Source organism: Achromobacter sp. CSND-B12, assembly GCF_052906545.1.
Genome location: NZ_JBREGJ010000001.1, coordinates 620,176 through 674,932 on the forward strand (window position 1 = coordinate 620,176; position 54,757 = coordinate 674,932).

The 54,757-nt window shown below is 69.4% G+C and carries 55 protein-coding genes and 1 pseudogene (2 of these 56 running past the window's edge); 25 read left to right on the forward strand and 31 right to left on the reverse strand.

The features are described 5' to 3' along the window. From ACUTAG_RS02760 to ACUTAG_RS02770, 3 genes are all read left to right on the forward strand, one after another. On the forward strand, window positions 1–21 hold the end of the coding sequence (locus ACUTAG_RS02760; protein ID WP_020928466.1) for a tripartite tricarboxylate transporter substrate binding protein. The gene continues 981 nt to the left of window position 1, outside the view; 21 of the gene's 1,002 nt are visible here — the last part of the coding sequence; its start codon lies beyond the left edge, outside the window; it ends in the stop codon at window positions 19–21. A gap of 73 nt (window positions 22–94) precedes the next feature. After that, the gene (locus ACUTAG_RS02765) at window positions 95–1,066 is read left to right on the forward strand and encodes a Bug family tripartite tricarboxylate transporter substrate binding protein (RefSeq protein ID WP_054445286.1); all 972 of its coding nucleotides are present in this window, start codon (window positions 95–97) and stop codon (window positions 1,064–1,066) included. A 110-nt stretch (window positions 1,067–1,176) separates the two neighbouring features. Further along, window positions 1,177–2,133 (forward strand): 2-hydroxyacid dehydrogenase, encoded by a 957-nt coding sequence (locus ACUTAG_RS02770; RefSeq protein WP_024069544.1) that lies wholly within the window; start codon window positions 1,177–1,179, stop codon window positions 2,131–2,133. 202 nt (window positions 2,134–2,335) lie between these two features. On the opposite strand, the gene ACUTAG_RS02775 is transcribed toward ACUTAG_RS02770, so the two are convergent. The 3 genes from ACUTAG_RS02775 to radA form a co-directional block, all read right to left on the reverse strand. After that, window positions 2,336–2,575, reverse strand: a complete 240-nt coding sequence (locus ACUTAG_RS02775; protein WP_006384018.1) for a hypothetical protein — start codon at window positions 2,573–2,575, stop codon at window positions 2,336–2,338. Window positions 2,576–2,775: 200 nt separating this feature from the next. Continuing rightward, window positions 2,776–3,549 (reverse strand): sulfite exporter TauE/SafE family protein, encoded by a 774-nt coding sequence (locus tag ACUTAG_RS02780; RefSeq protein ID WP_047991215.1) that lies wholly within the window; start codon window positions 3,547–3,549, stop codon window positions 2,776–2,778. 12 nt (window positions 3,550–3,561) lie between these two features. Continuing rightward, complete coding sequence (radA, locus tag ACUTAG_RS02785) at window positions 3,562–4,926, reverse strand: DNA repair protein RadA (protein WP_045953247.1); 1,365 nt, start codon at window positions 4,924–4,926, stop codon at window positions 3,562–3,564. 431 nt (window positions 4,927–5,357) lie between these two features. On the opposite strand from radA, the gene ACUTAG_RS02790 reads away from it, so the two are divergent. Next, window positions 5,358–6,002 (forward strand): hypothetical protein, encoded by a 645-nt coding sequence (locus tag ACUTAG_RS02790; protein ID WP_020928470.1) that lies wholly within the window; start codon window positions 5,358–5,360, stop codon window positions 6,000–6,002. A 113-nt stretch (window positions 6,003–6,115) separates the two neighbouring features. Beyond that, window positions 6,116–6,562 (forward strand): homoprotocatechuate degradation operon regulator HpaR, encoded by a 447-nt coding sequence (gene hpaR, locus ACUTAG_RS02795; protein WP_006384288.1) that lies wholly within the window; start codon window positions 6,116–6,118, stop codon window positions 6,560–6,562. Between the two features lies 1 nt (window position 6,563). Here the strand turns inward: hpaR and hpaD are convergent, their stop codons facing one another. After that, complete coding sequence (hpaD, locus tag ACUTAG_RS02800) at window positions 6,564–7,415, reverse strand: 3,4-dihydroxyphenylacetate 2,3-dioxygenase (protein ID WP_148318192.1); 852 nt, start codon at window positions 7,413–7,415, stop codon at window positions 6,564–6,566. A 39-nt stretch (window positions 7,416–7,454) separates the two neighbouring features. Beyond that, window positions 7,455–8,921, reverse strand: a complete 1,467-nt coding sequence (gene hpaE, locus ACUTAG_RS02805) for a 5-carboxymethyl-2-hydroxymuconate semialdehyde dehydrogenase (RefSeq protein ID WP_446649975.1) — start codon at window positions 8,919–8,921, stop codon at window positions 7,455–7,457. Between the two features lie 210 nt (window positions 8,922–9,131). Between hpaE and ACUTAG_RS02810 the strand changes: the two genes are divergently transcribed. The 4 genes from ACUTAG_RS02810 to hpaI are packed head-to-tail and all read left to right on the forward strand — an operon-like array spanning window position 9,132 to window position 12,575. Beyond that, entirely contained in the window at window positions 9,132–10,160 is a 1,029-nt protein-coding gene (locus ACUTAG_RS02810) for a fumarylacetoacetate hydrolase family protein (RefSeq protein WP_054504638.1), read from the forward strand. 21 nt (window positions 10,161–10,181) lie between these two features. Beyond that, window positions 10,182–10,931, forward strand: coding sequence for a fumarylacetoacetate hydrolase family protein (locus ACUTAG_RS02815; RefSeq protein WP_054443696.1), 750 nt, complete (start codon window positions 10,182–10,184; stop codon window positions 10,929–10,931). A 25-nt stretch (window positions 10,932–10,956) separates the two neighbouring features. Beyond that, the gene (hpaH, locus tag ACUTAG_RS02820) at window positions 10,957–11,760 is read left to right on the forward strand and encodes a 2-oxo-hept-4-ene-1,7-dioate hydratase (RefSeq protein ID WP_446649976.1); all 804 of its coding nucleotides are present in this window, start codon (window positions 10,957–10,959) and stop codon (window positions 11,758–11,760) included. 14 nt (window positions 11,761–11,774) lie between these two features. Continuing rightward, a complete protein-coding gene (hpaI, locus tag ACUTAG_RS02825) occupies window positions 11,775–12,575 on the forward strand; it encodes a 4-hydroxy-2-oxoheptanedioate aldolase (protein WP_446649977.1) in 801 nt (266 codons plus the stop codon). 111 nt (window positions 12,576–12,686) lie between these two features. Here the strand turns inward: hpaI and ACUTAG_RS02830 are convergent, their stop codons facing one another. Beyond that, window positions 12,687–13,406 (reverse strand): SDR family oxidoreductase, encoded by a 720-nt coding sequence (locus ACUTAG_RS02830; protein WP_020928472.1) that lies wholly within the window; start codon window positions 13,404–13,406, stop codon window positions 12,687–12,689. Window positions 13,407–13,670: 264 nt separating this feature from the next. After that, a complete protein-coding gene (alr, locus tag ACUTAG_RS02835; RefSeq protein WP_148318199.1) occupies window positions 13,671–14,801 on the reverse strand; it encodes an alanine racemase in 1,131 nt (376 codons plus the stop codon). A 172-nt stretch (window positions 14,802–14,973) separates the two neighbouring features. Here alr and hpnC point away from each other — a divergent pair, with 172 nt between their 5' ends. The 3 genes from hpnC to hpnE are packed head-to-tail and all read left to right on the forward strand — an operon-like array spanning window position 14,974 to window position 18,009. Further along, window positions 14,974–15,804, forward strand: coding sequence for a squalene synthase HpnC (gene hpnC, locus ACUTAG_RS02840; protein WP_047991220.1), 831 nt, complete (start codon window positions 14,974–14,976; stop codon window positions 15,802–15,804). 19 nt (window positions 15,805–15,823) lie between these two features. Next, the gene (hpnD, locus tag ACUTAG_RS02845) at window positions 15,824–16,687 is read left to right on the forward strand and encodes a presqualene diphosphate synthase HpnD (RefSeq protein WP_020928473.1); all 864 of its coding nucleotides are present in this window, start codon (window positions 15,824–15,826) and stop codon (window positions 16,685–16,687) included. Then, window positions 16,684–18,009: a hydroxysqualene dehydroxylase HpnE gene (gene hpnE, locus ACUTAG_RS02850; RefSeq protein WP_020928474.1), complete on the forward strand. Its 1,326-nt coding sequence runs from the start codon at window positions 16,684–16,686 to the stop codon at window positions 18,007–18,009. Before hpnD ends, hpnE begins: the two co-directional genes overlap by 4 nt. A 76-nt stretch (window positions 18,010–18,085) precedes the next feature. Here hpnE and ACUTAG_RS02855 read toward each other — a convergent pair whose 3' ends face one another. From ACUTAG_RS02855 to ACUTAG_RS02870, 4 genes are all read right to left on the reverse strand, one after another. Next, window positions 18,086–18,478 (reverse strand): CrcB family protein, encoded by a 393-nt coding sequence (locus ACUTAG_RS02855; RefSeq protein ID WP_006384302.1) that lies wholly within the window; start codon window positions 18,476–18,478, stop codon window positions 18,086–18,088. Between the two features lie 4 nt (window positions 18,479–18,482). Further along, entirely contained in the window at window positions 18,483–19,037 is a 555-nt protein-coding gene (locus ACUTAG_RS02860; RefSeq protein ID WP_006384303.1) for an HdeD family acid-resistance protein, read from the reverse strand. A gap of 127 nt (window positions 19,038–19,164) precedes the next feature. After that, entirely contained in the window at window positions 19,165–20,124 is a 960-nt protein-coding gene (locus ACUTAG_RS02865; RefSeq protein ID WP_047991222.1) for a tripartite tricarboxylate transporter substrate binding protein BugE, read from the reverse strand. A 33-nt stretch (window positions 20,125–20,157) separates the two neighbouring features. Then, window positions 20,158–21,624, reverse strand: a complete 1,467-nt coding sequence (locus tag ACUTAG_RS02870; protein ID WP_006384305.1) for an N-acyl-D-glutamate deacylase — start codon at window positions 21,622–21,624, stop codon at window positions 20,158–20,160. Window positions 21,625–21,774: 150 nt separating this feature from the next. Between ACUTAG_RS02870 and ACUTAG_RS02875 the strand changes: the two genes are divergently transcribed. After that, window positions 21,775–22,743 (forward strand): LysR family transcriptional regulator, encoded by a 969-nt coding sequence (locus tag ACUTAG_RS02875; RefSeq protein ID WP_038503978.1) that lies wholly within the window; start codon window positions 21,775–21,777, stop codon window positions 22,741–22,743. Between the two features lie 69 nt (window positions 22,744–22,812). Here ACUTAG_RS02875 and ACUTAG_RS02880 read toward each other — a convergent pair whose 3' ends face one another. Genes ACUTAG_RS02880 through ACUTAG_RS02890 form a run of 3 tightly spaced genes read right to left on the reverse strand, consistent with a single transcriptional unit; the run spans window position 22,813 to window position 25,364 of the window. After that, window positions 22,813–23,256, reverse strand: a complete 444-nt coding sequence (locus tag ACUTAG_RS02880; protein ID WP_006385064.1) for an SRPBCC family protein — start codon at window positions 23,254–23,256, stop codon at window positions 22,813–22,815. A 54-nt stretch (window positions 23,257–23,310) separates the two neighbouring features. Next, the gene (locus ACUTAG_RS02885; RefSeq protein WP_054471724.1) at window positions 23,311–24,141 is read right to left on the reverse strand and encodes a phosphoenolpyruvate hydrolase family protein; all 831 of its coding nucleotides are present in this window, start codon (window positions 24,139–24,141) and stop codon (window positions 23,311–23,313) included. Window positions 24,142–24,152: 11 nt separating this feature from the next. After that, window positions 24,153–25,364 carry a Tm-1-like ATP-binding domain-containing protein gene (locus ACUTAG_RS02890; RefSeq protein WP_054436874.1) on the reverse strand — a complete coding sequence of 404 codons (1,212 nt, stop codon included), beginning with the start codon at window positions 25,362–25,364 and terminating at the stop codon, window positions 24,153–24,155. A 160-nt stretch (window positions 25,365–25,524) separates the two neighbouring features. Here ACUTAG_RS02890 and ACUTAG_RS02895 point away from each other — a divergent pair, with 160 nt between their 5' ends. The 4 genes and pseudogenes from ACUTAG_RS02895 to ACUTAG_RS02910 all read left to right on the forward strand — a co-directional run bounded on the left by ACUTAG_RS02895 (window position 25,525) and on the right by ACUTAG_RS02910 (window position 29,775). Continuing rightward, complete coding sequence (locus tag ACUTAG_RS02895) at window positions 25,525–26,190, forward strand: TetR/AcrR family transcriptional regulator (protein ID WP_026384440.1); 666 nt, start codon at window positions 25,525–25,527, stop codon at window positions 26,188–26,190. A 138-nt stretch (window positions 26,191–26,328) separates the two neighbouring features. Then, window positions 26,329–27,975: pseudogene (locus ACUTAG_RS02900) on the forward strand (S-layer protein). 172 nt (window positions 27,976–28,147) lie between these two features. Then, window positions 28,148–29,338 carry an NAD(P)/FAD-dependent oxidoreductase gene (locus ACUTAG_RS02905; protein WP_020928484.1) on the forward strand — a complete coding sequence of 397 codons (1,191 nt, stop codon included), beginning with the start codon at window positions 28,148–28,150 and terminating at the stop codon, window positions 29,336–29,338. Continuing rightward, the gene (locus ACUTAG_RS02910) at window positions 29,335–29,775 is read left to right on the forward strand and encodes a DUF1641 domain-containing protein (protein ID WP_006385058.1); all 441 of its coding nucleotides are present in this window, start codon (window positions 29,335–29,337) and stop codon (window positions 29,773–29,775) included. The genes ACUTAG_RS02905 and ACUTAG_RS02910 overlap by 4 nt, the downstream gene beginning before the upstream one ends. A gap of 112 nt (window positions 29,776–29,887) precedes the next feature. Here ACUTAG_RS02910 and clpB read toward each other — a convergent pair whose 3' ends face one another. Next, window positions 29,888–32,494: an ATP-dependent chaperone ClpB gene (gene clpB / locus ACUTAG_RS02915; RefSeq protein WP_006385057.1), complete on the reverse strand. Its 2,607-nt coding sequence runs from the start codon at window positions 32,492–32,494 to the stop codon at window positions 29,888–29,890. Between the two features lie 152 nt (window positions 32,495–32,646). On the opposite strand from clpB, the gene ACUTAG_RS02920 reads away from it, so the two are divergent. From ACUTAG_RS02920 to ACUTAG_RS02945, 6 genes are all read left to right on the forward strand, one after another. Continuing rightward, on the forward strand, window positions 32,647–33,081 hold the full coding sequence (locus ACUTAG_RS02920) for a gamma-glutamylcyclotransferase family protein (protein WP_024069559.1): 435 nt from the start codon (window positions 32,647–32,649) through the stop codon (window positions 33,079–33,081). A 124-nt stretch (window positions 33,082–33,205) separates the two neighbouring features. Then, the gene (locus ACUTAG_RS02925) at window positions 33,206–33,934 is read left to right on the forward strand and encodes a helix-turn-helix domain-containing protein (protein WP_026384438.1); all 729 of its coding nucleotides are present in this window, start codon (window positions 33,206–33,208) and stop codon (window positions 33,932–33,934) included. Between the two features lie 14 nt (window positions 33,935–33,948). After that, window positions 33,949–35,151, forward strand: a complete 1,203-nt coding sequence (locus ACUTAG_RS02930) for a hypothetical protein (RefSeq protein WP_227739961.1) — start codon at window positions 33,949–33,951, stop codon at window positions 35,149–35,151. 122 nt (window positions 35,152–35,273) lie between these two features. Continuing rightward, the gene (locus tag ACUTAG_RS02935) at window positions 35,274–36,575 is read left to right on the forward strand and encodes an MFS transporter (protein WP_006385055.1); all 1,302 of its coding nucleotides are present in this window, start codon (window positions 35,274–35,276) and stop codon (window positions 36,573–36,575) included. Between the two features lie 127 nt (window positions 36,576–36,702). Beyond that, window positions 36,703–37,140, forward strand: a complete 438-nt coding sequence (locus ACUTAG_RS02940; protein ID WP_102964986.1) for an ArsR/SmtB family transcription factor — start codon at window positions 36,703–36,705, stop codon at window positions 37,138–37,140. Then, the gene (locus tag ACUTAG_RS02945) at window positions 37,044–37,490 is read left to right on the forward strand and encodes an SRPBCC family protein (RefSeq protein WP_070781133.1); all 447 of its coding nucleotides are present in this window, start codon (window positions 37,044–37,046) and stop codon (window positions 37,488–37,490) included. Before ACUTAG_RS02940 ends, ACUTAG_RS02945 begins: the two co-directional genes overlap by 97 nt. Before the next feature lie 17 nt (window positions 37,491–37,507). Here ACUTAG_RS02945 and ACUTAG_RS02950 read toward each other — a convergent pair whose 3' ends face one another. Further along, on the reverse strand, window positions 37,508–37,843 hold the full coding sequence (locus tag ACUTAG_RS02950) for a 2Fe-2S iron-sulfur cluster-binding protein (protein WP_020928492.1): 336 nt from the start codon (window positions 37,841–37,843) through the stop codon (window positions 37,508–37,510). A gap of 18 nt (window positions 37,844–37,861) precedes the next feature. Further along, on the reverse strand, window positions 37,862–38,449 hold the full coding sequence (locus ACUTAG_RS02955; RefSeq protein WP_148318223.1) for an NUDIX domain-containing protein: 588 nt from the start codon (window positions 38,447–38,449) through the stop codon (window positions 37,862–37,864). A gap of 396 nt (window positions 38,450–38,845) precedes the next feature. On the opposite strand from ACUTAG_RS02955, the gene ACUTAG_RS02960 reads away from it, so the two are divergent. After that, window positions 38,846–39,769 carry a LysR family transcriptional regulator gene (locus ACUTAG_RS02960; RefSeq protein ID WP_024069565.1) on the forward strand — a complete coding sequence of 308 codons (924 nt, stop codon included), beginning with the start codon at window positions 38,846–38,848 and terminating at the stop codon, window positions 39,767–39,769. 55 nt (window positions 39,770–39,824) lie between these two features. On the opposite strand, the gene ACUTAG_RS02965 is transcribed toward ACUTAG_RS02960, so the two are convergent. From ACUTAG_RS02965 to ACUTAG_RS02995, 7 genes are all read right to left on the reverse strand, one after another. Continuing rightward, window positions 39,825–41,078, reverse strand: a complete 1,254-nt coding sequence (locus ACUTAG_RS02965; RefSeq protein WP_024069566.1) for an Hsp70 family protein — start codon at window positions 41,076–41,078, stop codon at window positions 39,825–39,827. 65 nt (window positions 41,079–41,143) lie between these two features. Then, window positions 41,144–42,316 carry a RhtX/FptX family siderophore transporter gene (locus ACUTAG_RS02970; RefSeq protein ID WP_047991657.1) on the reverse strand — a complete coding sequence of 391 codons (1,173 nt, stop codon included), beginning with the start codon at window positions 42,314–42,316 and terminating at the stop codon, window positions 41,144–41,146. 44 nt (window positions 42,317–42,360) lie between these two features. Further along, complete coding sequence (locus ACUTAG_RS02975; protein WP_024069568.1) at window positions 42,361–42,768, reverse strand: cupin domain-containing protein; 408 nt, start codon at window positions 42,766–42,768, stop codon at window positions 42,361–42,363. A gap of 60 nt (window positions 42,769–42,828) precedes the next feature. After that, window positions 42,829–44,961, reverse strand: coding sequence for a TonB-dependent siderophore receptor (locus ACUTAG_RS02980; protein WP_446649978.1), 2,133 nt, complete (start codon window positions 44,959–44,961; stop codon window positions 42,829–42,831). 179 nt (window positions 44,962–45,140) lie between these two features. Beyond that, window positions 45,141–47,279 carry a TonB-dependent siderophore receptor gene (locus tag ACUTAG_RS02985; RefSeq protein WP_109439364.1) on the reverse strand — a complete coding sequence of 713 codons (2,139 nt, stop codon included), beginning with the start codon at window positions 47,277–47,279 and terminating at the stop codon, window positions 45,141–45,143. Window positions 47,280–47,381: 102 nt separating this feature from the next. Further along, window positions 47,382–48,260: a helix-turn-helix transcriptional regulator gene (locus tag ACUTAG_RS02990; protein ID WP_227739964.1), complete on the reverse strand. Its 879-nt coding sequence runs from the start codon at window positions 48,258–48,260 to the stop codon at window positions 47,382–47,384. Window positions 48,261–48,326: 66 nt separating this feature from the next. Further along, window positions 48,327–49,292 (reverse strand): GlxA family transcriptional regulator, encoded by a 966-nt coding sequence (locus tag ACUTAG_RS02995; RefSeq protein WP_053500495.1) that lies wholly within the window; start codon window positions 49,290–49,292, stop codon window positions 48,327–48,329. Window positions 49,293–49,393: 101 nt separating this feature from the next. On the opposite strand from ACUTAG_RS02995, the gene ACUTAG_RS03000 reads away from it, so the two are divergent. Then, on the forward strand, window positions 49,394–50,620 hold the full coding sequence (locus ACUTAG_RS03000) for an MFS transporter (RefSeq protein WP_054445301.1): 1,227 nt from the start codon (window positions 49,394–49,396) through the stop codon (window positions 50,618–50,620). Between the two features lie 82 nt (window positions 50,621–50,702). Here the strand turns inward: ACUTAG_RS03000 and ACUTAG_RS03005 are convergent, their stop codons facing one another. The 7 genes from ACUTAG_RS03005 to ACUTAG_RS03035 form a co-directional block, all read right to left on the reverse strand. After that, window positions 50,703–51,035 carry a hypothetical protein gene (locus ACUTAG_RS03005; RefSeq protein ID WP_006385040.1) on the reverse strand — a complete coding sequence of 111 codons (333 nt, stop codon included), beginning with the start codon at window positions 51,033–51,035 and terminating at the stop codon, window positions 50,703–50,705. Window positions 51,036–51,181: 146 nt separating this feature from the next. Then, on the reverse strand, window positions 51,182–51,406 hold the full coding sequence (locus tag ACUTAG_RS03010; RefSeq protein WP_006385039.1) for a DUF3820 family protein: 225 nt from the start codon (window positions 51,404–51,406) through the stop codon (window positions 51,182–51,184). A 6-nt stretch (window positions 51,407–51,412) separates the two neighbouring features. Next, window positions 51,413–51,958, reverse strand: coding sequence for a cysteine hydrolase family protein (locus ACUTAG_RS03015; protein ID WP_148318229.1), 546 nt, complete (start codon window positions 51,956–51,958; stop codon window positions 51,413–51,415). Window positions 51,959–52,022: 64 nt separating this feature from the next. Then, window positions 52,023–52,598 (reverse strand): GNAT family N-acetyltransferase, encoded by a 576-nt coding sequence (locus ACUTAG_RS03020; RefSeq protein ID WP_148318231.1) that lies wholly within the window; start codon window positions 52,596–52,598, stop codon window positions 52,023–52,025. Between the two features lie 77 nt (window positions 52,599–52,675). Continuing rightward, window positions 52,676–53,323 (reverse strand): glutathione S-transferase family protein, encoded by a 648-nt coding sequence (locus tag ACUTAG_RS03025; protein WP_148318233.1) that lies wholly within the window; start codon window positions 53,321–53,323, stop codon window positions 52,676–52,678. A 24-nt stretch (window positions 53,324–53,347) separates the two neighbouring features. Then, window positions 53,348–53,821, reverse strand: coding sequence for an OsmC family protein (locus ACUTAG_RS03030; RefSeq protein WP_054498691.1), 474 nt, complete (start codon window positions 53,819–53,821; stop codon window positions 53,348–53,350). 202 nt (window positions 53,822–54,023) lie between these two features. Further along, window positions 54,024–54,757 carry the 3' portion of an IclR family transcriptional regulator gene (locus tag ACUTAG_RS03035; RefSeq protein ID WP_100504397.1) on the reverse strand. It continues 16 nt past the right edge of the window, so only the last 734 of its 750 coding nucleotides appear in the window; its start codon lies beyond the right edge, outside the window; it ends in the stop codon at window positions 54,024–54,026.

A 54,757-nucleotide genomic window follows, 5' to 3' on the forward strand; every position in this document is an offset into this window, starting at 1 on the left:
TCGGGCGCCAAGGTCGACTGAACGGCGCCGGTCCGGACCCGGCCGCCACGCGTGGGCGCCGGGTTCTTCATCATCACGCGAACCAGGAGACACCATGAACAGATCGATATGCGCGGTCGCGCTGTCCGCCGCCGCCCTGCTTGCCGGGCCGGCGGCCCACGCCGCCGGCTATCCCACCAAGCCCGTCACGATGATCGTGCCGTTCGTGCCGGGCGGCTCGTCCGACATCACGGCACGCAGCGTCACGCCCGGGCTGACGAAGGCGCTCGGCCAGACCTTCGTGGTCGAGAACAAGCCGGGCGCCAACAGCGCCATCGGCGCGCAGGCGCTGGCCCGCTCCACGCCCGACGGCTACACCATGATGGTCGGCTCGATCGGCACCTTCGCCATCAATGAGGCGCTATACAAGAACCTCTCGTACAACCCGAGCAAGGACTTCGAATACCTGACGCAGGCCGTGCGCAACCCCAACGTGCTGGTGGCCTCGCCGTCGTTCCCGGCCAGCACGGTGGCCGAGCTGGTGGACTATGCGAACAAGAATCCGGGCAAAGTGTCGTACGCTTCGTCCGGCACGGGTTCGTCCGACCACCTGTCGGCGGTGATGTTCCGCCAGCGCACGCAGACCTCGGGCGTGGACGTGCCGTACCGCGGCGGCGGCGCCGCCATCGCCGACCTGATCGGCGGCCAGGTCAACGTGTCGTTCCAGAACCTGGGCGCGGTGCAGACCCACATCAAGGCCGGCAAGCTCAAGGCGCTGGCCATCACCGGCGATGCGCGCGCGGCCGATCTGCCGGACGTGCCGACGCTGGCCGAGGCCGGCATCAAGGACATGGTCGTGTATTCGTGGCAGGGCTTCGCGGTGCCCAAGGGCACCCCGCCGGACGTGGTGCAACAGCTGACCAAGGCCCTGCAGGCCGCCCTGCGCGACCCGCAGACCGAAAAGACGCTGCACGGGCTGGGCTTCGAAGTGGTGGCCAACACGCCGCAGCAGTTCAGCGCGTTCCAGCAGGCCGAGGTCAAGCGCTGGAAGGACGTGATCCAGAAGGCCAACATCCAGCTGGAATAAGGCCGCCGGGCGGCGCGGCCGGCGGCCTGCCGCGCCGCCCGCCCCCTCTCAGCCGGATTCAAGGCCGGATCAAGTAGCATGAAGGTTTCGCCACCCACCTGTACGACAACATGACCACCAAGCATCGCATCATCCAGGTCGGCTCGCTGGCCGGCTCGCCCTCCGCCAACCAGCGCCTCGCGGAGCGCTACGACGTCATCGAGCTCTGGAAGCAGCCCGACCGCAAGGCCGCCCTGGCCGAACTAGGCAAGGGCGTCACCGCCGTCGTCACCTCGGCCAACTTCGGCGCCAATGCCGAGCTCATCAACGCCCTGCCCGACCTGAAGGCCATCTGCAGCTGGGGCGTGGGCTACGAGACCATCGACGTGCAGGCGGCGCATGCGCGTGGCGTGCAGGTCAGCAACACGCCCGACGTGCTGACCGACTGCGTGGCGGACCTGGCCTGGGGCCTGATGATCGCCGGCGCCCGCCGCATGGGCCAGGGCGAACGCTTCGTGCGCGCCGGCCAGTGGGGCCAGGTGCATGGCAGCATTCCGCTGGGCCAGCGCGTCAGCGGCAAGAAGCTCGGCATCGTCGGCCTGGGCCGCATCGGCGAAGCCATCGCCCGCCGCGGCCTCGGCTTCGACATGCAGGTGCGCTATCACAATCGCAGGAAGCGCGACGACGTCGACTACGGCTACGAGGCCTCGCTGACCGACCTGGCGGCCTGGGCCGATTTCCTGGTCGTGGCCACCGTGGGCGGTCCCGCCACGCGCCACCTGGTCAATCGCGAGGTGCTGGAAGCGCTTGGCCCGCGCGGCATCATCGTCAACATCGCGCGCGGTCCGGTCATCGACGAGGCCGCGCTGGTGGCCGCGCTCGAGGCCGGCAAGCTCGGCTGCGCCGCGCTCGACGTGTTCGAGCATGAACCCAAGGTGCCCGAGGCGCTGATCAAGAGCGACCAGGCGGTGCTGCTGCCGCACATCGGCAGCGCCACGCTGGAGACGCGCCAGGCGATGGAAGACCTGATGCTGGAAAACCTGGCGGCGTATTTCGACACCGGCCGCGTGATCACGCCGGTGGACTGACGACGCGGGCGGGAACGGCGGCGCGGCCAGCGCCGTCGGCGCCCACGCAAGTGGCTCGAATACGGGCAACACAAACGCAGGCAGTACAAACGAAAAAGCCTCCCGGCGCCCATACCGAGAGGCTTTCGACTTCCAGGCCCGAAAACCCGTCCGTCGTGCAAAGGAACTGCCGGACCTCGCGGTCCGATGCTGCGTGACTGCCTTACTTCGCGGGCGCCGTGGCGGTGCCCGATTTGTCCATCTTGGCGGCGCCCGATTTCTCGGTGCCCTGCTTGGCGGACGTTTTGTCGGACTTGTGATGCTTGTGCTGCGCCTGGGTCTTGGTTTCGCCCGACTTGGTCGTGGCATCGGCGCCCGCCGCGAACGCCGAAGGCGCGGCGGCAAGGCCGAGGCACAAGGCCGAAGTGGACAGGAACGCAGCGATACGGGAGTGGGTCGTCATTACATGAACTCCTAATGGTGAAGGCCCGGGGCTGGCCCCTGGCCTTTCCGACACGGGGCGGCAACATCGCCGCATGACCCGTACTCCGTTGGAACCGGCACCCCGCCGAAGGTTCAGCGCGCCGCGGGAAATTTTCGCGCCCTTTCCGACGTTAACGCTTCGTCATGGGATCGTGACAATCGACTCCCGGCGAGCGGCGCTCAGCTTTCAAATACCAGCAGCGCCACGGTGGCGAACAGCATCGCCGCGAAGCTGGCTCTCAGCTTGCGTTCAGGCAGACGATAGGCCAGCCGCACGCCGACCGGCACGAACAGCAGGCTGCCCGCCGCCAGCGGCAGGCCCACCAGCCAGTCGGCCTGGCCGGCCCATGAGTACGTCACCAGCGCCACCGCGGAACCCGGGATCACCATGCACAGCGCCAGCGCCTGCGCGGTGGTCTGCGGCAGCCGGAACACCGTGGTGATGATGGGCACCGCCAACACCGCGCCACCGACGCCGAAGAAGCCGCCCAGCGTGCCGCACAGCACGCCCAGCGCGGCGGCGCGGCGCGGCGTGAACACCGGGGCGTTGCCGCCGGCCCTGGGCGCGCGCCGGGCGCGGCCGGCGCGCCAGGTCTGCCAGGCGTAGAACAGCGCGATGAAGAACAGGAACACAGCGAAGCTCAGGCGCAACACGCCCGAATCGATGCCCAGCGCCAGCCGCGCGCCGACCCAGGTGAACACCACCGCGCCGCCCGCGCCCGCCAGCGCCACGCGGCGGTCGATGCGGGTCTGCTGGTTGTACTTGCGCACCGCCATCATGATGGTGGGCAGCACCATGATCAGCGCGGTGCCCTGCGCCAGCTGCTGCGACATGCCCATCAGCAGCACCAGCGCCGGAATCGCGATCATGCCGCCGCCGATGCCCAGCACGCCGCCCATGAAGCCAATGAGGCACCCCGCGCCCAGGCACAGGGCGATCAGCAACAGACTCACGTGAGGCTCCCGTCAGCGCAGCTTGTCGAGCGCGGCGTCGAGCCGGTCCACCGCCCAGATCTCCAGCCCCTCGATGGGCTGGCGCGGCGCATTGGCCTTGGGGATGAGCGCGATCGAGAAGCCCAGCTTGGCGGCTTCGCGCAGGCGTTCCTGGCCGCGCGGCGCGGGCCGGATCTCGCCCGCCAGGCCGACTTCGCCGAAGGCGATCAGCCCGCGCGGCAGGGGCCGGTCGCGCAGCGACGACATGATGGCCAACAGCACCGGCAGGTCGGCCGCGGGCTCGGTGATGCGCACCCCGCCCACGGCGTTGACGAACACGTCCTGGTCGAAGGTCGAGACGCCGGCATGGCGGTGCAGCACCGCCAGCAGCATCGCCAGGCGGTTGCCCTCCAGGCCGACCGTCAGGCGGCGCGGATTGGGCGCGTGGGAACTGTCCACCAGCGCCTGGATCTCGACCAGCAGCGGACGGGTGCCCTCCTGCGTGGCCATTACGCAGGAGCCGGCCACCTGCTGCTCGTGCTGCGACAGGAACAGCGCCGACGGGTTGGCCACGCCGCGCAGGCCGCGGTCGGTCATGGCGAACACGCCCAGCTCGTTGACCGCGCCGAAGCGGTTCTTGAAGGCGCGCACCAGGCGGAACGACGAGTGCGTGTCGCCCTCGAAGTACAGCACCGTATCAACGATGTGTTCGAGCACGCGCGGTCCGGCCAGCGCGCCGTCCTTGGTGACGTGGCCGATCATGACGATGGCGATGCCGGTCTGCTTGGCCAGGCGCGTCAATTGCGCGGCGCACTCGCGCACCTGCGACACCGAGCCGGGCGCGGCGGTCAGTTCGCCGCTGTAGAGGGTCTGGATCGAGTCGATCACGGCCACGCTGGGCTTCTGCTCGGACACCGCCGCCTGGATCGCCTCCAGGCGGATTTCCGCCAGCAGGTTGACGTTGCCGGTCTGCAAACCCAGCCGGCGCGCGCGCAATGCCACTTGCTCGGCCGATTCCTCGCCCGTGACATAAAGCACGTTGGTGCTTTCCGAGAGCGACGCCAGCGCCTGCAGCAGCAGGGTCGACTTGCCGATGCCGGGATCGCCGCCGATCAGCACCACGGCGCCGGCCACCAGGCCGCCGCCCAGCACGCGGTCGAATTCCTCCAGCCCGGTGGGGGTACGCGGGGTTTCGCGCGCCTCGATCTCGGACAGGCTGCGCACGGGGCTGCTGGAGGCAAGCGGCGCGTAGCGGTGCGAGGCGGCGGCCGCGGGCACGGACGATTCGACGGTTTCTTCCAGGGTGTTCCAGGCATTGCAGTGCGGACACTTGCCTTGCCATTTCGGGGTGGTGCCGCCGCATTCGGCGCACACGTATACGGTTCGGGTCTTGGCCATGGGCGCAAGTTTACCGGCAGCAGGCGGGTCGCGGGGTCGCCGGCGCGCGGCCGCGACACCGCTTTTCCAGCCCATTTGGCCCCATGCCGGTGCATACCGCTTTCAATCTGCTTGCAGAAACAGGGACGCCATGCAGTTACACCATGCAAACACAAGAAATTCACTGGCAGATTTCTGCAAATCGCGCATAATCACCGGGTGATGCGCAATGTTGAACCGCCGGTTATATGGCGGCATACCCGGCGCCGCCGTCCACCCCGACGGCACGACGGAAATCGCGGCGCATTGCAAGCTGTCGGCCGTGCATGCGGCCACCTAAACCGGAACACGACCCCCAGCCTGGACGAGATCGCCGGACCACCGGCGCGGCGCGGGCAAAGGTCAAACGCGCATGCGCCCTGCCACCAGGCGCCTGCGCGAGGAGTACGCGCATGAGCATTGCCTATCGCCCCCCCTTCGACGAAGACGACGAACTGGATTTGCGCGCCGTGTATCGCAAGCCCAGGACCGGCGGCAGCCCCGAACTGGACGCGGCCGTGCGCCGCACCTGGCATCCCGGCCACAGTTGGCACCCGGGCTGGGCCGCGGCCGCCTGCGCGGCGCTGGTGGCCGGCCTGTTCGCCTGGACCGACATGCGCGAAAACGCCGAGATGATCGACATGACGCCGCAACTGGCCGTGTCGCAGGAAGCCGAGGCCAGCCCCGAACGCGCGCCGGCACCGCGCCTGGTGGGCACCGACGCGCCCGCGCCGCAGCAGGCGGCCGCCCCGGAAATCCAGCGCGCCGCGCAACCGCCGGCCGAGTCGCAAGCCAACGTCCCGCCCCAGCTGGCCACGGCCGAGCCGGCGCCCCAGGCGGCGGCGCTGGAGCCCGCGGCCGAACAAACCGCCAGCGCCGAGCCCGTTGCCTTCAGCGACCAGGACATCGAGGCGCGCGTGGCGCACATCCGTGCCTTGATGCAGGACGATCAGCAGGAAGACGCCGTGGCCGCGCTGCGTGAACTGCAGCAAGGCGCGCCAGACCTGACGCTGCCCGACGACCTGCAGGAACTGGCGCAGCAGAACCCGGCTTCCTGACCCTTTTTTCCTTCCCCCGTTCGTTTGCCAGGCCCGCGCCCGTCGCGGGCCTGGACGTTGATGTCCCCGGAAATCAAACAGAAAAAGAACGGCTTCTTGCTAACATAGCCGCCATGAGTCCCAGCTTCCACCACCGCAACCTCCCCCACCTGCTGCTTTACGCGCGCGAAACCCTGATGGCGCATTTCCGGCCCATCCTGCATGCCGCCGGCGTCACCGAGCAGCAATGGCGGGTGTTGCGCACCCTGAGCGAAGTGGGCGCGATGGAGCCCAACCAGATCGCCCGCAGTTGCCAGATCCTCAGCCCCAGCCTGACGCGCATGCTGGCGGGCATGGAGGAACAGGGCCTGATCAAGCGGGTGCGTTCGAGCGCGGACCAGCGGCGCCAGGAGATTTCCCTGACGCCCAAGAGCAACAAGCTGATCGACCGCATGCGTCCGCAAGTGGACGCCAAGTACCAGGAAATCGAAGACCGGATCGGCAAGGAATTGCTCGAGCGCCTGTACACCGACGTCGACGCGATGGTCGAGCTGATCAAGCGCGACCCCGCCTCGGAATGAATCAGTCGGGCACGGGCAGGATGGCGTTGATCTGCCCCGTGCCCGAACTGGTGAAGTAGTCGGTGACGATCTCGGCCGGCCGGTCGTAGGCGTCCCAGCCCAGCAATCCCAGCAGCATGGCGGTGTCATGCATGCCGCCCTCGCCCACGCACAGTTCGGCGTATTCCGGCAGCATGGCGCAGAAGGTCTTCCAGTCGCCCTGGCGCCACAGGTCCACCACGCGCAGGTCGACCTGGCGGTAGAACTCGCGGCTGATCTGGTGCATGGCGGCCTCGGGGCTGCCGTTATCGTTGAAGCGGTGCGACAACGAGCCGCTGGCCAGCACCGCCACGCGGCTGTCGTTCTGCTCGATGGCTTGCCGCAGGGCCGCACCGAAGCGACGGCTGTCGTCCAACGCGTGCCAGGCGCACCAGGCCGCCACCGACACCACCTTGAAGCGGTCGTCGCCATTCATGTAGCGCATCGGCACCAGCGTGCCGTATTCCAGTTCGAGGCTGGCGATCTCGTGCGCGCGGGCAGGCACGCCGGCGGCGCCGGCGCATTCGGCGATGCGCCGCCCCAGCGCCGGATCGCCGCGGTAGGCGTAGTCCATGTCCTTGATGAAGTGCGGCAGTTCGTTGCTGGTGTAGCGGCCGGCGAAGCGTTCGTTGCAGTTGATGTGGTAGCCGGCGTTCACCAGCCAGTGCACGTCCAGCACCACCAGCGTGTCGACGTCCAGGTCGCGGCAGCGCTGGCCAATGCGGCGATGGCCCTCGATGGCGGCCTCGCGGCAGCCGTGATGGCGGCCGGGCATTTCAGATAGATACATGGACGGCACATGCGTTACCTTGGCCGCCAGCGCGAGCTTGCCCATGATGCTTGTCTCCTGTCGTTATCGGTATCCGGGCGTCCTTCAGACGCCCCACTTCGGAATGTGGTGGCTGCCCATCGAGACGCAGACGTTCTTGATCTCGGCAAACACTTCATAACTGTATTCGCCGCCCTCGCGGCCGGTGCCGGACTCCTTGGTGCCGCCGAACGGCTGGCGCAGGTCGCGCACGTTCTGGCTGTTGATGAACACCATGCCGGCCTCGATGCCGCGCGCCAGCCGGTGGGCACGGCCGATATCGCGGGTCCAGATGTAGGAGGCCAGGCCGTACTTGACGTCGTTGGCCAGCGCCAGGCCATGGGCCTCATCCTTGAACGGAATCAGGCAGGCGACGGGCCCGAAGATCTCTTCCTGGGCGCAGCGCATGCGGTTGTCGACGTCGGCCAGCACCGTGGGCCGCACGAAATTGCCGCCGGCCAGGTGCGCCGGCAGGCCCCGCGGCGCGTCGGCGCCGCCCGCCAGGATGCGCGCGCCCTCTTCCTTGGCCAGGCGGATGTAGCCGGTGACCTTTTCCCAGTGCTGCCGCGTGATCATCGCGCCCACATTGGTCTTGTCATCGGTCGGGTCGCCCACCACCAGGCGATTGGCGCGCTCGGCGAAGCGGCGCACGAAGTCATCGTAAATCGATTCCTGCACGAAGATGCGCGAGCCCGCGGTGCAGCGCTCGCCGTTGAGCGAGAAGATGGTGAACAGCGCGGCGTCCAGCGCGCGCTCGACGTCGGCGTCGTCGAACACCAGCACCGGCGACTTGCCGCCCAGCTCCATCGAGAACTTCTTGATGCCGCCCGCGCTCGCCATGATCTTCTTGCCAGTGACGGTGCCGCCGGTGAACGAGATCGCGCGCACGCCGGGATGGCGCACCAGCGCGTCGCCGGCGGTGGCGCCATAGCCCTGCACCACATTCAGCACGCCGGGCGGGATGCCGGCTTCCAGCGCCAGCAGGCCGAGCTGGTCGGCCGTCAGCGGCGACAGCTCCGACATCTTCAGCACGGCGGTATTGCCCAGCGCCAGGCAGGGCGCGGTCTTCCAGGTCGCGGTCATGAAAGGCACGTTCCAGGGCGATACCAGCGCGCACACGCCCACCGGCTGGTAGAGCGTGTAGTTCAGCATCTGGTCGTCCACCGGGTAGGTGTGGCCGTTCATGCGGGTGCAGACTTCGGCGAAGAAGGTGAAGTTCTCGGAGGCGCGCGGAATCAGCTGCTTGCGCGTCTGCGAGATCGGCAGGCCGGTGTCCCGCGTTTCCAGCTCGGCCAAGTGCGGCACATTGCGGTCGATCAGTTCGCCCAGCCGCCGCATAAGGCGCGCGCGCTCCTTGGCGGGCGTGCCGGCCCACTTGGGAAAGGCCTCGGCCGCCGCCGCCACGGCGGCATCGATCTCGGCCTGGCCGCCAGCGGCCACTTCGTCGATGGCCTCGCCCGTGGCCGGGTTGAAGGTGGTGAAGCGGTCGGCGCTATCGACCTGCTTGCCGTTGATCCAGTGCTTGATGCTCACGTGCGTCTCCTCGCGTCCCGCGATGGCCGGCGGAGGGAATCCGGCGGCGATGCGAAAATTTAGTTAACGAGTTAACTTTATGCCTGCCTTTGCGCCACTGTCAACGGCGGAAAACCCCTGTCGCGCGCCAGCTGCGTCGATTGCCGCGGCCCCGGTTTTTCACTATTATGATTAACATGCTAACTATATCGGCCCGGTACCGCGCCTGCCATGCCCCATATCTGGATTGAGTATTCCGCCAACCTCGACCTGGACACCCGCGCCCTGATGCGCGCGGTCCAGGACGCCGCCGTGGGCGACGGCAGCCTGTATCCGCTGGCGGGCGCCCGCAGCCGCGCCGTGCGGATCGATGACTACCTGATCGCCGACGGCCATCCCGACAACGCTTTCGTCCATGTGCTGCTGCGCATCGGCCACGGCCGCAGCGCCGCGCAGCAAACGGCATTGGGCGAGCGCACGTTCCAGGCCCTGCGCGACGCGCTGGCGCCGGAAATGGCGCGCCGGCCGCTGGGCCTGTCGCTGCAGGTCGAGGAAGCCGACGCGGTGCTCAACTACAAGCACAGCAACTATCGCGAATACCTGGCGGCCCGCGCCGCCGCGCTGCCGCGCACCGTTGCGGGCGCCGCGCTCAATACGCGCCAGGCGCTGGCCGCGCTGGGCGAGGCGATGAACGCGCCGCCCTACCAGGCCGCGCCGCGCGCGCCGGTGCTGTACATCAAGCCGGCCAACACCTATGCCGCCGACGGCGATGCCATCACGCTGCCAGCCGATGTGCCCGAGGTGCGCATCGGCGCCAGCCTGGGCATCGTGTTCGGCCGCCGCGCCAGCCGCGTCAGCGAAGCCGAGGCCCTGGCCCACGTAGCCGGCTATCGCGTGGTGGCCGACCTGTCGGCGCCGCACGACAGCTATTTCCGGCCCGCGCTCAAGCAGCAGTGCCGCGACGGCTTCTGCCCGATCGGCCGCGAACTGGCGCCGGTCGCGGCGGTGCCGGATCCCGACGCGCTCGACATCGAGGTCTGGGTCGACGGCGCGCTGGCACAGCGCGCCAGCACCGCCGACCTGGTGCGGCCGGTGGCCCGCCTGATCGCCGACGTCACCGAATTCATGAGCTTCGAACCCGGCGACATCCTGCTGGCCGGCGCCCGCGCCGACGCTCCGCTGGCGCGCGCCGGGCAACGCTACGAAATCCGCATCGCCCAGGTCGGCGCGCTCGGCAACACGCTCATCGCCGGCGCCTGAGGCGCCCTCACGGAACCCGCCATGAAACACGCACGCATCGCCTACGAAGGCGCCATCCACGCCGCCACCGACGCTGGCAACGGCCAGATCCGCCTGGCGGACGGCCGCCTGCTGGCCGAGGACGCGGTGACCTGGCTGCCGCCGATCGAGCCGCGCACCACCTTCACGCTGGCCATCAACTACGCCGACCACGCCAAGGAACTGGCGTTCAAGGCGCCGGCCGAACCGCTGGGTTTTCTCAAGGCCGCCAACACCTTCGTCGGCCATCGCGCGCGCACGCTGCGGCCGGCCGACGTGGGCTTCATGCACTACGAATGCGAGCTGGCCGTGGTAATCGGCAAGACCGCCCGCAACGTGACGCGCGCGCAGGCCTACGACTACGTGGCCGGCTACACCGTGGCCAACGACTACGCGCTGCGCGACTACCTGGAAAACTGGTATCGCCCCAACCTGCGCGTCAAGAGCCGCGACACCTGCACGCCGCTGGGACCGTGGCTGGTGGACCGCGACGACGTGGCCGACCCGATGAACCTGGACCTGCGCACCACCGTCAACGGTGTCGAGACCCAGCGCGGCAACACCCGCGACATGGTGTTCGACATCCCCGCCCTTATCGCGTACTTCAGCGGCTTCATGACGCTGTCGCCCGGCGACCTGATCCTGACCGGCACGCCCGACGGCATCGTCAACGTGCAGCCGGGCGACGAGGTCGTGACCGAAATCGACGGCATCGGCCGGCTCGTCAGCACGCTGGTGCCCTGCCCCGCCTGATTTCCCTTACCTGGATATTCCCCGCATGCTTGACACTTCCACCGTGCGCGCCTTGGCGGCGCGCCTGCACGACGCCGAACGCAGCCGCCAGCAGATCCGCCAGATCTCGCTGGACCACCCCGACATCACCATCGCCGACGCCTACGCCATCCAGCGCGCCTGGATGGACATCAAGCTGGGCGAGGGCCGCGTCAAGCGCGGCCACAAGATCGGCCTGACCTCGCGCGCCATGCAACTGTCATCGCAGATCGACGAGCCCGATTTCGGCATGTTGCTCGATGACATGTTCTTCGAGGACGGCGGCGACATTCCCGCCGGCCGCTTCATCCTGCCGCGCCTGGAAGTGGAGCTGGCCTTCGTGCTGGGCAAGCGCCTGCAAGGCCCGAACGTGACGCTGTTCCAGGTGTACGACGCGGTCGACTACGTGATCCCGGCGCTGGAAATCATCGATGCCCGCTCGCACGGCATCGATCCCGACAGCAAGCGCCCGCGCAAGGTGTTCGACACCATCGCCGACAACGCGGCCAACGCCGGCGTGGTGATAGGCGGCCGGCCGGTGAAGATCGGCGAACTGGACCTGCGCTGGATCGGCGCGATCCTGTCGCGCAACGCGGTGATCGAAGAAACCGGCGTGGCCGCCGGCGTCTTGAACCATCCCGCCAATGGCGTAGTATGGCTGGCGAACAAGCTGGCCGCGCACGACGTGGCGCTGGAAGCGGGCGAGATCATCCTGTCGGGGTCCTTCACCCGTCCGGTGGCCGCGCGCCCCAGCGACACCTTCAACGTCGACTACGGCGTGCTCGGCTCCGTCAACTGCCACTTCATCTGACCTCAACGCGGCCCATGGATATCCTGACCAATCAGTTCAAGCGCGCGCTGCGCGCCGGCACGCCCCAGATCGGCCTGTGGGCCGGGCTGGCCAGCGCCTACACCTCCGAGATCATCGCCGGCGCCGGCTTCGACTGGCTGCTGATCGACGGCGAGCACGCCCCAAACACCCTGCAGACCACGCTGGCGCAGCTGCAATCGGTGGCCGCCTATCCGGTGGCGCCGGTGGTGCGTCCGGCCTGGAACGATCCGGTGCAGATCAAGCAGATCCTCGACACCGGCGCGCAGACGCTGCTGGTGCCGATGGTGCAGTCGGCCGAAGAGGCCGCCGCCGCCGTGGCCGCGGTGCGTTATCCGCCCGCCGGCATCCGTGGCGTGGGCAGCGCGCTGGCCCGTTCGTCGCGCTGGAACCGCATCCCCGACTACCTGGAGCGCGCCAACGACGAGATGTGCGTGCTGGTGCAGATCGAGACGCCGCGCGGCGTCGATGCGCTGGAAGACATCCTGGCGGTGGACGGCGTGGACGGCGCCTTCATCGGCCCGGCCGACCTGTCGGCCAGCATGGGCTACCTGGGCCAGCCCGAGCATCCCGAGGTCGCCCGCACCATCGACGCGGCCATCGGCCGCATCGTCAAGTCGGGCAAGGCGGCCGGCATCCTGCACAGCGGCGTGGCGCAGGCCAGGCACTACCTGTCGCTGGGCGCGACCTTCGTCGCGGTGGGCGTGGACGCGGTGCTGCTGGCGCGCGCGGCCGAAAAGCTGGTCGGCGAGTTCAAGGACGTCAAGCCGGCCGCCAAGGCCGGAGGGCCGTACTGAGCCCGGCGGGAAGCAACGAAAAAAAACGGCGCCCACGGCCGCCGTTTTTTTCATCGGAGGCCAGGAACGGCGTAGCCAGATGGGCCGTGCCGCCTGGCCCGATCCGGGCGATCAGGAGCGGCCGCCCAGGCTGCCGCCGCCATCCACGCCCAGCACCTGGCCGGTGATGAAGCCGGCGTCGTCCGACAGCAGGAAGGCGATGGCGGCGGCCACTTCGGCCGGCGTGCCCAGGCGCTTCATCGGCACCGAGGCCAGCGCGCGCTTTTCGCCTTCGCTGCCCGCCGGACGGGTGGCGCGGAACATCTCGGTTTCGATGGGGCCCGGCGCCACCGCGTTGGCGGTCACGCCGTATTCGGCCAGCTCCAGCGCCCAGGTGCGGGTGCAGCCGACCAGCGCGCTCTTGGCGGCCGAATAGGCGGTGCGTTCCAGGCCGCCGTGGATGGCGCGGCTGCAGACGTTGACGATACGGCCGGCGCGGCGCGCTTTCATCGATTCGATGAACGCCTGGGTGACCTGCACGGCGACGCGCACGTTCAGGTCCAGCACGTTGTAGAGGGTGGCCAGGTCGATCTCGCCCAGCGGCTGGGGCGAGGCGATGCCGACGTTGTTGACCACGGCATCGACCGGGAATTTCTCGCGGATCTCGCGCAGCACTTCCTCGGTGCGGCCGGCGTCGGCCAGGTCACAGGCATAGAGGTAGCCGGGAAAGTCCACATCGCCGGTATTGCGCGCGATACCGACCACATGACAACCCATGTCGGACAGCCGCTGAGTAAGGGCCCAGCCTATGCCTTTGGTGGCGCCCGTGATGAGCACGCATTTGTCCTTCATGGATCGAAACCTCGTTGTTCGTTACTGGGGCGAAAACGGGCGCTTGGGCGCCCGGTCTTCAAGTAGACACCATCCGGCGTTGCCTGTCTTGTAAATTGCGTAGCAATTCTTGCGTGCCGGACACCCTCCGCCTCGGATCGGGCGCGCGGCTTTCCGGAGAAAAATCAGGCGCTTGGAAGGCGCCCGCTGCCCAGGCGCCGGCAAAACGCGCCTGGAGTGCTCAAAAAACGATCAAGCGGTGGCCAGCGACCGCGCCGGAACGCATCAGGCGTCCCGGGTGACCGGGACGCGGGGCGCCAGGGCGCAGAGCAGCTCGTAACCAATGGTGCCGGCCGCCAGCGCGACTTCGTCCACCGACGGCCCCTCTTCGCCCCACAGCGAAACCGGGGCGCCGACGCCCGCGGCCGGAATCGGGTCCAGGTCGACGATCAGCATATCCATCGAAACCCGGCCCACCAACCGGGTGCGGATGCCGGCCACGACCACCGGGGTGCCGGTGGCGGCGTGGCGCGGATAGCCGTCGGCGTAGCCGCAGGCCACGATGCCGACCCGCATGGGCCGGTCGGCCCGGAACAACGCGCCGTAGCCAACCGAATCGCCGGCCTTCAATTCCTGCACCGCGATGATCTCGGAGCGCAGCGACATGGCCGGCTTGAGGCCGAAGGCGGCGGCCTCGGCGTCGGCGAATGGCGAGGCGCCGTACAGGCAGATGCCGGGGCGCACCCAGTGGGCCTGGGCCTCGGACCCCACGGCGACCTCGGCAAAGCGCAGCGTGGCCGCGGAGTTGCAGACGCTGATGGGCCCCGCCGCCATCTTATGCGTCACCGAATTGAACACGGCCAGTTGCTCGGTGATGCCCTGGGGGCCGTCGGCGCAGGCGAAATGGGTCATCTTGCCGAGCGAGCCGATCACGCCTTGCTGTTGCAGCAGCAGCGCGCGCTCGTGGGCGGCGGGATAGGCGGCCGGGGAAAAACCCAGCCGGTTCATGCCGCTGTTGAGCTTGAGCATGATGTCGACCCGCCGCGACAGGCGCGCGCGGGCCAGCATGTCGAGCTGCTCGCGCTGGTGCACCGTGACGCTCAGGTGGTAGCGGTCGACGATGTCGAGATCGGACGGATTGAAGAAGCCTTCGAGCAGCAGGATCGGCCCGCCCCAGCCGGCCTCGCGGCAGCGCACCGCTTCGTCCAGGTCGAGCATGGCCAGGCCCTGCGCCTTGGAGAAGCCGGCGACCGCCTGCTCGATGCCGTGGCCATAGGCATTGGCCTTGATCACCGCCCAGATCGACGGCGCCACGCCGGACGCGGCGGCGGCGGTCTGGTCGAGGTGGCGGCGCACGGCGGCCAGGTTGTGGGCCAGGGCGGAAACGGAAACGGTGGCGGAAATTGGGCGGGGCATGGTATGAGATCCTGTGGCGCTTAAGTCTAACTGATCGGCGCGGCGGCGGCGCGGGGCCGCGGGCGCGCCGGTCATCTAAAATGGGTCAGCCTCCCGCCTGGGCCGCACTTGCGCCGGCGCGGCCGGAGCGCCGCGCAAAAAAGCAACCCCGCAGGACCGCAGGACCAGACCCATGCCCATCGATCACTACGAGAATTTTCCCGTCGCCTCGCTGCTGTTGCCGCGTCGGCTGCGTGGCGCCGTGACCGATCTGTACCGGTTCGCCCGCGCCGCCGACGATATCGCCGACGAAGGCGCGGCCAGCGACGACGAACGGTTGGCCCAATTGGCCGCATTCCGCGCCGAGCTGCATCGTATCGGCGCCGAACCGGGCGCGGTGCCGGCCCCCGGCGCCCCCGAACTGGCCGGCATCTTCGTGCCGCTGGCGGCCACCATCGCCCGCCACCAGTTGCCCATCACGCCCTTCTACGACCTGCTGTCGGCCTTCGAGCAGGACATCAGCGTCAAGCGCTACGACGATTACGCCGCGCTGGCCGACTACTGCACCCGCTCGGCCAACCCCGTCGGGCGGCTGATGCTGCACCTGTTCGACGCCACCGATCCGCGCGACGTGGAACAATCGGACGCCATCTGCACCGGGCTGCAATTGGTGAACTTCTGGCAGGACGTGCGGGTCGATTGGCACAAGCACCGCGTCTACCTGCCGCAGGAAGACCTGAACCGCTTCGACGTCTCGGAAGATGACCTGGCCGCCTGCCGCCTGACGCCGGGCTGGCGCGCCCTGATGGCATTCGAGGTGGAACGCACCCGCGCACTGCTACACTTCGGCGCTCCGCTGGCGCGCCGCCTGCCGGGCCGCATCGGCCTGGAGCTGCGCCTGGTGGTGCAAGGCGGGCTGCGCGTGCTGGAGCGGATCGAGGCGAGCGGCTACGATGTATTCATGAACCGACCCGAATTGGGCGCCAAGGACTGGGCCATCATGCTCTGGCGCTCCATCAAGTAAGCAACCGGCCCTGCCAACTATGACCCCTGACGAGTACTGCCAGGAGAAAGCCGCCAAGAGCGGTTCCAGCTTCTACTATTCCTTCCTGTTCCTGCCGCCCGAGCGGCGTCGCGCCATCACGGCGCTGTACGCCTATTGCCGCGAGGTCGACGACGTGGTGGACGAATGCACCGACCCGTCGCTGGCGCGCATCAAGCTGGCCTGGTGGCGCACGCAGGTCGACCAGATGTTCGACGGCAAGCCCGACCATCCCGTGACCCGCGCGCTGCAGCCGCACCTGCAGAGCTGTTCGATCACCCGCGAGCGCCTGCTGGCGGTGGTGGACGGCATGGAAATGGACCTGGACCAGACCCGCTACCTGGACTGGCCCGGCTTGCGCAAGTATTGCTGGCACGCCGCCGGCGTGGTCGGCGAACTGTCGGCCGGCGTCTTCGGCTACACCGATCCGGCCACGCTGGTCTACGCCGAGAAGCTCGGCCTGGCGTTCCAGATGACCAACATCATCCGCGACGTCGGCGACGATGCCCGCCGCGGCCGCATCTACATCCCGGTCAACGACATGCAGCAGTTCGAGGTCAAGGCCTCGGACATCCTGAACGGCGAATATTCCGAACGCTTCTCGGCGCTGATGAAGTTCCAGGCCGAACGCGCCCGCGAGCTGTACCGCGAAGCGATGCGCACGCTGCCCGAAGCCGACCGGCGCGCGCAGCGTCCCGGCCTGATGATGGCGGCGATCTACCATGCCCTGCTCGATGAGATCGAGCGCGACAACTGGCAAGTGCTGCACCAGCGCATCTCGCTGACGCCGCTGCGCAAGCTGTGGCTGGCGTGGAAAACCTGGGTGGGCGGCGGACGCGGGCTGGTCCGCCGGTTGGCACGGTGAAGGCCGCGGTCATCGGCGCCGGCTGGGCTGGCCTGGCGGCCAGCGTCGCCCTGCGCGAGGCCGGCGCCAAGGTCACCGTGTTCGAAGCCGGCCACACGCCCGGCGGCCGCGCCCGGCGCGTGTTCCATGACGGCTTCGAATCGCCGCTGGACAACGGCCAGCATCTGCTGTCGGGCGCCTACAAGCACACGCTGGCGCTGATGCGCCGCGTGGGCCGCAATCCCGATGCCCTGCTGATGCGCCGCCCGCTGCGGCTGGCCAGCCTGGATGGGCGCTTCCGCCTGTCGGCGCCGCGCCTGCCCGCGCCCCTGCACATGGCGGTGGCGATCCTGGGCGCGCGCGGCCTGTCGTGGGCCGACCGCTACGCCACGCTGCGCCTGATGCGCGGCCTGCGCGCCATGTCCTGGACCCCGCCGCGCGACTGGACCGTGCAGCAGCTGCTGCACTATCACGCGCAGTCCGACGCCCTGATCCGCCAGGTCTGGGAACCGCTGTGCCTGGCCGCGCTGAACACGCCGGTGGCCAGCGCCAGCGCCGCGCTGTTCGCCCGCGTGCTGCGCGACAGCCTGGCCGGCCGCCGTGAAGACAGCGACCTGCTGCTGCCCTGCACCGACCTGTCGGCGCTGTGGCCCGACGCCGCCGCGCGCCAGGTCACGATGCGCTACGGCAGCACGGTGCGCCAGCTGCGGCCCTCGCAGGACGGCATCGACATCAACCAGGAACGTTTCGACGCCGCCGTGCTGGCGGTGCCGCCGGCGTTCGCCGCGCGCCTGCTGGATGCGCCGCTGCGCGCAGTGGGCGCGACCGGCCTGCTGGACGCGCTGCGGGCCTTCGACTATCTGCCGATCGCCACCCTCAACCTGCGCCTGGCCGGCCCGTGGCGCCTGCCCGAGCCCATGATGATGCTGCGCGAGGAACCGGGCCGCGGCCATATCGGCCAATGGCTGTTCGACCGCGCGCAACTGGCCGGCGACGCCCAGGCCGGTGAATTGGCGGTGGTGGCGAGCGCGGCCACCGGCCTGGCCGAACGCAACCGCCAGCAGGCCATCGAGGCCCTCATCGACCAGGTGGCCGAGCAGGCCGCCGGCTATCCGCAGCGGCTGCCGCCGATGCCGGAAGTCGCGGCGGCGGAACTGTTCATCGAAAAGCGCGCCACCTTTGCGGCGGTGCCGGGCCTGACCCGGCCGTTGAACAGCACGCCGTGGCCGACGCTGGCGCTGGCAGGCGACTGGACCGACACCGGCTACCCCGGCGTGCTGGAAGGCGCGGTGCGCAGCGGCCTGGACGCGGCGCGGGTGCTGAATCCGCGGGCGGACGACTGAGGCGCGCAGCGCCAATGGCAATGCGCCGGCGCGTATCGGCGCGCGCCGCGCCGCCTTGGCGCGGGCAGCGGCAGATTCAGCGCAACAGGCTGGCCGTCGCCAGTCCCAGGCCCGTCAGCAACAGGGACCCGAGCAGGCTGAAGCCGGCGTAGCCCAGCGCGCCGCCATAGGCGCCGCGCTCGAGCATCGCCACGGTTTCGGCCGAGAAAGTCGAAAACGTGGTCAGCCCGCCCATGAAACCGGTGATGGCCCCCAGCCGCACCCAGGCCGGCCATTCGGGATGGCCGGCCACCAGCGCCAGCGCCAATCCCACCAGATATCCCCCGGCCAGATTGACCGCCAGCGTGCCCCAGGGCCACGACTCGGTGTTGAGCCACAGGCTGACCAGCCAGCGCGCCCAGGCGCCGAACATGGCGCCCAGGCCCACGGCCAGGAAGTTCAGGGGAATCAGGGTCTGGTAGGCGGACATGGACTCAGGGCGCGCGGTGCTGCTTCAGGCGCAAGGAAAAGACCAGCAGCAGTATGCCAAAGAACACGGCGTAGATGCCGATGACCCACACCAGGGCCAGTGCGCCGGCGCCCGGCTGCAACACCAGCATGGCGCCGAACAGGATCGATACCAGGCCGGACAGCGCCAGGAACCACTCGTTGCGGATTTCCTTGCGAAAGCGGATTGCGGCGACGATCTGGAACACGCCAGCCACCAGCGCCCAGATGGCGATGATGTAGAGCAGGATCAACGCCGTCAGGCCGGGCCACAGGAAGGTGACGATGCCGGCCGCCACGCCCAACAGGCCGACGATGATCAGCGCCCACAGCGGCTTGCCGCGCTCGCGGATGCGGATGCCGGCGATCAGCGCCAGCACGCCGTCGGCCAGCGCGAACGCGCCCCACACCAGCACCAGCGCCGACAAGGTGATCGCGGGCATGAACATGGCCATCAGGCCGAACAGGATGGCGACGACGCCGCGCAATGCCACCCAACCCCAGTGACGACCGATCTGATCCACGACTTGCGAGTCAAGCATGACGACCTCCGGTAACACGTAACGGGTGACCTATCTTATTTGAATTTTCCCGCGCGTGGACCGCCTGGCCGCCGTGACCCGGTTGGCCGGAAAGGCCGCCGCCCCCGGAGACGGCCGGCTCCCGGCCTTATTGCAGCTTGATCTGCGCGCGCTCGATCACCGATTTCCAACGATCGCGTTCGGCGCGGATCTGTTCGCCGAACTCGGCCGGCGTATTGCCCAGCGGGAAGGCGCCGGTCTCTTCCATCTTGGCGGCGGTGGCGGGGTCGCGCACCGCCTGGGCGAAGGCCTGCGCCAGCTTGTCGCGCACGTCCGTCGGCATGCCCGCCGGCCCCACCACGCCGTACCAGGCGGTGACGTCGTAATCCTTGTAGCCCTGCTCGGCGAAGGTCGGCACGTCCGGCAGGCGCGGGTTGCGCGCGGTCCCGGTGATGGCGAGCGCCCGCAGGTGATTGCTCTTGATGTAGGGCAGCGACGACGGGAAGTTGTCGAAGATCACCGGCACCACGCCGCCCACCGTGTCGGTCAAGGCCGGCGCCGAGCCGCGGTACGAGATGCTGTTCATCTTGCCCCCGGTGATCTGCAGGAACCAGATCATGCCCAGGTCATTGACGCCGCCGGCGCCGGCATTGGCGTAGCCGTCCTTGCCCGGATTGGCGCGCACGTGCGACACGAACTCGGCCAGCGTCTTCGCCGGGTATTGCGGGTTGACGCTGAGGATGTTGGGGCTGGTCACCAGGTTGCTGATGGGCGTGAAGTCCTTGACCGGGTCGTAGGCCAGCTTGGGGAACAAGTGCGGCGCGGTGCCATGGGTGCTGACGGTCGCCAGCCCCACGGTGTAGCCGTCCGGCTTGGCGCGCGCGGTGGCGGCCATGCCGATGGTGCCGGAGGCGCCGGTGCGGTTCTCGACCACGACCTGCTGCCCCAGGATCTCGCCCGCCTTGGCGGCGGCCAGGCGGCCGACGATATCGGTGGGGCCGCCGGCCGGGAACGGCACGATCAAGGTGATGGGACGGTCGGGGAATTCGGCGTGCGCCGCGGGCAACAGGGCGGCCAGCGCCAGGGCGGCGCAAGTCTTGCGGATCATGGGGTTGTCTCCTGTGGGGATCGGTTCTGCTTGTTATCGGGAAAATTCCGGCGCGCCGGCGATGCTGGCGTCACGGCGCAGGATCCTGCCGGGGCGATGCGACGGGGGGGCTTGCGGGAACACCGCGCAGCCGTTGACCAGCACGTGCTCGATGCCGGCCGAGGCCAGCGTCGGCGCGTCCCAGGTGGCGCGGTCGCACACCGTGTCGGCGTCGAACACGACCACGTCGGCCCAGGCGCCCACGGCCAGCCGGCCGCGATCGGCCAGGCCGAACACGCGCGCCGGCAGCGCGGTCATCTTGGCCACGGCGGCCTCCAGCGTCAGCAGTTCGGCTTCGCGCACGTAGCGGCCCAGCACGCGCGTGAAACTGCCCCACAGGCGTGGGTGCGGATGGGCATCGTTGGGCAGGCCATCCGAGCCGACCATGCAGCATTCGTGCTGGAAGATGCGGCGCACCTCGTTCTCGTCCATGGCAAAGTAGATCGCGCCCGCCGGGCACAGGCGGCGCGCCGCCGTGACCGCGTCGCAGCCCCAGCGCGCGGCGATCTCGGCCAGCGACTGGCCGCCGCATTCGGGATGCGGGGTCGACCAGGTGATGCGGATGTCGTCGATCTGGTCGGCGCGCTCGGGTATCAGGATGGTGGAGCTGCCCGGATACGGGTAGATGTCCAGCGCCACGTCGACGCCGGCGGCGCGGGCGCGGTCGATGTTGGCCAGCGTGGCGGCGCTCTTGCCCCAGTTGGCCGGCATCATGCATTTGTGGTGCGACAGCACCGTGGCGCAGCCGGTGCGGCGACCGACCGCCAGCACCTCGTCGACGGCGGCCTCGACTGCGTCACCCTCGTTGCGGATGTGGCTGGTGTGCAGCGCGCCGCGCGCCGCCGCGACGCGCGCCAGGCCGTCCAGTTCGGCTTGCTCGGCGACGCCGCCGGGCTGGTAGGCCAGGCCCGTGCTGAATCCCACCGCGCCGGCCTCCAGCGCGTCGGCCAGCATGCGCTCCATCGCCCGCTGCTCCTTCGCGCTGGGCTGTGCCGCCGGATCGCGCATGGCGGCCAGGCGCAGGTTGGCGTGGCCCACCAGGGCGGCCACGTTGATCATCGGCCGCTGCGCCTCCAGCGCGCCGAAGTACATGGCCATGTCCGCGAACAGCGGCGAGTCGCCCAGCAGGGCCAACGCCGCGGCGGTATTGCCCGGCAGCGGCGCCGGCGCGCCGCTGATGCCGCAGTTGCCGACCACCACCGACGTGATGCCCTGGCTGGTCTTCCATTCCAGGCCCGGTTTTTCCACGAACATCAGGTCATCGTGGCCATGGGTATCGATGAAGCCGGGCGCGACGATCCTGCCGCCGGCATCGAGGCGCCGGTCCGCTGGCGCGGCCGACAGGTCGCCGATGGCGGCGATGCGCTCGCCACGGATGCCGACGTCGGCGCGGCGGCGCGGCCCGCCCAGCCCGTCGATCACCCAGCCGCCTTCGATGACCAGATCCAGTTTTTCCTGCATGCAACTTCCGCCTTGATGGAGCCGGCGATGACGCCGGCCGCTTGTGCGGGCCGCCCGTGGACGGCCCTGGTGCTTGATGAAGCCCCTAGTATCGTCCGGCCGATCAATCTGGAAAAATTGTTTTTATTGATCCATCTATCGTGATTTGAAATGTATCGCCTGCCCAAGCACGTCACCCTCAAGCACCTTACCGCGTTCGTCGCGGTGGCGCAGGAGTCCAGTTTCACCCACGCCGGCAAGCGCCTGTTCCAGACCCAGTCGTCGGTCACCAGCCTGGTGCGCCAGCTGGAGGAAGCGCTGGCCACCCGGCTGTTCGCGCGCACCAGCCGGCGCGTGCTGCTGACCGCGGCGGGCGAGGAATTCCTGCCGCGCGTGATGCGCCTGTTGGCCGATTTCGACGGCGCGATCGAGGACGTGGTGCGCTTCGGCGCGCTGGAGCGCGGCCGTGTCGGCGTGGCGGCCGCGCCCTCGGCCATCACCCAGGTGATCGCGCCGGCGGCGGCGGCATTCGCGGCGCAGTACCCCGCCATCCGCCTGTACCTGAGCGACGACAACTCCGGCCGCATCCAGCGCAAGGTGGCCGCGCGCGAAGTCGATTTCGGCCTGACCAGCCGCTGGGCCGACGCGCCCGGCCTGCAGTTCGACGCGCTGCTGGAGGATCGCTTCGGCGTGCTGTACCGGCGCGACGACGCCAGCCTGCGGCCGGGGCGCGACGGCGCCATGCGCTGGTCCGACCTGGCGGGCCGCAAGCTGGTGGGGGTGGTGGACGAGACCGGCATCATGGCGCTGCTGCGGGCGCGCGCGGACCTGCCGATCGAAGCCGCCGCGCCGTTCTACGAGGCCTCCAGCACCACTTCCCAGGCAGCGTTGGTGAAGGCCGGCATGGGCGTGGCGCTGCTGCCGGCGCTGGCGGCGCAACGCGTGCTGGAACCCGGACTGGACTACGCGCTGCTGGCGCGGCCCACGGTGGTGCGCACGCTGTGCATCATCCGCCACAAGGAGCACGCGCTGAGTCCGGCCGCCGAAGCGCTGATCCGCGCCATCCGCGACTACCTGCGCGGCGCGCCGTTGCCGGCCGGCTGCAAGCTGGCCGCGGGCGCGACCCGCCGGCGCGCCTGAGGCGCATCGGCGTCGCCGTGGCAACGCCGGCGGGGCATGCGCCCGCCCCGCCGCGACGATACGCGCCGCTCAGGCGCGCAGCTTTTCGTCCAGCGCCGCCAGTCCGGCGGCGAACACGCCCTGCCCCACGGCGGTTGCCACCGCCTGCAGGTCGGCGCCATCCTCGACGCGGAAGTCGGCCCACCATTCGACCAGCGTGGCACCGCTCTCGGTGATCGCGCGCAAGGCGACGCCGGCGACATAGTCGCGCATCGGCAGGTCGGTCTCGATGATCGAATAGCGCAGCGCCGTGCCCGGATCGTCCAGCATCAGCAATTGCTCGCGCACGAAGCCCGAGGGCTTGAGCGACAGGTAACGCACCGAGCCGATGGCATCGTGGCGGCCGCCTTCTTCCAGACGGCTTTGCGCGATGCCGGGATGCCATCCCGCCAGGCCGTTGAAATCACGAAACAGCGGCCAGACCTTGGCCAGCGGCGCCTGGACGATGGCGCTGGTGTAGACGGTATGCGGCATGCGGACTCCTGACGGACGCGCGGCGCCCCGGCGGAAACGGATGAAGGGGAAAACTCAGAACGTCAGTTGCTTGAACTCGCGGGTGGCGGCGGTCAGCGCCTGTTCGGTGGGCAGGCGCTCCATTGAGCTGGCGCCGTAGAAGCCATGGCAATGCCGGCAGTTGCGCAGGATGTGGGCGGCGTCCTCGGGCGTGGCGATGGGGCCGCCGTGGCACAGCACGATCACGTCCGGACGCACGGCCAGCGCGGCCGCGGCGATGCGGTCGATGGCGGCGACGCAGTCATCCAGCGTCAGCGCGGTCTCGGCGCCGATCGAGCCGCCGGTGGTCAGGCCCATGTGCGCGACGATGATGTCGGCGCCGGCCTGCGTCATCGCCACGGCGTCGTCCTCGTTGAACACGTAGGGCGTGGTCAGCATGCCCTTTTCGTGCGCCAGGCGGATCATGTCCACTTCCAGCGCGTAGCCCATGCCGGTCTCTTCCAGGTTGGCGCGGAAGGTGCCGTCGATCAGGCCCACGGTGGGGAAATTCTGCACGCCGGCAAAACCCTGGCGCTTGAGATCGTCCAGGAACACGTCGAAGTCGCAGAACGGATCGGTGCCGTTGACGCCGGCCAGCACCGGCGTGCGCTTGACCACCGGCAGCACTTCGCGGCCCATGTCGACCACGATCTCGTTGGCGTTGCCGTAGGCCAGCAGGCCGGCCAGCGAGCCGCGCCCGGCCATGCGGTAGCGGCCCGAGTTGTAGATCACGATCAGGTCGATGCCGCCCGCTTCCTCGCACTTGGCGGACAGTCCGGTGCCGGCGCCGCCGCCCACGATGGGGGTGCGGTCGCGCACCATGGCGCGGAACTTGTCCAGCAGTTGGTTACGGTCAAAGCGCGGCATGGCGGCAATCCTCAGTGTGTGGCGATGTCGAGAAACTGTTCGACCGCGGTGCGGGCGAACAGCGGGTCGTTGATGTGGCAGGGCACGCGCACCAAGCGGCGGTCGGCGGTCTGCACCAGATTGGCCTGCAGCGCCTCGAACAAGGCCGCGTCGGCCTGCGGGTCCCAGAATGCCTGGCCCGGCGCGTCCAACGCCGACACGCCGCCTTCGGGGATCAGGAAGCGCACGGGGCCGTCGCAGCGGTTCAGCCGCTCAGCGATCCATTCGCCCTGGCGGCGGTTCTCTTCCGCGGTGGTGCGCATCAGCGTCACCTGCGGGTTGTGGGGGTAGAAGGTGCGGCCGCGGTAGCGTTCCGGCACCGAGTCCATGGCGCCGAAATTGACCATGTCGAGCGCGCCGCAGGAACCCACGTACGGCGCCCGGGTGCGCGCCACGGCGCCGAAGCGGTCCTCGGTGCAGGCCAGCACGCCGCCGAACAGGAAGTCGCAGACCTCGGTGGTGGTCAGGTCCAGCACGCCGGACAACAGATGGCTGTCGAGCAGCTTTTCCATCGACTGGCCGCCGGTGCCGGTGGCGTGGAACACCAGGCAGTCGTAGCGCGATTCGAGCAGCGGCGTCACCTGCTGCACGCAGGCGGTGGTGACGCCGAACATGGTGATGCCGACGGCCGGACGGCTGTCGTCGCCGGCCACGCTGGCGGCCAGGCGGAAGGCGCCGCCGATGGCGCCGGCGGCATTGGCCAGCACGCGGCGCGAGATGCGGTTCAGGCCGGCCACGTCGGTCACGGAATACATCATCGCGATGTCCGACGGCCCGACGTAGGGCGCGACGTTGCCCGACGCCATGGTCGATACCATCAGCTTGGGCACGCCGATGGGCAGCGCGCGCATGGCCGGCGTGATGAGCGCGGTGCCGCCGGAACCGCCCAGGCCCAGCAAGGCGCCGATATCGGAGTTGGCGGCCGCGTAGCGTTCGAACGCCAGCGCCATGGCCGCGATGGCGGTGCCGCGGTCGCCGGTGAAGACGGCCTGCTCGCCCCGCGGATGGCTGCGGGCCACTTCCCGCGCCTGCACCTGCGCCGCGCTGGCCGCGCCCGTGGTGGACACGTCCACCGAGACCACGTCCAGGCCTTCGCGCTTGAGCAGCGCAACCACGTACTCGGCCTCGTGGCCCTTGGTATCGTAGGTGGCGGCCACGAAGACCCGCCGATTCGAATGCGTCATGACTCCTCCGCGGGCGGCTACACTCGGTGCGCGCCTCGATATGTCTGGGGCCGCCCAGGGCCTGTAGAATCAAGAAATGAGACGAAAGAATCATACTGAGACACCTGTCTCACGTCAAACCACGACATCCTCCCCCAAGCCGCCGGCCGCGCCCGCGCGCCTGATCGCGCCCGCCAGCCGCCAGGCCGCCGCCAGCGGCGAGCCGCCGCACGGGCCGCGCGCGCGCATGCGCAAGATCCTGCTGGACGCCGCGCAGCGGCTGATGGCGCAAGGCATCACGCCGTCGGTGGCGGAACTGGCCGAGCATGCCCAGGTGTCGCGCGCCACCGCCTACCGCTACTTTCCCAGCCAGAGCGCGCTGATCGCCGCCGTGGTCGACGAGAGCCTGGGCCCGATCCTGGCGTGGGACTCGGCCGCGCCGGACGCCGCCACCCGCGTGGATGAACTGCTGCGTTTCGCCTATCCGCGCCTGCAAGCGCACGAAGCGCCGCTGCGCGCCGCCATTCAGGTGTCGCTGCAGCAGCATGCGGATGCCAGCGCCGGCCGCGCCGGCAACGAACCCCGGCTGGTGCGCGGCCATCGCGTCGACATCCTCAGGCGCGCCATCGCGCCGCTGGCCGGCGTGCTGACGCCGGCGCAGCAGGATCGCGTGGCGCAGGCGCTGTCGCTGGTCTACGGCACCGAAGTGTTCCTGGTGCTCAAGGACATCTGGGGCCTCGGCCAGGCCGAGGTCACCGAGGTCGCCCGCTGGACCGCCAATGCCATCATCCGGCAGGCGCTGGCCGACGTCGCCGACGCGCCGGCGGCCGATCCGCGCAGGCGCTGAGCGCCGCGCGCGCCGCCCGAGGCGCAGCCACGGCCTCGCCCCGCATACCCTGTCATTGCCACGTCACCCGCGCGCCTCATAGTGCGGGCCTTCGCGGCGCCGCGCCTCCTTGCGGCCCGCATGACGCTGGAGCATGGAATGCAGTTCGAAGTAACCCGCCTGCGGCGGACCCTGATGCCGCTGTCGCTGGCTTGCGTAACCCTGTTGAGCGCCTGCGGCGGCAGCGATGACGACGATGATGCCCCCGCCGTCACGCCGCCCCCGGTCGTGACCGACCCCACGCCGCCGGTCCGCACGGGCGCCTGGAGCGCCGGCGACCTGCACGTGCACACCATCCAGTCCGACGACGCGCAGACCACGCTGGAAAGCGTGCTGGACCAGGCCTTCGACCGCTACAAACTGGACTGGGCCGCGCTCTCGAACCACCTGCGCATGTCCGGGCGCGACCACACCGGCCTGGCGATCCCGGGCGGATCGATTCCGTTCTCGACCGGCATGGCGCGCTACGAAGTGCCGTTCATCAAACAGGCACAGGCCGCGGGCCGCTACGCCGGCAAGATCATCTTCTCGTCGTTCGAGTGGGACATGCCCACGCACGATCACGTCAACATCGGCATCGGCGCCAACGACCCGATGGCCGAGAAGTCGCTGCGCGCCGTGGCCGAGTTCGAATACCTCTACACCAACAAGGCCGCCAACCTGTTCGATCCGCAGCTGGTATCGGACCTGGCCGGCCAGGCGCGCGCCTACACCACCCACGCCGATTCGCTGACGGCGCTCAAGTGGCTGCGCGACAGGCACCCCGACAGCTACATGCTGCTGAATCACCCGTCGCGCTACGCCGGCAAGTACACCATCGGCCAATTGCGTGAGATACACGACCTGGCGCCGTCGATCTTCTTCGCCATCGAAGGCATGGTGGGCAACCAGATGGAACCCGACCGCGGCGGCTACGCCGAGGCCTACACGGCCGACAAACTGCCCAACCGCACCTACGGCGGCGTCGACTACCTGGTGGCCAAGCTCGGCGGCACCTGGGACGCGCTGCTGGGCGAAGGCCGCCGCATCTGGACCGTGGCCGATTCGGACTTCCATTTCCGCGTCAACGCCACCGGCCAGTACAGCAGCGGCTACGCGCCGGGCGAATACGCCAAGACCTAGGTCTGGAAGGACGGCAAGGACATGGCGGCGGTGGTCGCGGGCCTCAAGAGCGGCCGCCTGTTCGGCGTGTTCGGCGACCTGATCGACGCGCTCGAATTCCAGGCGCGCGGCGCCTCGGGCACCGCGCAGATGGGCGGCGAACTGGTGGCGGCCAAGGGCGAGCAGGTGGAAGTGACCATCCGCTTCCGCAGCCCCGGCAGCAACCATTACGAGTACCCGATCGAAAGCGGCAACCCGACCTACGTCAAGCCGACCGTGCATCACGTCGACCTGATCGTGGGCGACGTCGGCGCCCGCGCCGCCGCCGGCACCCCGGCCTATGACAATGCCACCAATCCGAGCACCCGGGTGCTGGGCCGCTACACCAGCAAGGACTGGACGGTGGACCAGGACGGCTACAGCGTCATCAAGGTCAAGCTGACCGCGGACAAGAGCCAGTACCTGCGCCTGCGCGGCACCAACCTGGCGCCCGACGTGGCCGGTGAAACCGCCAACGGCGAACCGCTGGCGGACGCCAAGATCGACCTGGCCGACAACGCGGCCCGCTTCAACGCCATCAACGCGCGCAACTACAACGACCTGTGGTTCTATTCGAATCCGGTGTTCGTCACCGTCAAACAGTAGGACGGCTCGCGCCGGCGCGGCATGTCGAGCCGCGCCGGCCCGGCCCGAAACGCGAGCGGCACGGATTCTCTTTTATAAGTCACAGTTATTTTGTTTACCTCCAACCCCTCGCTTGCTACATATGAGAGCGCAACTGCACTTGGTTCCTGATTATTCTCATCGGAGGATTTTTATGAGCAAGCGAATTGTTGTCGTGGGAGGCGGGGTCGGCGGCACCATGCTGGCCAACCAACTGGTGCACAAGCTCTACCCCGAAGTGGCGGCCGGCAAGGTCAGCATCATGCTGCTGTCCGATTCGCCGGATCATTACTACAAGCCGGCCTTCATGTATGTGGCGTTCAATCTGTTCTTTCAGGAAGAACTCAAACGCCCCGAACGTTCCCTGCTGCGGCCCGAGATCGAGTTCCGCGTCGACAAGGTGACGCGCTTCGATTTCGATGCCCAGCAACTGCACACCCGCGGCGGCAAGCGCCACGGCTACGACTACCTCGTCATCGCCACGGGCTGCGTGCCCGCCCCCGAGCGCATCGAGGGACTGCGCGAAGCGGGCGATCATTTCTACCAGTACGAGCCGGCGCGGCAACTGGCCAGCCGCCTGGCCACGATCGAGCGCGGCCGCGTATTCGTCAGCGTCACCTTTCCCAAGACGCCGAACGTGCCGCACCAGTGCGGCATCGCGCCGATCGAGACCACGCTGATGCTGGATGACTATCTGCGCCGCCGCGGCGTGCGCGACCGCGTCGAGATCGTCTACACCTACCCGACCACCTCGCAACTGCTGCGCAACTGCCTGTTCCTGCAAAAGCCCACCTGCGAAGTGCTGCCGGCCATCTTCGAACAGCGCGGCATCCGGTTCCAGCGCGGCTTCACGCTGGCGAAGGTGGACCCCGACCGGCGCATCGCCTATTCGGAAGAAGGCGTCGAGCAACCCTTCGACATCCTCATGGCCACGCCGCCGATCCGCGCGGTCGATGCGGTGCTGGAATCGGGCGCCTCGCAGGCGCCCGACAACGAAGGCTGGCTGCCGACCGATCACGAGACCATGCAGGTCTACGGCCTGCGCAACGTGTACGTGATCGGCGACACCGTGGACCTGCCGGTCAGCAAGGCCGGCGGCTCGTGCCACAACCAGGCGCCCGTCATCGCCAACAACATCGCCGGCGAGATCCGGCTGGGCCATCCCTGCAGCGCGTACGACGGCCGGGTCCAGGCCGTGGCGCAGATGGGCCTGAACGCCGGCATGCCGCTCTGGTACGACTACACCCATGACGTGCGGCCGACACCGCCGACCAAGCTGGGCGGGTTGCTGCGGCATGGTTTCAACCGGGGCCTGTACTGGTCCGTCGCCAGGGGAATGCTATGAACGCTCCGCACGACAACAGCCTGCCCGCGGCCGGGCAATGCGCCGCCGTGTTCGACGCGCCGCCCGCGGCCGGCGGCAACGATGCGCTGGCGCAACTGGCGGACAAGCTGCAACCGCTGGCCGACAGCGGACGCCTGGACAATATCGTCGACCTGCTGGCGCTGGCGTCCGACCTGGTCGACCTGCTCGATGCGCCGATGGTGGAAAAACTGGGCGCGCTGTCCGAGCAGGCCACGGGCGCCGCCTGGACCCTGTCCAACGCCTGGCGCGCGGCCCAGGCGCAAGGGTTGCAAGAGGCGCGCCCGCCGGGCCTGGGCGGACTGTTCCAGCTCTCGCGCGACGAGGATACGCGGCGCGGGCTGGCGCTCGTGCTGCGGACGCTGCAAGGGCTGGGCCGGCAATTGGGTGATCAGCGGCAGGACTACGCCGCCTCCTGATGCGGTAGGCCGGCACCGCCCCCCGGGTCCCGGCCCGGCAAAACAAAGCCCCGCAAGCGATCGCCTGCGGGGCTTTCTGTACACGCCGCCTGGACGGGCGGCGCGTAGGCGCTTACTGCAATGTGCGCGTGAAGACGAACTTGCCGTCGCGCCAATCCACCGGCACCACGTCGCGCGGCCCGAACTGGCCTTCCAGGATCAGCTTGGCGACCGGGTTCTCGATCTGCTGCTGGATCGCGCGCTTGAGCGGACGCGCGCCGAACACCGGATCGAAGCCATCGCGTGCCAGTTCGGCCAGCGCGGGCTCGGTCACTTCCAGCCGCATCTCCTGCTTTTCCAGCCGCTCGGCCAGGCGGCGCAGCTGGATGCGGGCGATGGACTCGATGTGCTGCGCTTCCAGCCCGTGGAACACCACCACTTCGTCGATGCGGTTCAGGAACTCGGGCCGCAGCGTCTGCTTGAGTTCGCCCCAGACCACTTCCTTGACCACGTCGTACGGCTGGCCGGCCAGCGTCTGGATATGCTGCGAACCGAGGTTCGACGTCATCACGATGACCGTGTTGCGGAAGTCCACGGTGCGGCCCTGGCCGTCGGTCAGGCGGCCATCGTCCAGCACCTGCAGCAGCACGTTGAAGACGTCCGGGTGGGCCTTCTCGACTTCATCGAGCAGCACCACGCTGTAGGGCTTGCGGCGCACGGCCTCGGTCAGGTAGCCGCCCTCTTCGTAGCCCACGTATCCGGGCGGCGCGCCGATCAGCCGCGCCACCGAGTGCTTCTCCATGAATTCGCTCATGTCGATGCGGATCATGTGCTCTTCGGAGTCGAACAGGAACTCGGCCAGCGCGCGCGTCAGCTCGGTCTTGCCCACGCCGGTGGGGCCCAGGAACAGGAACGAACCGTACGGGCGCGAGGGATCCGCCAGGCCCGCGCGCGAACGGCGGATGGCATCGGACACCAGGCGCACGGCCTCGTCCTGGCCAACCACGCGCTTGTGCAGGTATTCCTCCATGTGCAGCAGCTTCTCGCGTTCGCCCTGCATCATCTTGGATACCGGGATGCCGGTGGCGCGCGACACGACCTCGGCGATTTCCTCGGCGCCGACACGGGTGCGCAAGAGGCGCGGACGACCTTCGCCGCCCTCGGCCTCCTCGGCCGCTTCAGCGGCGCCGACCTCGGCGGCCTTCAGGCGCGCTTCCAGGTCGGGCAGCTTGCCGTACTGCAGCTCGGCCAGCTTGTCGAACTGGCCCTTGCGCTGCAGCTCGGCCATTTCGGCGCGCACGCTGTCGATCTCTTCCTTGATGGCCTGGGTGCCCTGCACCGCGGCCTTCTCGGCCTTCCAGATTTCCTCGAAGTCGTTGTATTCGCGTTGCAGCTTTTCGAGCTCGTCCTCGATCACGCCCAGGCGGCGCTTGGAAGCGTCGTCGGTTTCCTTCTTGACGGCCTCGCGCTCGATCTTGAGCTGGATGATGCGGCGGTCGAGCTTGTCCATCACTTCCGGCTTGGAGTCGATTTCCATGCGGATGCGGGCGCCGGCCTCGTCGATCAGGTCGATGGCCTTGTCGGGCAGGAAGCGGTCGGTGATGTAGCGGTGCGAGAGTTCGGCCGCGGCCACGATGGCCGGGTCGGTGATCTCGACGCCGTGGTGGATCTCATAGCGTTCCTGCAGGCCGCGCAGGATGGCGATGGTCGACTCGACATCGGGTTCGTCGACCAGCACCTTCTGGAAGCGGCGCTCGAGCGCGGCGTCCTTTTCGATGTACTTGCGGTATTCGTCCAGCGTGGTGGCGCCGATGCAGTGCAGCTCGCCGCGCGCCAGCGCCGGCTTGAGCATGTTGCCGGCGTCCATCGCGCCTTCGGCCTTGCCGGCGCCGACCATGGTGTGCAGCTCGTCGATGAAGACGATGTTGCTGCCGTCGTCCTGCGACAGTTCCTTGAGCACGGCCTTCAGGCGCTCTTCGAATTCGCCGCGGAACTTGGCACCGGCCAGCAGCGCGGCCAGGTCGAGCGACAGCACGCGCTTGCCGCGCAGGGTCTCGGGCACTTCGTCGTTGACGATGCGCTGCGCCAGGCCCTCGACGATGGCGGTCTTGCCCACGCCGGGTTCACCGATGAGCACCGGGTTGTTCTTGGTGCGGCGCTGCAGGATCTGGATGGTGCGGCGGATTTCGTCGTCGCGGCCGATCACCGGGTCGAGCTTGCCCTGGCGGGCGCGCTCGGTCAGGTCCAGGGTGTACTTGGCCAGCGCCTCGCGGTTGGATTCGCCTTCGGCGCCGGAGACGTTCTCGCCGCCGCGCACGGCGTCGATGGCGGCTTCGAGGGCCTTTTTCTGCAGGCCCGCCTCGCGCAGGATGCGGCCGGCCTCGCCCTTGTCGTCGGCCAGGGCCAGCAGGAAAAGTTCGCTGGCGATGTAGGTGTCGCCGCGGCGCGCGGCTTCCTTGTCGGTGCGGGTCAGCACGCCCTGCAGGTCGCGGCCGACCTGGACGTTGTCATCGCCCTGCACCTGGGGCAGCGCCTTGAGCGCGGCATCCAGGGCCGGCTGCAGCCGGTTGACGGCCACGCCGGCGCGCGCCAGCAGGCTGCCGGCGCCGCTGTCGGGGTCGGACAGCAACGCCGACAGCACGTGGACGGGCTCGATGTAGGGGTGATCGTTGCGGGCGGCCAGACTCTGAGCGTCGGCCAGGGCTTGCTGGAACTTGGTGGTCAGTTTGTCGAATCGCATAATGGTCGTTGTGGCTTGTTGGTGAGCCTGACCGATACGCGCCGGCGGGCTCGATGACCTGAATATGCGGCCGGATGCGAGAATTTCAATACCTCGCCGGCCTCATGGCTTTATGTCCGTGGACACATCCGCGTGCAGCAACAATCTGAACTATGAGCATATACGTTTTTGTCTACGGCACGCTACGCGCGGGCGAAATCAACGACCTGGCGCAAGCGGCCGCGCGGCGCGCGCTGCCGCCCGCCCGCCATCTCGGCGCGGCCACCGTGCCGGGCGCGCTGGTGGACTTCGGCGACTGGCCCGGGCTGGTCCCGGTGCGGGACGGCCGCCGCGTGCGCGGCGACATCTACGCGGTCTGCCCGGCCCTGCTCGCCCTGATGGACGAGATCGAGGAATACGCGCCCGGCCGGCCCGGCTGCTTCGTGCGCCGGCCTGTACTGGCCCGCCCGCTGGCGCCGCCCGGCGCCGCCGCGGTGGCCTGCCAGTACTACCCCATCGATCCGGCCTGGCGCGGGGCGGCGCCGGACGTCGCCGCGGACGACTGGATCGCCTACCGCCAGGCCCGCGGACACCCCGTATCGCCGTAAGGTTCTACTGCAAAACCGCCCCGTAAGACACCCGTAGTAACAACGGACTACAATGGGTACCTGTCTTCACGCTTTAAGCCCGTCCAGGCCACCCGCCGGGTCCGGGCACTATAAAGGTCATCGTATGCAAAAACGGGTTCCCGTTGCCCCTGATGCCGCCCACTGTTCCACGTGTATGTTGGGCCACGTGTGTGTCCCGGTCGGGATGGCAGCCGCCGAAGTGGAAAAGCTGGACGAGCTGGTGAAAGAGCGTGTGCGCCTTGAAAAGGGCAAGACGCTGTATTCGCTGGATCACCCCCTGGACGCCGTCTACGGCGTGCGCTTCGGCAGCCTGAAAACGCAGCTCGAGGACGCCACCGGCCAGATCCAGATCACCGGTTTCCACCTGCCCGGCGAGATCGTCGGCATGGACGGCATGCTCGACGGCAAGCACGTCTCGGCCGCCGTCGCGCTGGAAGACTCCGAAGTCTGCGTGATCCGCTTGAACGAAGTCGACCGCGTGGCCGCCCACCTGCCCTCGCTGCAGCAGCAGTTCCGCCGCCTGATGAGCCGCGAGATCACGCGCTCGCACCAGATGCTGGCGTCGCTGGGCTCGATGCGTTCCGAACAGCGCCTGGCCGCGTTCCTGCTGAACCTGTCGCAGCGCTATGCCTCGCTGGGCTACTCGTCCACCGAGTTCGTGCTGCGCATGAGCCGCGAGGAAATCGGCAACTTCCTGGGCCTGACGCTGGAGACGGTCAGCCGGCTGTTCTCGCGTTTCGCGCGCGACGGCCTGATCCGCATCAACCAGCGCGAAGTCCGCATCCTGGACCAGCCCGCGCTCAAGCAACTGCTGGGCCACGAGGGCTGCTGACGCCCGCCCGCGCCATGCGCCGCACCGCCGCACCCGGCGCCTCACAGCCCTGCCCGGCGCCGCGCCTGTCGCGCCCGCCCCGGGCCTGGTGCGCGGCGGCGCTGGCCCTGGCGGCCCTGCTGCCCCTGGCGGCGCATGCGCAGACGCCGCTGCCCGATCCCTACGATTACGACGAACCCGTGCCCGCGCCCAAGCGGGTGGCGGTGCCGCGCTGGCAGGCGCTCGAATTGGGCAGGCCGGGCCATCGCTACAAGGTACCGGTCTATGCTAACCGGAACCTGGCGCGCGCCGACCTGCGCGATATCAAGCAAATCGTGATCGTGTTCCACGGCGTCAAGCGCAACGCCGACGCCTATTACGAAACCGTCGCCACGCTGCTGGCCGCCAATCCCGCCCGCGCCAATGACACGCTGATCCTGGCGCCGCGCTTCGTCGGCTCGATCGACTCGGGCTTCGCCGGCATGGCCGCGTGGCGCAAGGCCAGCTGGGAGGACGGCGAGGACAGCGTGCAGGCCAGCGGCCGACCGGCGCCGGTCAGCTCGTTCCAGGTGATCGACGACCTGCTGCGCAGCCTGGACGACCGCAAGCGCCTGCCGATACTGGCCGGCATCGTGCTGGCCGGCCACTCCGGCGGCGGCCAGCTGGTGCAGCGCTATGCGGTGCTCAATCCCGTCGACGGCCCGCTGCGGCGCGACGGCATCGCCATCCGCTACGTGATCGCGAATCCTTCCTCCTACCTGTACCTGACCCGCGAGCGCCCGCGCCCCGACGGCAAGGGCTACGCGCCCTACGAACGCGGCATCTGCCCCACCTATAACCAGTACAAGTACGGCACCGACAAGTTGCCGGCGTACGCGCAGGAAACCGACGACACGCGCCTGTTCATCCGCTACGCGGAGCGCGACGTGACCTACCTGCTGGGCGGCGCGGACAACAACCCCGAGCACCGCCTGCTGGACAAGACCTGCGGCGCCGAGGCGCAAGGCGCCACGCGGCTGGCGCGCGGCACGGCCTACCTGCAATACGAGCGCATCGTCGCGGCGCGCGGCAACCACCCCGTGACGCTGCACCGGGCCGGCTTCGAAGTGACCGGCGTCGGCCACGACAACAAGGGCATGTTCAGCTCGGTCTGCGGCGCGCGCGCGCTGCTGGGTGAAAACGCGATCGCGCCAGCCGGCGCGGCCGCCTGCACGGTGATCGAGCCGCCGCGCAAATAGCCCGGAAAGCCATGTGCCGGTTATTGACGCGAAACTGAACGAATATCCCGGACGGACGCAGGGGTGCATTTTGGCGCCGACAGGCGCAACATAGGCAGGTACCGTCTCCGTGGAAGACAGATATGAGCCAAGCGTATCTCGACATGCCCGACGCCAAACGCCGCATCAAGGCGATCTTCGTCGGCTCCATGGGCAACCTGGTCGAATGGTATGACTTCTACGCCTATACCGCCTTCGCCCTGTATTTCGCCCCCGCCTTCTTCCCCTCGCACGACCCGGTCGTGCAGCAACTGAACGCCGCCACGCTGTTCGCCGCCGGCTTCATCGTGCGGCCGCTGGGCGGCTGGCTGTTCGGCCACCTGGCCGACCGCCACGGGCGACGATTGTCGCTGATGGTGTCGGTGGGCATGATGTGCGTGGGGTCGCTGATCATCGCGGTCACGCCCACCTATGCCTCGATCGGGCTGGCGGCGCCGGCGCTGCTGGCGCTGGCGCGGGTCATCGAAGGCCTGAGCCTGGGCGGCGAATACGGCGCCAGCGCCACCTATCTCACCGAGATCGCCGATCCGAACCACCGCGGCTTCTATTCCAGCTTCCAGTACGTCACGCTGATCGGCGGGCAGCTCTGCGCCATCCTGGTGCTGCTGTTGCTGCAGAACGTGTTCCTGACGCACGAGCAGCTGGTGCAATGGGGCTGGCGCATTCCCTTCGTGATCGGCGCCATGCTCGCCATCATCACCGCCGTCATGCGGCGCGACATGCCGGAAACCGATTCCTACAAGCAGGCCAGCCAGCACAAGCCGCAGACCAGCTCGCTGCGCGGCCTGCTGCGCTATCCGCGCGAGGTCGCGATCGTGGTCGGCCTGACGGCCGGCGGCACGGCGGCGTTCTACACCTTCACCACCTACATGCAGACCTTCGTGCGGCAGACGGCCGGGTTCTCCGACATCGTCACCACCTACGTGATCGCCGCGTCGCTGATCTTCGCGCTGATCCTGCAGCCGCTGTACGGCGCGCTGTCCGACAAGATCGGGCGCAAGCCGCTGCTGGTGTTCTTCGGCATCGCGGGCGCGCTGCTCACGGTGCCGTTGCTGATGACGTTGTCGCATACCCGCTCGCCGTTCATCGCCTTCCTGCTGATCTGCGCGGCCTGGCTCTTCACCGCCGGCTACACCTCGATCAACGCGGTGGTGAAGGCCGAGCTCTTTCCCACCAACATCCGCGCCACCGGCGTGGCGGTGCCATACGCGATCACCGTGTCCATCTTCGGCGGCACCGCGCCGGCCATCGCCCTGTGGTTCAAGCAGCAGGGCCACGAGCAGTGGTTCTACTACTACCTGGCGGGCGTGATCTTCATTTCGCTGCTGGTGTACGCCACCATGCGCGACACCAAGCACCAGTCGGCGATGCACCGGCACGAGTGATCCGGCTTCCCACGGCGCGGCAATTCGCCCGTCGCGCCGGGGTTCCTTGAAAAAAAGTGTAAGCGTGCGGCCCGGGGGCTTGCGGTGGCAGCCGCTTCGGCCAATACTTAACCTTATGGTTAAGTTAATGAATTCCCCGCTCGACGACGCTCAACTGGACCGTGTGTTCTCCGCCCTGGCGGATGCCACCCGGCGCCGGGTGCTGGCCGACCTGGAGCCGGGCCCGGCTTCCGTCGGCACGCTGGCCCGGCCCCATGCAATGTCGCTGCCCGCCTTCATGAAGCACTTGCGGGTGCTGGAGGACGCCGGCCTGATCGCCCGGGCCAAGGATGGCCGGGTGGTCCGCTGCACCTTGTCGGCCGGGCCGATGCGGTCGGCGTCCGACTGGCTGGCGCGCTACGAGAGATTCTGGAACGGGCAGCTCGACTCGCTGGCCCGCTACCTTTACCACGAAGAGGAGACCCACCCATGTCCACCGACACCGACCTCGAATTGCGCCTCCGGCGGCGCTTCAACGCCCCCGTCGAACGCGTCTGGCGAGCCTGGACCGAACCGCAAGCGCTGATGCGCTGGTTCGGCCCCGCCGAAACACGCGAAGTGCTGCTGGCCGAAACCGACCTGCGGGTCGGCGGCGCCTACCACATCGGCTTTGCGACCGAAGACGGGCTGGCGCACTACGCCCGGGGCCAATACCGGGAAGTGCAGCCGCAGCGCAAACTGGTCTTCACCTGGACCTGGCGCGACGCGCCGCAGGAAACGTCGTTGATCACGCTGACATTTACGCCCGCGGACCACGGCACCGACCTGGACTTCCTGCAGACCCCGTTCGTCGACGAGGCCACCCGCGACAGCCATGGCAGCGGCTGGGCCGGCGCGATGGACCGGCTGGCGGCCGACCTGGCCGGCGCGGCGTAGGCGCCCTCCCGGCCCCGCTAACGGCGCGCGCCCGTCAAGGGCCGCGCCGGCGCCTCGGGCGCGGCCGTGATGCGTTCGGCGTGTGGCGACAGGATCTCGAGCGGCGCCGTGGCGTGGGCCACGCAAGGCAGGATCCAGCCTTCGTCCTTTTCGTCGCGCGACAGGCCGGGCCACTCGATGCGGTAGCGCACCGCGCCCGCGCGCAGCTGGCACATGCACGCGCGGCAGGTGCCGTTGCGACAGGAACTGGGCAGCTTGATGCCGGCCGCCTGCGCCGCGGCCAGCACGGAGGTGTCGGCATCGGCGTCGAAGCGCCAGCCGGACGGCTGCAACAGCACGGCAAAGGACGGCATGGGCGTTGTCCCCGGCGCTCAGGCGGCGTGTTCCTGCCAGTCCAGCTGCCAGGCGCCGGACAGCACGTTCTGCAGCCACAGCGTGCAGGTCAGCGTCTTGGCGTCGGTGACCTCGCCCTTGGCGCAGGCGGCGTACAGATCGGCGGGGTCGGCGCTGAATACGTCCAGGAATTCATCCTGGTCCAGTTGCCGGGGCCCGGCGCGCAGCCCGCGCGCGAAGTAGATGTGGATGATCTCGGTGGAATAGGCGATGGCCAGGTGCAGGGCGCCGGCGCGGGCCCACTGCGTGGCGGTATAGCCGGTTTCCTCGAGCAGTTCGCGCTTGCCGCAGGCCAGCGGGTCCTCGCCGGGATCGAGCTTGCCGGCCGGAAACTCCGTCATGACGCGGCCGATCGGATAGCGATACTGGCGCTCGAGCAGCACGCGGCCGTCGTCGAGCAGCGGGATCACCACCACCGCGCCCGGATGCACCACGTATTCGCGGGTGGAGGTGTTGCCGTTGGGCAGGCGCACCACGTCGTTGCGGATCTTGAGGAAACGGCCGTCGTAGGCGACCTCGCTGGAGACGCGTTCTTCGTACAGATGGGAATCGGGCTTGTCGGTCATGGCGGGCGTGATGGAGTTCAGCGCGGGGGCAGCGCGAAACCGTGCCGGCCCGCGCGCGAAGAGCTTGCAGCTTACCATCGGCTCCGCGCCGTTCAGGCGTCGACGCGGATCACGATCTTGCCGAAGTGACGGCTCGAGGCCCGGCGCTCGAACGCGGCCGGCACGGGCGCGGCCGGCGGCAGAGAAAGCCCCCCACGCTCGCCGCTGCGCGGGTCGCTGCCCCCCGAGGGGGCGTTTTTGCCTTGGGGCGGCCCGGCGGCAAAAAAAGCCTCACGCCGTGGCCTGGCGCCAGTACGATATATGGGAACCATACGATCCAGTGATGGCATTCATTCTCACCAATGTTGCCTTTAAGGAACCAATTCAATCGCAGGCGGCGACGCCCAGGAAGGCATGATGGCTACACCCCTCCCCCACGACCGGCTCGGCGGCATCGAGGTTTTCGTGCAGGCCGCCGAGGCCGGCAGTTTCGCGCTGGCGGCCGAGCGCCTGAACCTGACCCGTTCGGCGGTCGGCAAGTCCATCGCGCGGCTCGAGGCCCGCCTGGGCGCGCGGCTGTTCCATCGCACCACGCGCCAGCAGAGCCTGACCGACGCCGGCCAGGCCTATTACGACCGCTGCGTGCGCGCGCTTGCCGAGCTGTACGACGCCGAGGCGGAGCTGGACAGCGGCCGCCGCTCGCCACAGGGCCGCCTGCGCGTCAGCGCGCCGGTGGTGTTCGGCCGCCATTGCGTGGCCCCGGTACTGCGCGAACTGGCGGCGCGGCATCCGCAGTTGCAGATCGAGATTTCGTTCAACGACCGCGTGGTCGACCTGATCGAGGAAGGCTACGACCTGGGCATCCGCATCGGCGCGCTACCCGACAGCGCGAGCCTGGTGGCGCGGCGCCTGGGCCTGCAGACCATGGGCATAGGCGCGTCGCCGGCCTACATTGCGGCGCATGGGCGCCCGCAAACGCTGGATGAAATGCGCCAGCACGTGGGCGTGGCCTACGCCCGTGGCGGCGTCGAAAAGGGCTGGTCGTTGATGGAGGCGGACGGCGAGGTGGTGCAGCTGCGCGTGCCGCCGCGCCTGCGCATGGACGATCTGCAAGCCATCGCCGACGCGGCCATCGCGGGCGCCGGACTGGCCTGGCTGCCTTGCTGGATGCTGTCGCACTACGTGCGCACCGGCGAACTGGATGTGCTGATGCACGGCGACCGCATGGCGGCGCAGCCGGTGCATGCGGTGTGGCCCCAGGCGCGCTACCTGCCGTCGAAGACGCGCACCGCGATCGACGCGCTGGCCGAACGGGTGCCGGCGATGCTGGCGACGTGGTGACGAAAGCGCGCGGCGCGGCGGCCGCGCGGTGTGGGCGGCAAGCGCCGCCCGAGCCTCAGTCGAACTTGCGGCGCGCGTCCAGCGCCAGGCCGGCGCCGATGCTGCCGAACAGGTCGCCCTCGACGCTGCGCGCCTGCGGCACCAGCGCCGAGACGCATTCGCGCAGTCGCGGCACGCGACTCGAACCGCCGGTGAAGAACACCGTGTCCACATCGGCGGGCGCGACGCCCGCGTCGCGCAGCAGGGTGCCGACGGTCTGCTCGATCTTCTCGATCAGCCGCGCCACGCTGTTGTCGAACGACGGCCGGCTCACGTCCACGCCAAGTTCGGGCGCGATGCGCGACAGGTCGATGCGCGCCGCCGGCGCCTCGGACAGCGCGATCTTGGCCTCTTCCACCTGCACCGCCACCCAGTGGCCGGCGCGCTGCTTGACCAGGTTCAGCAGCAGGTCGATCTTGTCGCGGTCGCCGGCCTCGGCGCGGATGTAGGCGAAGTGCTCGGCGGCCTTGCGGGTGTAGGCCTGGTTGATGGTGTGCCAGCAGGCCAGGTTGCCGTACTGCGTGGACGGCACGTCCTTGCCGCTGCGCAACTGGCTGCCCAGGCCCAGCAGCGGCATGACGTGCGCCAGGCTGAGCTGCTTGTCGAAGTCCACGCCGCCGATGTGCACGCCGCCGTAGGCCAGGATGTCGTCGCGCCGGTCCGGCTTGGCGGCGCGGCCCGGACCCAGACGGATCAGCGAAAAGTCCGAGGTGCCGCCGCCGATATCGATGACCAGCACCAGTTCCTCGCGGTCGATCTGCGACTCGTAGTCGAAGGCCGCGGCCAGCGGCTCGAACTGGAATTCGATGTCGGTGAAGCCGACGCTGCGCGCGATCTCGCCCAGGGTGTCCTGGGCGGTCTGGTCGGCGGCGGGGTTGTCGTCGACGAAGAACACCGGCCGGCCCAGCACGGCGCGCGTGAAGTCGCGGCCGGCGGCGGTTTCGGCTCGGCGCTTGAGCTCGGCGATGAAACGCGTCAGCAGCACGCGGAACGGGATCGAGCGGCCCTGCACCTCGGTGGAACCGTCGATCAGCGAGCTGCCCAGCAGGCTCTTCATCGAGCGCATCAGGCGCCCGTCGTAGCCCGCCAGGTAGTCGGAGATGGCCGCGCGGCCGTAGCTGACCTCGGCGTCTTCATCGTGAAAGAAGATGGCCGAGGGCAAGGTGGTCTTGCCGTCTTCAAGAGCCAGGAGCGCGCGCTGGTCGGGGCGGCTCCAGCCGACGGTGGAGTTCGACGTGCCGAAGTCGACGCCGCATGCGGTGGAAATCATGGAAATTCGGGGGGCTGAAAGCAAAACGGCGCACAAGTGTAGCCGCAACCGCCCGAAACGCCATGTCACCCGGGGCGGCGCAGCGCCAGCGCCACGAAAACCAGCGTGACCACGGCCGCCAGCAGCCCGCCGCCGAAACCGGCGGCGTAGCCGAGCTGGGCGGCCAGCGCGGTGATGAGCGACGAGGTCAGGATTTCGCCCAGGTCGCGCGCGCTCTGCACCGCCGTCATGTCGGTGCCGGCCTGCGTGCCGCGGGCGGCAAAGCGCATCGCCAGCGTCATCAGCGCCACCGAGGCGGCGCCGGCGCCGAACGAACCCAGCGCCTGGGCCAGGTAGGCCATCAGCGCGGGCTGCGCGGCCCAGCCCCGCGCCTGCGCCAGCCAGGCCACCGCGGCCGCGCCCGAGGCCGCCAGCCCCAGGGCCAATGCGCCGCGCGCGCCCAGGCGCCCGACCAGCCAGGCGCCGCCGCCGCACCCCAGCAGCACCGTCACCGCGCCGCCGGCCATGCCGAGCTGCCCCACCGCGTCCACCGGCCAGCCCGCATCGACCAGGAACAATTTGGACAATCCATAGCCCGCCACCGCCGTCATCGCCGACAGGAACGCCGCCAGTACCAGCGCCCAGGCGCCGGGCCGGCGCGCGAAACCGGCCAGCGAGGCGCGCCGCGGCGCGGCCGCGGGTTCGGGCAGCGCGGTTTCCCGCCACCCCAGCGCCATCAGCAGGCTGAACGCCACCACCGCGGCCAGCAGCGCCAGCGCGCCGCCCTGCCCCAGCCGGCCGGCCAGCACCAGGCAACCGGGCCCGCCGGCGAAGAAGCCGACCATGGTGCCGCCCACCTGCACGGCGTTGGCGCGCGCCAGGGCCTGGCCCTGGAAGCGCTCGGCGGTCAGGCCATCGGTGGCGATGTCCTGCGTTGCGCTGGCCAGCGAGGCCAATGCCATCAGGCCCACCACCCAGGGCGCGCTGGCTGCGGCGATGCCGGTCATGGCCACCGCCGCCAGGCAGGCCAGCACCAAGGCCTGCATCGGCAGGATCCAGCTGCGGCGCCGGCCGAGCGTGGCGCGCCAGCGGTTGTCGACCAGCGGCGCCCACAGGAACTTCAGCACCCAGGGCAGCCCCACCAGCGGCAGCCAGGCCAGCGCATGCAGGGGCGCGCCATCGCGCCGCAGCAGCGTGGGCAGCGCCTCCATGGCCACGCCCAGCGGAATGCCCTGGGAAAAATACAGCGCGCCGATCATGACGAACAGGCGCGCATTGGCGATAGGCTTCACGTCGATTTCCTTCAAGCTTGCGAGGCCGCGCCGGCGCGGCGGTGTTCACTGCCATGCCCGGGCGTGACGAACAGGATGCGGGCCGGACAGGCCACGTGCAGCCGGTGCCACACGCCGCGCGGCACCACCACGCTGCGCCGCGCGTCCAGCAGCACGTCGGTCTCGGCGCCGGTCGCGTCCATCAGCGTCAGCACCACGCGGCCCTCCAGCACGCAGAGCATTTCCTCGCCCGCGGGATGGCGTTCCCAGACGTCGCCATGCACGTCGGCGTCGCAGGCCGCGGCCTTGACGCCGACCAGCCAGCCTTCGTGCGGCGCCAAGCGGCGCAGCTTGCCGATATCGCGCATGGCGCCGTCGGCGCCGAGCGCCATGAAATGATCGAGCCAGTCGAACACTGGCGGGGGGATGAGCGTGGCCAATCCGTTTACTCCTTCGAATGATGGCCGGGCGGCGCGCGCCGCCCGTGTGGGGCGCGCCGTTCAATACTCGGCGCGCAGGGTCAGCATGAGGTTGCGCGGTTCGCCGTAGCGGTTGTTCCAGGCCGTGCCCGACAGGCTCTGGTAATAGCCGCGGTCGAACACGTTGTTGACGTTCAGCGCGGCGGTCAGGTGCTTGTCGACGCGGTAGGCCAGGCGCAGGTCCACCAGCGCGTAGCCGCCCTGGCGCAGCGTGACCGGGCCCGACTCGGTCGAGTAGCCGGACTGCACCTGCAGGCCGCCGCCCACGCTCAGGCGCCGCTGCATCGTCGGCAGCGCATAGTTCGTCCACAGCCGGAAGATGTGCTTGGGCGTGAAGCAGGCGAACGGCTGGCCGCCCGCCTGCGTGTCGGTCAGGTACTTGCTGGTGTTGAAGGTGTAGCCCGCGGCCACCGTCCAGTACGGCGTGATGTTGCCGCTGGCCTCGGCCTCGAAGCCGCGGCTGCGCACCTCGCCGCCAGCCACGTAGTAGCAGTTCTGGCCGACGCAGGGCCAGGCGGGATCCTGCTGCGCGCGATTCTTCTGGCGGATCTGGAACACGGCCAGCGATACGTTCAGCGCGCCGTCCATCAGTTCGCCCTTGATGCCGGCCTCGTAGTTGGTGCCGGTGACCGGGTCCAGCCCCTGGCCGTCGCGCGTCAGCTGGGTCTGCGGCTGGAACACCTCGGCATAACTGCCGTACAGCGACCATTGGCGGTCCAGGTCGACGATCAGCCCGCCGTAGGGCGTGAATTCGGGATCGATGCGCTGGCGCGAAGCGGGCGCGTCCTGGTTCCACCAGCTCATGCGTCCGCCCAGCACCAGCGTCAGCGGGTCGGCCAGCGAGAAGCGGCCCATGCCGTAGACGCCCTGCTGGCGCGCGCGCGTCTCGCCCGGCGAGGTATAGGGCCCCACGCCCGGCTCCGGCACGCTGCGCGGGTCCCAGTCGAACACGTTCACCGGCACGCGCAGCGCCGGCAACAACTGGCCGGTGTACTGCTCGGTCGTGGTGCGCTGGGCGTTGCCGCCCAGCAGCAGTTCGTGGCGGCGGCCGAACAGTTGCACCGGGCCGCTGACGTAGGCATCGACGCTGGCCTGGGTGTTGTCGAACTTGTAGGCGCCGCCCATCAGCGCCGAGCCCTGGCCGGTCTGGCGGTCGATCGCGCCATAGGCGCCGGCGTACTTCAGGTTGCTGTCGGCGGTGAGGTAGTTGGCGCTGAGCTTGGCGCTCCAGCCCTGGCCGAAGCGGTGTTCCAGGTCGGCGAACACGCGCGTCGTGTTCCAGTTGAAGCGGTCCCAGGCCGCGTCCAGGTAGGTCGAGCGCTTCAGGCCGATATCGCCGCCGTCCTTGTAGCGCGGCACGCCCGCCATGTTGGTGGTGGAGCGGATGCGCTGGTATTGCAGGCCGGCCGAGAGCACCGTGTCCGGGCCCAGGTCGACTTCGCCGATGCCGTAGAACAGCGCCGACTTCTGGTCCGCCACGTCGTAGAAATAGCCGCGGTCCTCGAGCGCCGTGACGATGCGGCCGCGCACGCTGCCGCTGTCGTTGAGCGGGCCGCCCAGGTCGGCCTCGGCGCGGTAGCGGTCCCAGCTGCCGGCGCTGAGCGCGCCGCTGAAGGCGAACTCGCGCTGCGGACGCTTGCGCACCAGGTTGACGGTGGCGGCGGGGTTGCCGGCGCCGTGCAACAGGCCGTTGGCGCCGCGCAGGATCTCGACGCGCTCGTACACCGCCATGTCCTGGGGCGACGCGGCCTGGTTGCCCATCAGCACCGGCACGCCGTCCTGTTCGTACGAATCGACCTGGAAGCCGCGGGCGTAGTAGGCGGTGGTCAGTTGCTGGTAGGGCCGCACCGTGATGCCGGTGGCGTGCCGCATCACCTCGTCCAGGCTCTGCAGGTTCTGCTGCCGCATCTGTTCCTGGCCGATCACGGTGATCGACTGCGGCGTCTCGCGCACCGTCAAGGGCAGCTTGCCCATCGTGGGCGCCGGCGCGGTGGCGTCGCGTTCGCCGCTGACGGTGACCGCCGGCAAGGTCGCGGCATCGTCGGACGCTTGCGCCGCCACCGGCCCCGCCGCCGTCAATGCCAGCCACACCGGCCAATGGCGCGCCGCGCCCTTGCGCGGCCGTGCCGCCCTGTTCCTGAACCTTGATCGCACCGCCGTTCCTCTTTCCTGGTTACTGAGAATTATTCTCAAACCATTCTAGAGAGCGACGTGGCGCGCCACTGGCGATTGCGGAAGTCTCGCTGGCGATTGCGGAAGTTTTTTACCGGGCGGGCCGAGGCGGCCGGCGCGCGCCATGCGACGCGCGCGGCCGCCTCATGCGATGACGACGGTCAATACTCGGCGCGCACCGTCAGCATGAAATTGCGCGGCTCGCCGTAGTAGTTGGTCCAGCTGGCATCGTTCAGGCGCTGGTAGTAGACGCGGTCGAACAGGTTGTTGGCGTTGAGCGCCACCGTCACATGCTTGTCGACGCGGTAGGCCACGCGCATGTCGGCCAGCGCGTAGCCGCCCTGGCGCAGCGTGATGGTCTTGGCCACGTTGTAAAAGCCCGATTGCACCTGCACGCCCCCACCTACGCTCAGGCGCCGCTCGAGTGCCGGCAGGGCGTACTCGGTCCACAGGCGGAAGATGTGCTTGGGCGTGAAGCTGGCGTAGGGCTGGCCCTCGGCGCGCGTGTCCACCTTGTACTTGGTGGTGTTGAAGGTGTAGCCCGCCGCCACCGTCCAGTAGGGCGTGATGGCGCCGGCGGCCTCGGCCTCGAAGCCGCGGCTGCGGACCTCGCCCCCGGCGACCGAGGGGCAGCGCTTGCCCACGCACGCCACCGAGGGATCGGCCTGGGCGCGGTTCTTCTGCTGGATCTGGAACAGCGCCAGCGATACGTTCAGCGCGCCGTCCATCAGTTCGCCCTTGACGCCGGCCTCGTAGTTGGTGCCCGTGACCGGATCGAGCGGCTGGCCGTTGCGATCGAGCTGGTCAATTTGCGGCATGAATACCTGCGCGTAACTGCCATACAGCGACCACTGCCGGTCCAGGTCGACGATCAGGCCGCCATAGGGCGTGAATTTGGCATTGGTGCGCTGGCTCGCTTTGGGCGCTTGCAGCCGGCTCCAGTCCATGCGCCCGCCCAGCACCAGCGTCAGCGGATCGGCCAGCGAGAAGCGGCCCATGCCGTACACGCCCTGCTCCCGGTCGCGATTGATGCCCGCGGACTTGTAGGGGCCGATGTCGTAGCCGGGCACGTCGCGCGGATGCCAGTGGAACACGTCCATCGGCATGTTCAACTGAGGGCTGGTGACATCGGCATTCAGGTTCTCGTACGAAGTCCGCAGCGAGTTGGCGCCGAACAGCAGTTCGTGGCGCCGCCCGAACAGTTCCACCGGACCGCCGACGTAGGCATCGATGCTGGTCTGGCTGTTGTCGTACTTGATGCCTCCTCCCGACAGCTTGGCGCCCAGGCCTGTCGCGCGGTCGATCCCGCCGTTGACGGTGAGGTACTTCATCTCGGAATCGGAGCGAAGATGATCGACGCTGAGCCGCGCGCGCCAGCCCTGGCCGAAGTGGTGGTCCAGGTCCGCGAACACGCGCGTCGTGTTCCAGTCGGAACGGCTGCCGGCGGATTCCAGGTTGACCGAGCGCCGCAGCCCGATCGGCGCGCCGTCCTTGTAGCGCGGCAGCCCGCCCATGCTGGGCGGCGGATGCGAGCGCACGCGGCTGTGCAGCAGGCCCGCCGACAGCACGGTGTCCGGGCCCAGGTCGACCTCGCCGGTGCCGTAGAACAGCCCGGTCTTCTCGTTCGCGCCTTCATAGAAGAAGCCGCGATCGGCCATGACGCCGACGACGCGGCCGCGCACGCTGCCGCTGTCGTTGAGCGGTCCGCCCAGATCGACTTGGGCGCGATAGTTGTCCCAGCTGCCGGCGCTGAGTTCACCGCCGAAGGCGAATTGCCGCTGCGCACGCTTGCGTACCAGGTTGACGGTGGCCGAGGGATTGCCGGCGCCGTGCAACAGGCCATTGGCGCCGCGCAGGATCTCGACGCGCTCGTAGATGGCCATGTCTTCCGGCGCGGCGGCGCGGTTGCCCATCATGGCAGGCACGCCGTCCTGTTCGAAAGATTCGATCTGGAAGCCGCGGGCATAGTAGGCGGTGGTCAGGTGATGGTGCGGCTGCACCGTGATGCCCGTGGCGTGCCGCATGACGTCGTCCAGGGTTTGCAGGTTCTGCTGGCGCATCTGCTCCGGTCCGATCACGGAGATCGATTGCGGCGTCTCGCGCACGCTCAAGGGCAGCTTGCCCAATGTCGGCTGTTGCGCACTGGCGGCCTCGCGTTCGCCGCTGACGGTGACTGCCGGCAGCGTGGCCGCGTCCTTGGCATCCCTGGCGTCGCCGGCCAGCGCCGGCCCCGCCGCCACCGCCAGCCAGAGCGGCCAATGGCGCGCCGCCCGCGCGCGCCGCGCCTTGTTCCTGGACATTGAACGCATGGGTACTTCTCCTTCTTTGATACTGAGAATTATTCTCATACAATTTGAAGGAGAATCCGCAGCGCGCAAGCGTTTGTAAGACTCTTGCTATGTTCAGCGACCAGGAACCAGCGCGCTGGGCAGCACCCCGTAGCGCCGCTGGAAGGCCTTGGTGAAGTGCGAATCGGTATAGCCGCAGGCATAGGCGGCCTGCGACACGCTCATCTCGCCGGCGGCGAGCAGCGCGTGCGCCTGGGCCATGCGCTGCTCGCGCACGAAGGCGTAGACACTGCATCCGAACACGCGGCGAAAGCCCGTGGTGAGCTTGTTGACGTTGACGCCGGCGCGGCGCGCCAGCTCGGGCAAGGTGGGGGGATGCTGAAGATCGGCCAGCAGCAGGTCGCGCGCGTGGTGCAGGCGTTCGGTATCGGCGCGCGACAGGCCGGGCGGCGGCGCCGCGGCCTGTGCCGGCTGCAGGGCGCCCAGCGCCAGCGCGGTCAGTTCGAGGGCCTTGGCGGACAGGTACATGCGCTTGAGCGCGCCCTGCATGGGACAGGCCAGCATCTGCCGGCCCAGGGCCTGCAGCGGCGGCGCCAGCCGCAGGTTGGCCTCGGCGTAGGAATCATCGTGGCACGGCGCGCGCAGCAGGCGGACGATGTCGGCGGGTTCCAGCGACAGGGAGTCGCGCAGGTGGTCCAGCGAGGTGCGCAGCGAGACAAAGCGCAGCGACCGGCGCGCGCCGAACTCGTGCTCCATGCGCAGCGGGTCGCGGCACAGGCTCAGGTGCAGCAGCGGTCCGCTGACTTGCGCGGCCGGCGCGCCCGGCACGCGGTAGCGCAGTTCCCCTTCCAGCACCAGCACCAGCTTCAGGCCGGGTGTCAGGTCTTCGAGCACCCGCTCGCCGCGCTCGAAGCGTAACGTGCCGCCGGCCAGCGACATGGCTGGCGTGGCGGCCGGAACGGCCCAGTCGAGTTCAGGATGCGAAGCGGTCACGGTGGCGGGCCCGGGCGGGACCCGACGCTTTATTGAGAGTGACTATTATTACCGTTTTCGCCCATTTCATGCCAACGCGGCATTGCGCGCGGCGCGCCGCAGCGCCTGCGGTGGCTGGCCGTAGACCCGCAGGAAGGCGCGGCGCATGCGTTCGCTGTCGGTGAAGCCGACCCGCCGGGCGACGCTGTCGATACTGCCATCGCCCTGTTCGATCTGCGCGCGCGCGGTCTCGGCTCGGATGCGCTCGACCGCCTTGGCGGGCGTTTCGCCGGTCTCGGCCTTGAAGCTGCGCAGGAACTGGCGCGGGCTGACGCAGGCGACCCCGGCCAGTTGTTCCACCGTCAGCGCCGCGCCCAGGTTGCCGCGGATATGTTCCAGCACGGCGCGCATGCGTTCGCTGTCGGGCGCCAGGTCCTGCAGGGCCGAGAACTGCGACTGGCCGCCCGAACGCCGGTGGTAGACCACCATTTCGCGCGCGGTCTCGGCCGCCACGTCCACCCCCAGGTCGGCCTCGACCATGGCCAGCGCCAGGTCGATGCCGGCGGTGATGCCGGCCGACGTCCAGGTGTCGCCGTCGCGCACATGGATGCGGTCGGGCTCGACCCGGACCGTGGGATGGTTGCGCGCCAACGCCGCGGCATGGCGCCAATGGGTGGTGGCGCGCAGCCCATCGAGCAGGCCGGCGGCGGCCAGCACCAGCGCGCCGGTGCACACGCTGGCCAGCCGCCGGCCCTGTTGGCGCTGGGCCAGCAGGCGGGCGCGCAAGGCGGCGGTGACGGCGGTTTCGCGCGCGCCCTCGCCGCCCGGCACCACCAGGGTATCGGCCGGCGTGCCGCGCCACGGTCGCGTCTGCACGCCAATGCCGCAGGAACTGCGCACTTCGCCGCCATGCTCGGACACGACGTGGACCCGGTATGCCGGGCCAGCCGCCGTCCGCGCGAAACGGCCGGCGGTCTGGAACACGGCCGCGGGGCCGGACATGTCCAGCAGCTGGAAATCGGGCACCAGCAGGAAGGCGACGTGGTGGGTCATGACGGATTGGCGTTTTTTAAGGGAATTATGTCATTCACGCCAAAGTGTGCGTCGATACAGTGGGGCCTGTCAAACCCGACCTGTCCGCCCCTTCCTTTCCCATGCCCTCCTCGCCCTCGCCCGCCACGGGCCGCCGCAACGCCCGCATCCTGGCCGTGTGCCAGGGCCTGTTCATCGCCGCGATTTCCATCGACCTGACGCTGACCGCGTTGACCGGCCACATGCTGGCGCCGGACAAGGCGCTGTCGACGCTGCCGTTCGCGCTGATCACCGTCGCCGGCGCGGTCGTGACGTGGTTCGCCTCGCTGCTGATGCAGCGCATCGGCCGCCGCAACGGCTTCGCGCTGGGCGCGCTGGCCGGCGCGGCGGGCGGCGGCATCTCGGTGTGGGCGGTGTTCCACGATCACTTCTGGGCCTTCTGCGCGGGCACCGCGCTGGTGGGCGTGTTCCAGGCGTTCGCGCAGTACTACCGGCTGGCCGCGGCGGACGCGGTGGAACCGGCCGCCAAGAGCCGCGCGATCTCGGTGGTGATGACCGGCGGCGTCATCGCCGCGATCGCCGGGCCGGCGCTGGCGGCCTGGAGCCGCGACCTGTTCGCGCCGGTGACGTTTGCCGGCGCCTACCTGATGGTAGCGCTGCTGGCGCTGTTGTCCGCCGCCCTGCTGTTCGGTTTCTATCGCGATACCGAAACGTCCGTGGCCGCGGGCGAGGCGCAGGCCGGGCTGCCGCCGCGGCCGCTGCGCGCGGTGGCGCGCCAGCCGGTGTTCATCGCCGCGCTGGCCAACAACGTGGTGGGATCGGTGTCGATGATGTTCATCATGACGGCCGCGCCGCTGGCGGCGGTGGCGTGCAGCCACAGCATCGGCGACGGCGCCAACATCATGCAGTGGCATCTGGTCGGCATGTACGCGCCGGCTTTTTTCGCGGGCGCGCTGATCCAGCGCTTCGGCCTGGCCAAGGTGCTGGGCGCGGGCATGCTGCTGAACGTGGCCTGCGCGCTGATCGCGATGGCCTCGCCGTCGCTGCCGGCGTTCTACGCGGCGCTGTTCTGCCTGGGAGTGGGATGGAATTTCATGTTCGTCGGCGGCACCACGCTGCTGGCGCAGTCGTACCGCCCGTCCGAGCGCGCCCGCGCCCAGGGCGCGGCCGAGATGCTGCGCTATGCCGCCACCGCGGTGGCGACGCTGGCCGCCGGGCCGGCGCTGGACGCGTTTGGCTGGGAGGCGCTGAACGCCGCCATGCTGCCGGTGGTGCTGGCCGCCGGCCTGATGACCTGGCACTGGGCGCGCGGATCGGCCAGGGCCGCCACGGCAGCCGGCCCGGCCTGACCAGGCCCTGCCTGAAGCGGGTTGGCCTGACCGAGCCAGACCTGACGCAGCCCTGCCGGATCAAGCCCGGCGGGCGCGGCGCCTACTGCTGCTGGCGACGCTGCTCCAGCTCGCGCAGGCACTGGGCGACGCCGGCCTGCATCTGGGCGTTGGAGACGGCGGCGCGGTCCGAGACCTCGCGGCAGCGCACGTATTGCGCCTGGCTCTCGGGCGTGTCGCGGATCACGGCCGGCGCCGAGTTCGGATCGGGCGTGACGGTCATGCGCAAGGTGGAAGGCGGCGACAGGCTGCCGTCCTTGGAGCGCTGGCTGGGATATTGGAATTCCTGCGTGACCGGCGCCGCGTTCTGCGCCTGGGCCGCGCCGCCCAGGCAGGCCAGGGCCAGCAGGACGGCGGTGAACGGGAGTTTCTTCATGACGACCTCTCTTTGTTGGTCGCGCCCGGGCCAGATACCCCGCCCGGTGACGCGCCGGTCTATCGTAGCCCCACGCGCGCCCGCGGGGCGTGCCAAGACGCTACGCCAGCCGCGAGATTTGTTTCTTGCGGTTTCCCCGGCGCCGTTCAGCGCGCCGCCGGCGGCTGGCGCAAGGGCGCCAGCAAGGACGACAGGCCGTTGTGGTCCAGCTCGTGCATCAACGCCAGCAGGCGCCCCAGTTCTCCCGGCGGAAAACCCTTGCGCGCGAACCAGGCCAGGTACGGCCCCGGCAGGTCGGCGATGAGGCGTCCCTGGTACTTGCCGAAAGGCATGGTGCGCGTCACCAGCAGCTGCAGCAGTTCGGGATCCATGGGCCGTTACCTCGCCTGGCCGAAGGCAATGTCGGCGGCCGGCACGGCGGCGATCTTCACGCCGAAGCTGGTCATCGACGAGAGCGTGGCGTTGTGGTGCGCGCGGATCTGCGCGCCTGGCGCGTGCGGCTTGTCCTGGGTGGTGTGGGCGTCGGCCGCCAAGGTGACCGGATAGCCCAGCGCCGCGGCGCGGCGCACGGTGGTGTCGACGCAGAATTCGCTGGCGTAGCCGCACACCACCAGCTGCGTGACGCCCGCCTGCGACAAGGCATCGTCCAGGCCGGTGCGCAGGAACGAATCGGGGGTGGTCTTGCGTATCCGGATGTCGCCGTCGGCCGGCCGCAGGCGCGTATCCAGCTGCCATCCAGGTTCGCCTTGCGCCAGCGGGCTGCCCGCCGCCTCGTGCTGCACGTAGATCACGGGCGCGGCGGCGGCGCGGGCGCGCTCGGCCAGGTCGTTGATGCGCGCCAGCACGGCGCTGGCATCGGCGGGTTCCGGCGTGGTCTCGAACAGGGCGCGTTGCACGTCGATCACGATCAGGGCGGACGTCATGGTTCTCTCGGAAAAAGTGGGTCGCGGCCCGGCAAGGCCGGGCCCACGGGAACGGAAAGGCGGGCTAACCGCATTCGGCGCCGACCAGCGCGGGCGGCCAGATGCGCGCGTACATCCAGAAATGGCGCGGTTCGCCGCGCACCTGCCGGTAATGGTGCAGCAGCCCTTCGCGGTGGAAATGGCAGCGTTCCAGCACGCCGGCCGAGGCGGTATTGGTGTCCAGCACCGTGGCCTGCACCCGCGCCAGGCCCAGCGTCTGCAGGGCCCACGCGGTCATGGCCTCGCAGGCCCGCGACGCGATGCCGCGGCGCCAGTGCGAAGGCGCGAGGTCGTAGGCGATTTCGGCGCGACGCGCGCCCGGCGTGATCTCGTTGAACCCGACCGTGCCGATCAGGCGGTCGTCGGCCTCGACGATGGCCAGGCGCACGCAGCGGCTGGCGGCAGGGTCGGCATAGCCGCGGATCAATGGCGCCAGCGCGTCCAGGCCGTCCAGCTGCCAACTGGTGTGGCGGGTCACGTTGTCGTCGCGCAGATAGGCATACCAGTGTGTCGCGTCGGTGTCGCGCAAGGGACGCAGGCGCAGGCCGGCGATACCCAGGTCAGGCGCGCGTTGCGGCCAGTCGGCAAGAGGCAGGAGCATGGGGAAGCCACGTCGCAAAGATAGTGCCGGCGCGCCCTCGCGCCGGCCACGGGACAGCTTAACAGGCCAGCGCGCCCTCAGAAATCCAGCCGGCCCTTCAACTCGCCGAACGGCACCATGACGTGTTCGCGGTAGGCGGGGCGTCCGCGCAGGCGCTCGTACCAGGCCCGCACGTGCGCCAGGGGCTCGTGGTCGATGTCCAGCTCGTAGTAGCGGTACAGCGCGGTGGCCGCGGGAATGTCGGCCAGCGTCAGCGCCTGGCCGTCCAGGTAGGGCTGCGCGGCCAGCACCGCGTCGAGCTGGCGCAGGCAGGCATGGGTGGCGGCCAGGCTGCGCGCGATGGCCGGCAGGTCGCGCTGCGCTTCGGGGGTGCGGTAATAGCCCCAGAACACGCCGGCCAGGAAGGCCGGCTGCAACGCGGTCTGGGCCCAGTCCATCCAGCCATCGGAGCGCGCGCGTCGCGCCGGATCGGCCGACCAGAAGGCGTCGGCGCCATGGCGCGCGGCCAGGTAGCGCAGGATCGCGTGCGACTCCCACACCACCGTGTCGCCGTCGCGCAGCAGCGGCACCCGGCCATGGGGATTCATCCGCAGGAAGTCGGGCGTATCGAGCAGCCCGAACTGGCCGCCGGCCGGCACGTGCTCATACGCCAGGCCCAGTTCGCCCGCCAGCCACAGAACCTTCTGCACGTTGAAGGAACTGCGCCGGCCCCAGATCGTCAGCATCGCAAGATCCCTTCAAGTGGCGCGTCAGCCGGCCACGACGATGCGCGGCTCGCACAGCACGGGGAAGTTGACCGAATTGGCGATGAAGCAGAAATGATGCGCGCGGGCATGCAGGGCCTCGGCCAGGCCGGCGTCGCCGCCCGCGGCGATGGTGACCTCGGGCCGCAATGTGACCGAGACGAAGGCGCCGCCGCGCTCCGGATCTTCGCGCATGACACCTTGCGCGTCATCGCGGTAGGCCGTGACGATGATGTTCTCGACCGCGCAAAGGTGCAGGTACCAGAGCTTGTGGCAGGCCGACAGCGAGGCCACCAGCAGGTCCTCGGGATTCCAGCGTGCCGCGTCGCCGCGGAATGCGGGATCGGCCGAACCGGCGATATCGGGCTTGCCCGGCGACTGGATCACGTGGTCACGGGCATAAGCGGTGTAGCCGGCGGTGCCCTTGCCGGTATTGCCGGTCCAGGTCACGCCGACGTCGTAATGGTGTTCGCCTTTCATTGCGGCTTCCTCGCGGCGCGCCACGCCGGCGCGCAAAGATAGATAGCGTAGCGCATGCGCCGGGCGGGGGACGGCGACGCGCGCTACCGCCGATGAGCGTAGCGCGGGCCGCCTCGGCGCGCCGCGCCGATACGGCCAGGATGGCGGGCGGCGGCGGACATGCGGGCCACGGCGCAAGGCCTGGCCGGTCGCCGCAGCCGCGTCAGGCCCCCTGCCCTTGCCGCGCCCCCATCAGCGAGCGCGACAGGCGGCTGGCCGCGGCGAGGATCGGTTCCTTCAACTCATGCAGCACGCTTTCGCCCAGGCGCGAAATCGGCCCCGAAATACAGACAGCTCCTTGCAGCGTCCAGTTGATGCCATAGACCGGCGCGGAGATGCTGGAGACCTCGGGATCGCGTTCGCCCAGCGACACCATGTAGCCGGCGCGGCGCACCGACTCATAGGGTTCGCCCGGTTCGCCGGAAAAGGCGAGCAGCACGCGGCCCGGGCTGCCCAGTTCCAGCGGCAAGGCCGCGCCGACGCGCACGTGGTGCCGGATCGACCTGGGGCCCTCGACCCGCGCCATGCAGATGCGCTGCTTGCCTTCGCGCACGTAGAACGTCGCGCTTTCGCCGGTTGCCGCCGACAGCTCGCGCAGGATCGGCTGGACCACCTCGACGATGTTGAAGGTGGCCTGGTAACACGCGCCCAGCCAGCCGGCGGCGCGCGCCAGGCGCCAGGTGCCGTCGGGCCGCTGCGCCAGGTAGTCGTCCATGGCCAGGGTGCGCGCCAGCCGCAGCACGGTGGAGCGATGGCAGCCGGTGCGCCGGCTCAGTTCCGCCAGCGACAGATGCGGATCCTCCACGCCAAAGGCTTCGAGGATGCGCATCGCGCGGCGCACGGCCACGACGCCCTCTTCGCCCGGCGCGTCGGGGGATTCCGGGGTCAGATCATCGT

Excerpts from the sequence above, each read along its gene's own strand:
- ACUTAG_RS02765 (WP_054445286.1), top strand. The coding sequence starts at position 95 with ATGAACAGATCGATATGCGCGGTCGCGCTGTCCGCCGCCGCCCTGCTT.
- ACUTAG_RS02770 (WP_024069544.1), top strand. The coding sequence starts at position 1,177 with ATGACCACCAAGCATCGCATCATCCAGGTCGGCTCGCTGGCCGGCTCG.
- ACUTAG_RS02775 (WP_006384018.1), bottom strand. The coding sequence starts at position 2,575 with ATGACGACCCACTCCCGTATCGCTGCGTTCCTGTCCACTTCGGCCTTG.
- radA (WP_045953247.1), bottom strand. The coding sequence starts at position 4,926 with ATGGCCAAGACCCGAACCGTATACGTGTGCGCCGAATGCGGCGGCACC.
- ACUTAG_RS02790 (WP_020928470.1), top strand. The coding sequence starts at position 5,358 with ATGAGCATTGCCTATCGCCCCCCCTTCGACGAAGACGACGAACTGGAT.
- hpaR (WP_006384288.1), top strand. The coding sequence starts at position 6,116 with ATGAGTCCCAGCTTCCACCACCGCAACCTCCCCCACCTGCTGCTTTAC.
- hpaD (WP_148318192.1), bottom strand. The coding sequence starts at position 7,415 with ATGGGCAAGCTCGCGCTGGCGGCCAAGGTAACGCATGTGCCGTCCATG.
- ACUTAG_RS02810 (WP_054504638.1), top strand. The coding sequence starts at position 9,132 with ATGCCCCATATCTGGATTGAGTATTCCGCCAACCTCGACCTGGACACC.
- ACUTAG_RS02815 (WP_054443696.1), top strand. The coding sequence starts at position 10,182 with ATGAAACACGCACGCATCGCCTACGAAGGCGCCATCCACGCCGCCACC.
- hpaH (WP_446649976.1), top strand. The coding sequence starts at position 10,957 with ATGCTTGACACTTCCACCGTGCGCGCCTTGGCGGCGCGCCTGCACGAC.
- hpaI (WP_446649977.1), top strand. The coding sequence starts at position 11,775 with ATGGATATCCTGACCAATCAGTTCAAGCGCGCGCTGCGCGCCGGCACG.
- ACUTAG_RS02830 (WP_020928472.1), bottom strand. The coding sequence starts at position 13,406 with ATGAAGGACAAATGCGTGCTCATCACGGGCGCCACCAAAGGCATAGGC.
- alr (WP_148318199.1), bottom strand. The coding sequence starts at position 14,801 with ATGCCCCGCCCAATTTCCGCCACCGTTTCCGTTTCCGCCCTGGCCCAC.
- hpnC (WP_047991220.1), top strand. The coding sequence starts at position 14,974 with ATGCCCATCGATCACTACGAGAATTTTCCCGTCGCCTCGCTGCTGTTG.
- hpnD (WP_020928473.1), top strand. The coding sequence starts at position 15,824 with ATGACCCCTGACGAGTACTGCCAGGAGAAAGCCGCCAAGAGCGGTTCC.
- ACUTAG_RS02855 (WP_006384302.1), bottom strand. The coding sequence starts at position 18,478 with ATGTCCGCCTACCAGACCCTGATTCCCCTGAACTTCCTGGCCGTGGGC.
- ACUTAG_RS02860 (WP_006384303.1), bottom strand. The coding sequence starts at position 19,037 with ATGCTTGACTCGCAAGTCGTGGATCAGATCGGTCGTCACTGGGGTTGG.
- ACUTAG_RS02865 (WP_047991222.1), bottom strand. The coding sequence starts at position 20,124 with ATGATCCGCAAGACTTGCGCCGCCCTGGCGCTGGCCGCCCTGTTGCCC.
- ACUTAG_RS02870 (WP_006384305.1), bottom strand. The coding sequence starts at position 21,624 with ATGCAGGAAAAACTGGATCTGGTCATCGAAGGCGGCTGGGTGATCGAC.
- ACUTAG_RS02875 (WP_038503978.1), top strand. The coding sequence starts at position 21,775 with ATGTATCGCCTGCCCAAGCACGTCACCCTCAAGCACCTTACCGCGTTC.
- ACUTAG_RS02880 (WP_006385064.1), bottom strand. The coding sequence starts at position 23,256 with ATGCCGCATACCGTCTACACCAGCGCCATCGTCCAGGCGCCGCTGGCC.
- ACUTAG_RS02885 (WP_054471724.1), bottom strand. The coding sequence starts at position 24,141 with ATGCCGCGCTTTGACCGTAACCAACTGCTGGACAAGTTCCGCGCCATG.
- ACUTAG_RS02890 (WP_054436874.1), bottom strand. The coding sequence starts at position 25,364 with ATGACGCATTCGAATCGGCGGGTCTTCGTGGCCGCCACCTACGATACC.
- ACUTAG_RS02905 (WP_020928484.1), top strand. The coding sequence starts at position 28,148 with ATGAGCAAGCGAATTGTTGTCGTGGGAGGCGGGGTCGGCGGCACCATG.
- ACUTAG_RS02910 (WP_006385058.1), top strand. The coding sequence starts at position 29,335 with ATGAACGCTCCGCACGACAACAGCCTGCCCGCGGCCGGGCAATGCGCC.
- clpB (WP_006385057.1), bottom strand. The coding sequence starts at position 32,494 with ATGCGATTCGACAAACTGACCACCAAGTTCCAGCAAGCCCTGGCCGAC.
- ACUTAG_RS02920 (WP_024069559.1), top strand. The coding sequence starts at position 32,647 with ATGAGCATATACGTTTTTGTCTACGGCACGCTACGCGCGGGCGAAATC.
- ACUTAG_RS02925 (WP_026384438.1), top strand. The coding sequence starts at position 33,206 with ATGCAAAAACGGGTTCCCGTTGCCCCTGATGCCGCCCACTGTTCCACG.
- ACUTAG_RS02930 (WP_227739961.1), top strand. The coding sequence starts at position 33,949 with ATGCGCCGCACCGCCGCACCCGGCGCCTCACAGCCCTGCCCGGCGCCG.
- ACUTAG_RS02935 (WP_006385055.1), top strand. The coding sequence starts at position 35,274 with ATGAGCCAAGCGTATCTCGACATGCCCGACGCCAAACGCCGCATCAAG.
- ACUTAG_RS02940 (WP_102964986.1), top strand. The coding sequence starts at position 36,703 with ATGAATTCCCCGCTCGACGACGCTCAACTGGACCGTGTGTTCTCCGCC.
- ACUTAG_RS02945 (WP_070781133.1), top strand. The coding sequence starts at position 37,044 with ATGTCCACCGACACCGACCTCGAATTGCGCCTCCGGCGGCGCTTCAAC.
- ACUTAG_RS02950 (WP_020928492.1), bottom strand. The coding sequence starts at position 37,843 with ATGCCGTCCTTTGCCGTGCTGTTGCAGCCGTCCGGCTGGCGCTTCGAC.
- ACUTAG_RS02955 (WP_148318223.1), bottom strand. The coding sequence starts at position 38,449 with ATGACCGACAAGCCCGATTCCCATCTGTACGAAGAACGCGTCTCCAGC.
- ACUTAG_RS02960 (WP_024069565.1), top strand. The coding sequence starts at position 38,846 with ATGGCTACACCCCTCCCCCACGACCGGCTCGGCGGCATCGAGGTTTTC.
- ACUTAG_RS02965 (WP_024069566.1), bottom strand. The coding sequence starts at position 41,078 with ATGATTTCCACCGCATGCGGCGTCGACTTCGGCACGTCGAACTCCACC.
- ACUTAG_RS02970 (WP_047991657.1), bottom strand. The coding sequence starts at position 42,316 with ATGATCGGCGCGCTGTATTTTTCCCAGGGCATTCCGCTGGGCGTGGCC.
- ACUTAG_RS02985 (WP_109439364.1), bottom strand. The coding sequence starts at position 47,279 with ATGTCCAGGAACAAGGCGCGGCGCGCGCGGGCGGCGCGCCATTGGCCG.
- ACUTAG_RS02995 (WP_053500495.1), bottom strand. The coding sequence starts at position 49,292 with ATGACCCACCACGTCGCCTTCCTGCTGGTGCCCGATTTCCAGCTGCTG.
- ACUTAG_RS03000 (WP_054445301.1), top strand. The coding sequence starts at position 49,394 with ATGCCCTCCTCGCCCTCGCCCGCCACGGGCCGCCGCAACGCCCGCATC.
- ACUTAG_RS03005 (WP_006385040.1), bottom strand. The coding sequence starts at position 51,035 with ATGAAGAAACTCCCGTTCACCGCCGTCCTGCTGGCCCTGGCCTGCCTG.
- ACUTAG_RS03010 (WP_006385039.1), bottom strand. The coding sequence starts at position 51,406 with ATGGATCCCGAACTGCTGCAGCTGCTGGTGACGCGCACCATGCCTTTC.
- ACUTAG_RS03015 (WP_148318229.1), bottom strand. The coding sequence starts at position 51,958 with ATGACGTCCGCCCTGATCGTGATCGACGTGCAACGCGCCCTGTTCGAG.
- ACUTAG_RS03020 (WP_148318231.1), bottom strand. The coding sequence starts at position 52,598 with ATGCTCCTGCCTCTTGCCGACTGGCCGCAACGCGCGCCTGACCTGGGT.
- ACUTAG_RS03025 (WP_148318233.1), bottom strand. The coding sequence starts at position 53,323 with ATGCTGACGATCTGGGGCCGGCGCAGTTCCTTCAACGTGCAGAAGGTT.
- ACUTAG_RS03030 (WP_054498691.1), bottom strand. The coding sequence starts at position 53,821 with ATGAAAGGCGAACACCATTACGACGTCGGCGTGACCTGGACCGGCAAT.